The sequence below is a fragment of the Lactobacillus sp. ESL0225 genome, assembly GCF_003692905.1.
Taxonomy (GTDB): domain Bacteria; phylum Bacillota; class Bacilli; order Lactobacillales; family Lactobacillaceae; genus Lactobacillus; species Lactobacillus bombicola.
The window spans coordinates 1-57,671 of the sequence record NZ_REHK01000010.1; the positions used below are offsets into that span (position 1 = coordinate 1).

General features: G+C 36.0%; 52 protein-coding genes and 1 pseudogene (1 of these 53 running past the window's edge). 4 read left to right on the forward strand and 49 right to left on the reverse strand.

All coding sequences use genetic code 11. The features are described 5' to 3' along the window. The 3 genes from F5ESL0225_RS06125 to F5ESL0225_RS06135 form a co-directional block, all read right to left on the reverse strand. On the reverse strand, positions 1 to 17,594 hold a 17,594-nt coding region (locus tag F5ESL0225_RS06125; protein ID WP_122048082.1), incomplete at its 3' end, for a DUF1542 domain-containing protein. A 772-nt stretch (positions 17,595 to 18,366) separates the two neighbouring features. Further along, entirely contained in the window at positions 18,367 to 19,692 is a 1,326-nt protein-coding gene (locus tag F5ESL0225_RS06130) for a PTS sugar transporter subunit IIC (RefSeq protein WP_233551933.1), read from the reverse strand. 17 nt (positions 19,693 to 19,709) lie between these two features. After that, on the reverse strand, positions 19,710 to 21,071 hold the full coding sequence (locus tag F5ESL0225_RS06135; RefSeq protein ID WP_122048083.1) for a glycoside hydrolase family 1 protein: 1,362 nt from the start codon (positions 21,069 to 21,071) through the stop codon (positions 19,710 to 19,712). Positions 21,072 to 21,204: 133 nt separating this feature from the next. On the opposite strand from F5ESL0225_RS06135, the gene F5ESL0225_RS06140 reads away from it, so the two are divergent. Next, positions 21,205 to 21,918 carry a GntR family transcriptional regulator gene (locus tag F5ESL0225_RS06140; RefSeq protein WP_158592403.1) on the forward strand — a complete coding sequence of 238 codons (714 nt, stop codon included), beginning with the start codon at positions 21,205 to 21,207 and terminating at the stop codon, positions 21,916 to 21,918. Between the two features lie 47 nt (positions 21,919 to 21,965). Here the strand turns inward: F5ESL0225_RS06140 and scrK are convergent, their stop codons facing one another. From scrK to F5ESL0225_RS06185, 9 genes are all read right to left on the reverse strand, one after another. Then, positions 21,966 to 22,841 carry a fructokinase ScrK gene (gene scrK / locus F5ESL0225_RS06145; RefSeq protein WP_122022116.1) on the reverse strand — a complete coding sequence of 292 codons (876 nt, stop codon included), beginning with the start codon at positions 22,839 to 22,841 and terminating at the stop codon, positions 21,966 to 21,968. A gap of 10 nt (positions 22,842 to 22,851) precedes the next feature. Next, positions 22,852 to 24,783 carry a transcription antiterminator gene (locus F5ESL0225_RS06150; protein ID WP_122048084.1) on the reverse strand — a complete coding sequence of 644 codons (1,932 nt, stop codon included), beginning with the start codon at positions 24,781 to 24,783 and terminating at the stop codon, positions 22,852 to 22,854. A gap of 40 nt (positions 24,784 to 24,823) precedes the next feature. Then, the gene (locus F5ESL0225_RS06155; protein WP_122048085.1) at positions 24,824 to 27,439 is read right to left on the reverse strand and encodes a glycoside hydrolase family 38 C-terminal domain-containing protein; all 2,616 of its coding nucleotides are present in this window, start codon (positions 27,437 to 27,439) and stop codon (positions 24,824 to 24,826) included. Between the two features lie 8 nt (positions 27,440 to 27,447). Then, the gene (locus tag F5ESL0225_RS06160) at positions 27,448 to 30,117 is read right to left on the reverse strand and encodes a glycoside hydrolase family 38 C-terminal domain-containing protein (RefSeq protein WP_122048086.1); all 2,670 of its coding nucleotides are present in this window, start codon (positions 30,115 to 30,117) and stop codon (positions 27,448 to 27,450) included. A gap of 77 nt (positions 30,118 to 30,194) precedes the next feature. Next, a complete protein-coding gene (locus F5ESL0225_RS06165) occupies positions 30,195 to 31,292 on the reverse strand; it encodes a PTS fructose transporter subunit IIC (protein WP_122048087.1) in 1,098 nt (365 codons plus the stop codon). Positions 31,293 to 31,295: 3 nt separating this feature from the next. Further along, positions 31,296 to 31,613 carry a PTS fructose transporter subunit IIB gene (locus F5ESL0225_RS06170; protein ID WP_090092262.1) on the reverse strand — a complete coding sequence of 106 codons (318 nt, stop codon included), beginning with the start codon at positions 31,611 to 31,613 and terminating at the stop codon, positions 31,296 to 31,298. 5 nt (positions 31,614 to 31,618) lie between these two features. Continuing rightward, positions 31,619 to 32,068 carry a PTS sugar transporter subunit IIA gene (locus tag F5ESL0225_RS06175; protein WP_090092264.1) on the reverse strand — a complete coding sequence of 150 codons (450 nt, stop codon included), beginning with the start codon at positions 32,066 to 32,068 and terminating at the stop codon, positions 31,619 to 31,621. A 210-nt stretch (positions 32,069 to 32,278) separates the two neighbouring features. Then, positions 32,279 to 33,562 (reverse strand): glycosyltransferase family 2 protein, encoded by a 1,284-nt coding sequence (locus F5ESL0225_RS06180; protein ID WP_122048088.1) that lies wholly within the window; start codon positions 33,560 to 33,562, stop codon positions 32,279 to 32,281. Positions 33,563 to 33,571: 9 nt separating this feature from the next. After that, positions 33,572 to 34,051 (reverse strand): cell division protein, encoded by a 480-nt coding sequence (locus tag F5ESL0225_RS06185; protein ID WP_118898090.1) that lies wholly within the window; start codon positions 34,049 to 34,051, stop codon positions 33,572 to 33,574. Between the two features lie 192 nt (positions 34,052 to 34,243). Here F5ESL0225_RS06185 and F5ESL0225_RS06190 point away from each other — a divergent pair. The 3 genes and pseudogenes from F5ESL0225_RS06190 (at position 34,244) to F5ESL0225_RS06200 (ending at position 37,623) form a co-directional block, all read left to right on the forward strand. Then, positions 34,244 to 35,317, forward strand: a pseudogene (locus tag F5ESL0225_RS06190) (S66 peptidase family protein). A gap of 357 nt (positions 35,318 to 35,674) precedes the next feature. Further along, entirely contained in the window at positions 35,675 to 36,355 is a 681-nt protein-coding gene (locus F5ESL0225_RS06195; protein ID WP_122048089.1) for an ABC transporter ATP-binding protein, read from the forward strand. Next, complete coding sequence (locus tag F5ESL0225_RS06200) at positions 36,355 to 37,623, forward strand: FtsX-like permease family protein (protein WP_122048090.1); 1,269 nt, start codon at positions 36,355 to 36,357, stop codon at positions 37,621 to 37,623. Before F5ESL0225_RS06195 ends, F5ESL0225_RS06200 begins: the two co-directional genes overlap by 1 nt. Positions 37,624 to 37,663: 40 nt before the next feature. Here the strand turns inward: F5ESL0225_RS06200 and F5ESL0225_RS06205 are convergent, their stop codons facing one another. From F5ESL0225_RS06205 to fusA, 37 genes are all read right to left on the reverse strand, one after another. Continuing rightward, complete coding sequence (locus F5ESL0225_RS06205; RefSeq protein ID WP_228150092.1) at positions 37,664 to 38,032, reverse strand: DUF6176 family protein; 369 nt, start codon at positions 38,030 to 38,032, stop codon at positions 37,664 to 37,666. A gap of 88 nt (positions 38,033 to 38,120) precedes the next feature. Then, positions 38,121 to 38,516, reverse strand: a complete 396-nt coding sequence (rpsI, locus tag F5ESL0225_RS06210) for a 30S ribosomal protein S9 (RefSeq protein WP_090092275.1) — start codon at positions 38,514 to 38,516, stop codon at positions 38,121 to 38,123. Positions 38,517 to 38,528: 12 nt separating this feature from the next. Next, positions 38,529 to 38,972 (reverse strand): 50S ribosomal protein L13, encoded by a 444-nt coding sequence (rplM, locus tag F5ESL0225_RS06215; RefSeq protein ID WP_090092276.1) that lies wholly within the window; start codon positions 38,970 to 38,972, stop codon positions 38,529 to 38,531. Positions 38,973 to 39,078: 106 nt separating this feature from the next. Next, positions 39,079 to 39,864, reverse strand: coding sequence for a tRNA pseudouridine(38-40) synthase TruA (gene truA, locus F5ESL0225_RS06220; RefSeq protein WP_122022129.1), 786 nt, complete (start codon positions 39,862 to 39,864; stop codon positions 39,079 to 39,081). Continuing rightward, complete coding sequence (locus F5ESL0225_RS06225; protein ID WP_122022130.1) at positions 39,864 to 40,661, reverse strand: energy-coupling factor transporter transmembrane protein EcfT; 798 nt, start codon at positions 40,659 to 40,661, stop codon at positions 39,864 to 39,866. The genes truA and F5ESL0225_RS06225 overlap by 1 nt, the downstream gene beginning before the upstream one ends. A gap of 4 nt (positions 40,662 to 40,665) precedes the next feature. Then, positions 40,666 to 41,511, reverse strand: coding sequence for an energy-coupling factor transporter ATPase (locus F5ESL0225_RS06230; protein ID WP_122022131.1), 846 nt, complete (start codon positions 41,509 to 41,511; stop codon positions 40,666 to 40,668). Beyond that, positions 41,487 to 42,338 (reverse strand): energy-coupling factor transporter ATPase, encoded by an 852-nt coding sequence (locus F5ESL0225_RS06235; protein WP_122022132.1) that lies wholly within the window; start codon positions 42,336 to 42,338, stop codon positions 41,487 to 41,489. Before F5ESL0225_RS06235 ends, F5ESL0225_RS06230 begins: the two co-directional genes overlap by 25 nt. Before the next feature lie 176 nt (positions 42,339 to 42,514). Further along, positions 42,515 to 42,898, reverse strand: coding sequence for a 50S ribosomal protein L17 (gene rplQ / locus F5ESL0225_RS06240; RefSeq protein WP_090092283.1), 384 nt, complete (start codon positions 42,896 to 42,898; stop codon positions 42,515 to 42,517). Positions 42,899 to 42,924: 26 nt separating this feature from the next. Beyond that, entirely contained in the window at positions 42,925 to 43,863 is a 939-nt protein-coding gene (locus F5ESL0225_RS06245) for a DNA-directed RNA polymerase subunit alpha (RefSeq protein ID WP_122022133.1), read from the reverse strand. Between the two features lie 45 nt (positions 43,864 to 43,908). Next, positions 43,909 to 44,292: a 30S ribosomal protein S11 gene (gene rpsK, locus F5ESL0225_RS06250; RefSeq protein WP_090092287.1), complete on the reverse strand. Its 384-nt coding sequence runs from the start codon at positions 44,290 to 44,292 to the stop codon at positions 43,909 to 43,911. A 17-nt stretch (positions 44,293 to 44,309) separates the two neighbouring features. After that, the gene (gene rpsM, locus F5ESL0225_RS06255) at positions 44,310 to 44,660 is read right to left on the reverse strand and encodes a 30S ribosomal protein S13 (RefSeq protein WP_090092288.1); all 351 of its coding nucleotides are present in this window, start codon (positions 44,658 to 44,660) and stop codon (positions 44,310 to 44,312) included. 23 nt (positions 44,661 to 44,683) lie between these two features. Next, a complete protein-coding gene (gene rpmJ / locus F5ESL0225_RS06260) occupies positions 44,684 to 44,800 on the reverse strand; it encodes a 50S ribosomal protein L36 (RefSeq protein ID WP_046307548.1) in 117 nt (38 codons plus the stop codon). A gap of 14 nt (positions 44,801 to 44,814) precedes the next feature. Next, on the reverse strand, positions 44,815 to 45,036 hold the full coding sequence (gene infA / locus F5ESL0225_RS06265) for a translation initiation factor IF-1 (protein WP_090092290.1): 222 nt from the start codon (positions 45,034 to 45,036) through the stop codon (positions 44,815 to 44,817). Positions 45,037 to 45,101: 65 nt separating this feature from the next. After that, entirely contained in the window at positions 45,102 to 45,758 is a 657-nt protein-coding gene (locus F5ESL0225_RS06270) for an adenylate kinase (RefSeq protein WP_122048091.1), read from the reverse strand. Positions 45,759 to 45,768: 10 nt separating this feature from the next. Then, entirely contained in the window at positions 45,769 to 47,064 is a 1,296-nt protein-coding gene (gene secY, locus F5ESL0225_RS06275; RefSeq protein ID WP_122022135.1) for a preprotein translocase subunit SecY, read from the reverse strand. Next, positions 47,064 to 47,504, reverse strand: coding sequence for a 50S ribosomal protein L15 (rplO, locus tag F5ESL0225_RS06280; RefSeq protein WP_090092294.1), 441 nt, complete (start codon positions 47,502 to 47,504; stop codon positions 47,064 to 47,066). The genes secY and rplO overlap by 1 nt, the downstream gene beginning before the upstream one ends. A 23-nt stretch (positions 47,505 to 47,527) precedes the next feature. Next, entirely contained in the window at positions 47,528 to 47,713 is a 186-nt protein-coding gene (gene rpmD / locus F5ESL0225_RS06285; protein WP_090092296.1) for a 50S ribosomal protein L30, read from the reverse strand. A 12-nt stretch (positions 47,714 to 47,725) separates the two neighbouring features. Further along, positions 47,726 to 48,232 carry a 30S ribosomal protein S5 gene (rpsE, locus tag F5ESL0225_RS06290; protein ID WP_090092297.1) on the reverse strand — a complete coding sequence of 169 codons (507 nt, stop codon included), beginning with the start codon at positions 48,230 to 48,232 and terminating at the stop codon, positions 47,726 to 47,728. 16 nt (positions 48,233 to 48,248) lie between these two features. Beyond that, on the reverse strand, positions 48,249 to 48,608 hold the full coding sequence (gene rplR / locus F5ESL0225_RS06295) for a 50S ribosomal protein L18 (RefSeq protein WP_090092299.1): 360 nt from the start codon (positions 48,606 to 48,608) through the stop codon (positions 48,249 to 48,251). 23 nt (positions 48,609 to 48,631) lie between these two features. Continuing rightward, positions 48,632 to 49,162, reverse strand: coding sequence for a 50S ribosomal protein L6 (gene rplF, locus F5ESL0225_RS06300; protein ID WP_090092300.1), 531 nt, complete (start codon positions 49,160 to 49,162; stop codon positions 48,632 to 48,634). 24 nt (positions 49,163 to 49,186) lie between these two features. Next, a complete protein-coding gene (rpsH, locus tag F5ESL0225_RS06305) occupies positions 49,187 to 49,585 on the reverse strand; it encodes a 30S ribosomal protein S8 (protein ID WP_090092302.1) in 399 nt (132 codons plus the stop codon). Positions 49,586 to 49,607: 22 nt separating this feature from the next. After that, complete coding sequence (locus tag F5ESL0225_RS06310; RefSeq protein ID WP_046307561.1) at positions 49,608 to 49,793, reverse strand: type Z 30S ribosomal protein S14; 186 nt, start codon at positions 49,791 to 49,793, stop codon at positions 49,608 to 49,610. A gap of 12 nt (positions 49,794 to 49,805) precedes the next feature. Next, positions 49,806 to 50,348: a 50S ribosomal protein L5 gene (gene rplE, locus F5ESL0225_RS06315; protein WP_090092303.1), complete on the reverse strand. Its 543-nt coding sequence runs from the start codon at positions 50,346 to 50,348 to the stop codon at positions 49,806 to 49,808. Between the two features lie 14 nt (positions 50,349 to 50,362). Next, positions 50,363 to 50,611, reverse strand: a complete 249-nt coding sequence (gene rplX / locus F5ESL0225_RS06320) for a 50S ribosomal protein L24 (protein ID WP_090092305.1) — start codon at positions 50,609 to 50,611, stop codon at positions 50,363 to 50,365. Positions 50,612 to 50,628: 17 nt separating this feature from the next. Then, positions 50,629 to 50,997 carry a 50S ribosomal protein L14 gene (gene rplN / locus F5ESL0225_RS06325; RefSeq protein WP_090092306.1) on the reverse strand — a complete coding sequence of 123 codons (369 nt, stop codon included), beginning with the start codon at positions 50,995 to 50,997 and terminating at the stop codon, positions 50,629 to 50,631. A 31-nt stretch (positions 50,998 to 51,028) separates the two neighbouring features. After that, on the reverse strand, positions 51,029 to 51,295 hold the full coding sequence (gene rpsQ, locus F5ESL0225_RS06330) for a 30S ribosomal protein S17 (protein ID WP_090092308.1): 267 nt from the start codon (positions 51,293 to 51,295) through the stop codon (positions 51,029 to 51,031). Positions 51,296 to 51,313: 18 nt separating this feature from the next. Beyond that, entirely contained in the window at positions 51,314 to 51,511 is a 198-nt protein-coding gene (gene rpmC / locus F5ESL0225_RS06335; protein ID WP_090092309.1) for a 50S ribosomal protein L29, read from the reverse strand. After that, positions 51,501 to 51,941 (reverse strand): 50S ribosomal protein L16, encoded by a 441-nt coding sequence (rplP, locus tag F5ESL0225_RS06340; protein WP_090092311.1) that lies wholly within the window; start codon positions 51,939 to 51,941, stop codon positions 51,501 to 51,503. The genes rpmC and rplP overlap by 11 nt, the downstream gene beginning before the upstream one ends. Beyond that, positions 51,941 to 52,612 carry a 30S ribosomal protein S3 gene (rpsC, locus tag F5ESL0225_RS06345; RefSeq protein WP_090092312.1) on the reverse strand — a complete coding sequence of 224 codons (672 nt, stop codon included), beginning with the start codon at positions 52,610 to 52,612 and terminating at the stop codon, positions 51,941 to 51,943. Before rpsC ends, rplP begins: the two co-directional genes overlap by 1 nt. Positions 52,613 to 52,625: 13 nt before the next feature. Further along, positions 52,626 to 52,979 carry a 50S ribosomal protein L22 gene (gene rplV, locus F5ESL0225_RS06350; protein ID WP_090092314.1) on the reverse strand — a complete coding sequence of 118 codons (354 nt, stop codon included), beginning with the start codon at positions 52,977 to 52,979 and terminating at the stop codon, positions 52,626 to 52,628. Positions 52,980 to 52,998: 19 nt separating this feature from the next. Continuing rightward, positions 52,999 to 53,277: a 30S ribosomal protein S19 gene (gene rpsS, locus F5ESL0225_RS06355; protein WP_090092316.1), complete on the reverse strand. Its 279-nt coding sequence runs from the start codon at positions 53,275 to 53,277 to the stop codon at positions 52,999 to 53,001. An 18-nt stretch (positions 53,278 to 53,295) separates the two neighbouring features. Beyond that, a complete protein-coding gene (gene rplB / locus F5ESL0225_RS06360; RefSeq protein WP_090092317.1) occupies positions 53,296 to 54,132 on the reverse strand; it encodes a 50S ribosomal protein L2 in 837 nt (278 codons plus the stop codon). Positions 54,133 to 54,147: 15 nt separating this feature from the next. Further along, positions 54,148 to 54,453, reverse strand: a complete 306-nt coding sequence (gene rplW / locus F5ESL0225_RS06365) for a 50S ribosomal protein L23 (RefSeq protein ID WP_090092319.1) — start codon at positions 54,451 to 54,453, stop codon at positions 54,148 to 54,150. Further along, positions 54,450 to 55,082 carry a 50S ribosomal protein L4 gene (gene rplD / locus F5ESL0225_RS06370; RefSeq protein WP_122022137.1) on the reverse strand — a complete coding sequence of 211 codons (633 nt, stop codon included), beginning with the start codon at positions 55,080 to 55,082 and terminating at the stop codon, positions 54,450 to 54,452. The genes rplW and rplD overlap by 4 nt, the downstream gene beginning before the upstream one ends. Before the next feature lie 14 nt (positions 55,083 to 55,096). Next, the gene (gene rplC, locus F5ESL0225_RS06375; protein ID WP_122022138.1) at positions 55,097 to 55,726 is read right to left on the reverse strand and encodes a 50S ribosomal protein L3; all 630 of its coding nucleotides are present in this window, start codon (positions 55,724 to 55,726) and stop codon (positions 55,097 to 55,099) included. A gap of 25 nt (positions 55,727 to 55,751) precedes the next feature. Continuing rightward, complete coding sequence (rpsJ, locus tag F5ESL0225_RS06380) at positions 55,752 to 56,060, reverse strand: 30S ribosomal protein S10 (protein ID WP_046327486.1); 309 nt, start codon at positions 56,058 to 56,060, stop codon at positions 55,752 to 55,754. 436 nt (positions 56,061 to 56,496) lie between these two features. Further along, on the reverse strand, positions 56,497 to 57,671 hold the 3' portion of the coding sequence (fusA, locus tag F5ESL0225_RS06385; RefSeq protein WP_122048092.1) for an elongation factor G. It continues 919 nt past the right edge of the window; 1,175 of the gene's 2,094 nt are visible here — the last part of the coding sequence; the start codon falls outside the window, past its right edge; its stop codon occupies positions 56,497 to 56,499.

The following is a 57,671-nucleotide window of genomic DNA, read 5'->3' on the forward strand; positions in this document are numbered from 1 at the left end:
TCTGCATTCTTAGCCTGATCTACTGCATCCTTGGCCTTGGCTTGAGCATCATCAACTGCTTGACTTTGTTTTGCCTTTTCAGCACTAGTGATAGTTGGATCTTGGCTAATCTTGTCTTTAGCTGCGGTAGCGGCCTTGTCAATGGCATCAGTTGCGGCCTTCTTCTGCTCGTCTACTGTACCATTTGATTTTGGAATACTGTTGATTCCTGTAATTCCGTCTGCTTGGGCTTGATTAATTTCATCTGCATTCTTAGCCTGATCTACTGCATCCTTGGCCTTGGCTTGAGCATCATCAACTGCTTGACTTTGTTTTGCCTTTTCAGCACTAGTGATAGTTGGATCTTGGCTAATCTTGTCTTTAGCTGCGGTAGCGGCCTTGTCAATGGCATCAGTTGCGGCCTTCTTCTGCTCGTCTACTGTACCATTTGATTTTGGAATACTGTTGATTCCTGTAATTCCGTCTGCTTGGGCTTGATTAATTTCATCTGCATTCTTAGCCTGATCTACTGCATCCTTGGCCTTGGCTTGAGCATCATCAACTGCTTGACTTTGTTTTGCCTTTTCAGCACTAGTGATAGTTGGATCTTGGCTAATCTTGTCTTTAGCTGCGGCAGCGGCCTTGTCAATGGCGTCAGTTGCGGCCTTCTTCTGACCTGCTACTGTACCATTTGATTTTGGAATAGCATTTATTTCAGCCACTCCATCTTCTTGGGCTTGAGCAATTTCATCTGCATTCTTAGCTTTTCTGATTGCGCTCTTGGCCTTGGCTTGAGCATCATCAACTGCTTGATTTTGTTTTGCCTTTTCCGCGCTAGTTAAGGTTAAATCTTGACTTATCTTTTCCTTAGCTTTAGCAGCAGCATCTTCAATGGCCTTATTTGCTATATCTTTTTGATCATTAAGTGGTTTCCCAGGAATGTATTGTGCATCAATTGCTGCAATTCCTTTATCTTGTTGATCTTCAACTTCTTGTGAAGTTCTTGCACGATCAATTGAATTTTGTGCTTTTTGGAGCTCTAATTCAACATTATCAATCTGTGTTTTCTTAGCAATACTGTCCAAAGTTGAATCAGCATTAATTGCACTCTTAATTGTATCTGCTTCTTTAACAAGTGCATTTTTAGCTACTTGCTTTTGAGCATCTAACTGATCAGCTGCTAGATGCTGAGCATGAAGTGCAAGGACACCATTTTTATATTCATCTTTAATAGCTTGCGAATTCGTAGCTTCGTCAATTTTATCCAAAGCCTTTTGCTTTTGAGCTTCTACAGCTTCAATTTGTTGTGCCTTAAGTTTTTGAGATAAAGTCTTATCACTGTTAATTTCATTCTTAACAATTTCAGCCTCATCCATAATAAGTTTCTTAGCATAAGATTTTTGATCAGCTATTGAAATTGAAGGTACATATTTAGCATCTATATTAGTAATTCCAAGATTAAGAGCATCATTAATTTCTTGGGCATTTTCAGCCTTTTGAATATTCTCCTTAGCCCTAGTTGCTTCTTGGTCAACTGCCGCTATCTGATCTGCCTTCGCTTTGTCGTCTAATGATAAATCATTTGCAATCTTATTCTTGATTACAGAAGCTTCTTGATCAATTGCTGCTTTTGCCTTAGCCTTTTGGCTATCTAAGCTTCCTTGAGGAATGTATTGTGCGTCAATTGCTGCAATTCCCTTATTGATGGTGTTCTTAAGTTCTTGAGCATTAGGTGCATTATCAATTGCTTCTTTAGCTTTAACTACTTCTGCATCTACATTAGCTTTTTCTTTAGCCTTTGTAGCATTATCTAAAGTTACATCAGCTTCAATTTCTGCTTTAATCTTCTTAGCTTCTTGATCAATTGTTGCTTTAGCAGCTAGTTTTTGATCAGTTAATGATGTGCTATTAGTTACATAGTCACTATCAATCTTACTAATTCCAGTAGATTGAGCATCCTTAACACTTTGAGCATTCGTTGCTTGATCAATTTTATCTTTTGCATCAGCAGCATCTTTATCTACATTAGCCTTTTGTGCTGCTTTAGCAGCATTGTCTAAGGTAGGATCAGCATCAATTGCTGCTTTCACTTTAGTAGCCTCTTGATCAATTGCTATTTGGGCATTTCTCTTTTGATCGGCTAATGACATGCTACTTGGAATATGATCACTATCAATCTTACTAATTCCAGCTATTTTAGCGTCTTTGACACCTTGAACATTTGGAGCTTGATCAACATTAATCTTAGCCGCTTGTGCATCTTTATCTACATTAGCCTTTTGTGCTGCTTTAGCAGCATTGTCTAAGGTAGGATCGGCATCAATTTCGGCCTTAATCTTAGCGGCTTCTTGATCAATTGTTGCCTTAGCTTGAGATTTTTGACTTTCCAAACTTCCATTTTCATTAGTTATATGTTGCCCATCTACTGCTACAATTCCATCACGAACTGCACCTTTTATACCTTGAGCGTTGGTTGCATTGTCAATTGCACCTTTAGCCTTAGTTGCCTCAGCATCAACATTGACTTTTTGCTTAGCCTTAGTTGCGTCATCTAAAGAAGGATCAGCATCAATTTCAGTTTTGACTTTCTTAGCTTCTTGGTCAATCGCATCTTTAGCAGCAATCTTTTGATCAGCTAATGAAACTTTACTACTTAAGTGATCACCATCAATCTTACTAATTCCTGCCGCTTTGGCATCTTTAACACCTTGAGCATCTGGAGCTTGATCAATGTTATTCTTAGCTGCTTGTGCATCCTTATCCACATTATCTTTTTGTGCAAGCTTAGTTGCATCATCTATAGCAGGATCAGCATCAATTTCTGCTTTAATCTTAGCAGCTTCTTGATCAATTGCATTTTGGGCATTCCGCTTTTGATCGGCTAATGACATACCATTTACTAAATGATCACCATCAATCTTACTAATTCCAGCAGATTTTGCATCTTTTACTTCTTGAGCATTAGTTGCTTGATCAATCTTACCTTTAGCGCTGGTTGCATCGTTATCTACATTAGCTTTTTGTTTTGCCTTTGCAGTATCATCTAAAGTTTCATCGGCATCAATTTCAGCCTTAATCTTAGCAGCTTCTTGATCAATGGCTGCTTGAGCTGCTGATTTTTGATCAGCTAATGAGGCACTATTTGGCACATGATCGCTATCAATCTTACTGATACCAGCAGATTTTGCATCCTTTACACCTTGAGCATTAATTGCTTGATCGATGTTATTCTTAGCCGCTTGTGCGTCTCTATCAACATTAGCCTTTTGGGCTGCTTTAACTGCATTATCTAAAGTAGAATCAGCATCAATTTCAGCTTTAATCTTAGCAGCTTCTTGATCAATCGCATTTTGGGCACTCCGCTTTTGATCAGCTAATGGAATATTGTTTGTTACATGATCATCATCAATCTTACTAATTCCATCAGCTTTAGCATCTTTGACTGCTTGGGCATTAGTCGATTCAGCAATCTTCGCCTTAGCCGCTTGTGCATCTTTATCAACACTATTCTTTTGTGCCAATTTTGTTGCATCATCTAAGCTAGGATCAGCATCAATTTCGGCTTTAATCTTAGTAGCTTCTTTTGTGATTTCCGCTTGCGCGTTTCTCTTTTGATCAGCTAATGAAGCACCGTTTTCTAAGTGATCGCTATCAATTTTAGCAATTCCTGCACTTTGTGCATCCTTTACGCCTTGAGCATTTAGTGCTTGATCAATCTTCGCCTTGGCAGCTTGCGCATCCTTATCAACATTAGCTTTTTGTGATTTCTTAGCTGCATCATCTAAAGTTTCATCCGCATCAATCTCAGCCTTAATTTTAGCGGCTTCTTGATCAATGGCAGCCTTAGCATTAGTCTTTTGTTCAGCTAATGATGTATTACTTGGCACATAATCACTGTCAATCTTAGCAGTTCCAGCTGCTTGCGCATCTTTCACGCCCTGAGCATTAAGTGCTTGGTCAATCTTCGCCTTAGCTGCTTGCGCATCTCTATCTACAGTCAACTTTTGGGCTGCCTTGAGTGCATCGTCTAGTGCGGGATCGGCATCAATATCAGCTTTAATTTTAGCAGCTTCTTGATCAATGGCAGCTTTAGCATTAGTCTTTTGCTCAGCTAATGATGTATTACTTGGTACGTAATCACTATCAATTTTGGCAATTCCTGCACCTTGGGCATCTTTCACACCTTGAGCATTAGTTGCCTGACCAATTTTAGCTTTAGCTGCTGCTGCATCCTTATCTACATTAGCTTTTTGCTTATTCTTTGTAGCATCGTCTAAGGCTGGATCAGCATCAATATCAGCCTTAATCTTGGCAGCTTCTTGATCAATTGTCGCTTGAGCAGCAACTTTTTGATCCGCTAGTGAAGTACTGTTTGGAATATGATCACCATCAATTTTGGCAATTCCAGTTGCTTTAGCATCCTTCACGCCTTGAGCATTCGTTGCTTGATCAATACTATTTTTAGCTGCTTGCGCATCCTTATTAACATTAGCTTTTTGGGCAGCTTTAGTTACATCGTCTAAGGTTTCATCTGCATCAATCTCAGCCTTAATCTTGGCAGCTTCTTGATCAATTATACCTTGAGCAGCCTTCTTTTGATCTTCTAGTGACATACTATTTGGTACGTGATCACCATCAATCTTACTAATTCCAGCTGCCTTGGCATCTTTGACGCCTTGCGCATCTGTAGCTTGATCAATATTGTTCTTAGCCGCATTGGCATGAGTATCAACATTAGCTTTTTGTTTAGCCTTAGTTGCATCATCCAAAGTTGGATCAGTATCAATTTCTGCTTTAATCTTAGCGGCTTCTTGGTCAATTATACCTTGAGCAGCTTTCTTTTGATCTTCTAATGAGATACCACTTGGCACATGGTCACTATCAATCTTACTAATTCCAGCTGCTTTAGCATCTTTGACACCTTGGGCATTAGGTGCTTGATCAATGCTATTCTTAGCGGCTTGCGCATCTTTATCAACGTTAGTCTTTTGTTTTGTCTTTTCGTTGGTATCTAGAGATGGGTCAGCATCAATCTCAGCCTTAATCTTAGCGGCTTCTTGATCAATAGCAGCTTGTGCTGATGACTTTTGATCGGCTAATGAAGCACTATTTGGTACATAATCGCTATCAATCTTGTTAATACCGGCTTTAACAGCATCTTTAACTGCTTGCGCATCTGCAGCCTGATCAATCTTCGCCTTAGCGGCTTGTGCATCTTTATTTACATTAGCCTTTTGCACAGCCTTAGTTGCATCATCTAAAGTTACGTCGGCATCAATTTCCGCTTTAATCTTAGCGGCTTCTTGATCAATTGTACTTTGCGCATTCCGCTTTTGATCATTTAATGAAATGCCACTTGGTACATGATCAGCATCAATCTTAGTAACTCCCGCAGCTTGTGCATCTTTGACACCTTGAGCATCAGGAGCTTGACTAATTTTGGCCTTCGCATCTGTTGCATCCTTATCTACATTTGCTTTTTGCGCATCTTTAGCATCACAATCCAAAGTTACATCGGCATCAATTTCTGCTTTAATCTTAGCAGCTTCTTGATCAATTATTGCTTGAGCAGCAGCCTTTTGATCAGCTAATGACATCTTGCTGCTTTGATGATCTGAATCAATTTTACTAATTCCAGCAGCTTGAGCATCTTTGACGCCTTGGGCATTAGTTGCAGCATCAATGTTATCTTTTGCAGTTTGTGCATCTTTATCAACATTGCCTTTTTGAGCAGCTTTAGTTGCACTATCTAAAGTAGAATCTGCATCAATTTCAGCCTTAATTTTAGCGGCTTCTTGGTCAATTATATTTTGGGCATTCTTCTTTTGATTTTCTAAAGATACACTATTTGGTACATGATCTTTGTCAATCTTGTTAATTCCAGCAGCTTGAGCATCTTTGACGCCTTGGGCATCTGTAGCTTGATCAATATTGTTCTTAGCTGCGTTAGCATCGGCATCAACATTAGCTTTTTGCTTGGTCTTAGTTGCAGCGTCTAAAGTTGGATCATTATCAATTTCGGCCTTGATTTTAGCTGCTTCTTGATCAATTAAACCTTGAGCAACCTTCTTCTGATCAGTAAGTGATGCACTATTTGGTACATGATCTGAGTCAATCTTACTAATTCCAGCAGCTTGCGCATCTTTGACGCCTTGGGCATTAGGTGCTTGAGCAACTTTATTTTTAGCTACTGCTGCATCATTGTCCACATTAGTTTTTTGCTTAGCCTTAGTTGCATCGTCTAGAGTTACGTCAGCATCAATTTCGGCCTTGATTTTAGCTGCTTCTTGATCAATGGCATCTTGCGCATTCTTCTTTTGGTCGGCAAGAGAAGTACTATTTGGTACATGATCGGCATCAATCTTACTAATTCCAGCATTTTGCGCATCCTTAACCTCTTGGGCATTAGTTGCAGCATCAATCTTATTCTTAGCGGCTTGCGCATCAGCATCTACATTAGTTTTTTGTTTTGCCTTAGTTGCATCATCTAAGGTTGGATCATTATCAATCTCAGCTTTAATCTTTATTGCTTCTTGATCAACTAAACCTTGTGCATTCTTCTTTTGGTCAGCAAGAGAAGTGCTATTTGATACATGATCGCTATCAATCTTAATGATTCCAGCATTTTGCGCATCCTTAACATCTTGTGCATTAGTTGCAGCATCAATCTTATTCTTAGCGGCTTGCGCATCGGCATCTACATTAGCTTTTTGCTTAGCCTTTGTAGCACTATCTAAGGTTGGATCATTATCAATTTCGGTCTTAATCTTAGCGGCTTCTTGATCAATAGCATCTTGCGCATTCTTCTTTTGGTCGGCAAGAGAAGTACTATTTGGTACATGATCGGCATCAATCTTACTAATTCCAGCATTTTGCGCATCTTTGACACCTTGAGCGTTTGTTGCTTGATCAATCTTGCTCTTAGCAGCTTGCGCATCGGCATCTACATTAGCTTTTTGCTTAGCCTTTGTAGCACTATCTAAGGTTGGATCAGATTCAATTTCGGCCTTAATCTTAGCAGCTTCCTGATCAATTGTTGCTTGTGCCTTAGCTTTTTGCGCCTCTAAACTTCCATTTTGACCTGATACATGTTGGGCATCAATTGCTGAAATTCCATCATGCAGAGAAGATTTGATTTCTTGAGCATTATTTGCACCATCAATTGCCTTCTTAGCTTTTGCTGCTTCATTATTAACATTATTCTTTTGCACATCTTTTGTTGCATCATCTAATGTTATATCAGCATCAATTTCAGCCTTAACCTTTTTAGCTTCTGCATCAATCTCAGCTTTTGCTGCCAATTTTTGATCTGACAATGAGGTCTTATTACTTTGATGGTCAGAGTCAATCTTAGTAATTCCAGCATTTTGCGCATCCTTGACCTCTTGGGCATTAGTTGCAGCATCAATCTTATTCTTAGCGGCTTGCGCATCAGCATCTACGTTACCCTTTTGACTAATCTTAGTAGCATCGTCTAGAGTTACATCAGCATCAATTTCAGCCTTGATTTTGGCGGCTTCTTGATCAATTGCAGATTGCGCATTCTTCTTCTGATCTGCTAATGATAAGTTGTTTGGTACATGATCACTATCAATCTTACTAATTCCAGCCGCTTTAGCATCTTTGACACCTTGGGCACTAGTAGCCTGGTCAATATTATTCTTAGCGGCTTGCGCATCCTTGTCAACATTGCTCTTTTGGGCTGTCTTTTCTGCATTATCTAAAGTTGAATCATTATCAATTTCCGCTTTAATCTTAGCGGCTTCTTGATCAATAGCATCCTGGGCATTCTTCTTCTGATCTGCTAATGATAAATTGTTTGGTACATGATCACTGTCAATCTTGTTAATTCCAGCTATCTTAGCATCCTTAACACTCTGAGCGTCAGGAGCTTGATCAATTTTATTCTTAGCGGCTTGCGCATCTTTATCAACATTACTCTTTTGCGCTGCCTTCTCCGCATTATCTAAACTAGTATCAGCATCGATATTTGCTTTAATCTTAGCAGCTTCTTGATCAATCTCTGATTGCGCATTCTTCTTTTGATCGGCTAATGATGAGTTGTTTGGTACATGGTCATTATCAATCTTAATAATTCCAGCAGCTTGCGCATCTTTGACACCTTGAACATCAGGAGCTTGATTAATCTTAGCCTTAGCGACTTGCGCATCTTTATCAACATTACTCTTTTGCGCTGCCTTTTCTGCATTATCTAAACTGGTATCAGCATCGATATTTGCTTTAATCTTAGTTGCTTCTTGATCAATTGCATCTTGGGCATTCTTCTTTTGATCGGCAAGTGATGTACTACTTGGAATATGATCGCTATCAATCTTAATAATTCCAGCGGCCTGTGCATCCTTTACTTCCTGCGCATTAGCTGCTTGATCAATATTATTTTTAGCAACAGCTGCATCATTATCGACATTTGCTTTTTGTTTAGCCTTAGCTGCGTTATCTAAAGTTGCATCATTATCAATTTCAGCTTTAATCTTAGCAGCTTCTTGATCAATCATGCTTTGAGCATTCTTCTTTTGATCGGCTAATGTTGTAACACTTGGAATATGATCACCATCAATCTTAATAATTCCGGCTGCTTGCGCATCTTTGACACCCTGAGCATCAGGAGCTTGATTAATCTTATTCTTAGCAACAGTTGCATCATTATCGACATTTGCTTTTTGCTTAATCTTGGCCGCATTGTCTAAAGTTGCATCATTATCAATGTCAAATTTAATTTTAGCGGCTTCTTGATCAATTGCATCTTGAGCACTCTTCTTTTGATCGGCAAGTGATGTACTGTTTGGCACATGATCGCTATCAATCTTAGTAATTCCAGCGGCTTGCGCATCTTTTACTTCCTGTGCATTCGCTGCTTGATCAATCTTATTTTTAGCAGCTGTAGCATCATTATCGACATTTGCTTTTTGCTTAAGTTTAGTAGCATTGTCTAAAGTTGGATCATTGTCAATTTCAGCCTTAATCTTAGCTGCTTCTTGATCAATCGCACTTTGGGCATTCTTCTTTTGATTGTCTAAAGATACATTATTTGGTATATGATCGCTGTCAATTTTAGCAATTCCAGCAGCTTGGGCATCCTTGACACCTTGAGCATTAGTTGCAGCATCAATATTCTTTTTAGCATTGGCTGCATCAGTATCAACCTCGGCTTTTTGTTTAGCTTTGGCAGCATCATCTAATGTCACATCTTTATCTATCTCAGATTTAATCTTAACTGCTTCTTGATCTATTGCATTTTGAGCAGCTTTCTTTTGATCGGATAATGAAATATTATTTGGAATATGGTCGCCATCAATTTTGTTAATTCCTGCGGCTTTAGCATCTTTCACACCTTGAGAATTGGTTGCTTGATCTATTTGAATTTTGGCAGTTGCAGCATCAGCATCAACATTATTCTTTTGTGCTGTTTTTTGTACACTATCCAAAGTTGAATCAGCATCGATTTCAGCCTTAATCTTAGCTGCTTCTTGATCAATTGCATCTTGAGCACTCTTCTTTTGATCGGCAAGTGAGGTACTATTTGGTACGTGATCACTGTCAATCTTAGTAATTCCTGCCGCTTGTGCATCTTTGACTTCCTGCGCATTAGCTGCTTGATCTATTTTGCTCTTAGCAGCCGCCGCATCAATATCAACATTACCCTTTTGCGCTGCTTTAGTAGTATTATCTAGCGTTGGATCGTTATCAATTTCAGCTTTTACTTTAGCTGCTTCTTGATCAATTGCACTTTGAGCACTTCGCTTTTGTTCTGCTAAAGAAACGCTATTAGTAATATGGTCACCATCAATCTTGATAATACCAGCGGCTTGCGCATCTTTGACAGCTTGAGAGTTAGTTGCTTGATTTATCTTGTTTTTGGCATCAGCCGCATCTTTATCAACGTTACCCTTTTGTGTGGCCTTAGTAGCACTATCCAAAGTTGAATCAGCTTCAATTTCAGCCTTAATTTTAGCTGCTTCTTGATCGATTAATAGAGTAGCATTTTTCTTTTGATCTTCAAGTGAAGTGCTGTTAGAAATATGATCAGCATCAATCTTAGTAATACCAACTGCTTGCGCATCTTTTACACCTTGGGCATTAATTGCTTGATCTATTTTATTCTTGGCGTCAGCAGCATCTTTATCGACATTAGCTTTTTGCGTTGCTTTTTCAACTCTATCTAAACTATTGTCTGCATCTATTTCGGCCTTGATTTTAGCAGCTTCAGCATCTATTGCAGCTTGAGCTGCTTTCTTTTGATCAGCTAATGAAGCTTCATTTGGAATATGATCACTATCAATTTTCGCAATTCCCGCATTAGTTGCATCCTTAACACCTTGAGCATTAACTGCCTGATCTATTTTCACCTTAGCTGCAGCAGCATCAATATCGACATTACCTTTTTGAGCTGCTTTAGCCGCTGCATCTAAAGTTACATCAGCTTCAATTTCGGCTTTTACTTTAGCCGCTTCTTGATCAATTATATTCTGAGCATTTTTCTTTTGATCAGCTAGTGACGTACTATTTGGTACATGGTCACTATCAATCTTCGAAATCCCATTATCACGAGCATCTTTCACAGCTTGAGCTCCAGTTGCTTGATCTATTTTAGTTTTAGCATTAGTTGCATCAGTATCGACATTGGCCTTTTGTTTTGTCTTAGTAGCATCGTCCAAAGTGACATCGGCATCAATTTCAGCCTTGATTTTAGCGGCTTCTTGGTCAATCGCATCTTGAGCCGCTTTCTTTTGATCACCTAATGAAGTAGAACCTGGAATATGATCAGCATCTATTTTATTGATTCCAGCTATTTGCTCATCTTTAACTATTTGAGCATTAGTTGCTTGATCTATCTTAGTTTTAGCATTAGTTGCATCAGTATCAACATTAGCCTTTTGCTTGGCCTTAGCCGCATCATCTAAAGTGACATCGGCATCAATTTCGCCCTTAATCTTAGTTGCTTCCGCATCAATTGCTGATTTTGCCTTCGCTTTTTGACTATCTAAACTTCCATTTTCACCTGGTACATATTGCGCATCGATAGCTACTATTCCATCGTGTAAAGAAGTTTTAATCTCTTGAGCATTCTTTGAGTTATCGATAGCTGATTTAGCTTTAATTGCTTCAGTATCAACGTTAGCCTTTTGCTTGGCCTTAGTCGCATCGTCTAAAGTAGCGTCATTATCAATCATACTCTTAACTCGTCTAGCTTCGGCATCAATTGACAATTTAGCGGCCCGTTTTTGGTCATCTAATGGCGTTGCATTAGGGATGTGATCTGAATCAATTTGTACAATTCCATCATTTTTAGCATCTTTAATTCCTTGCGCATCTGTAGCTTGATTAATCTTGCTCTTAGCTGCGGTTGCATCAGTATCCACATTAGCTTTTTGCTTGGTCTTAGCCGCATCATCTAAAGTGACATCGGCATCAATTTCTCCCTTAACCTTAGTTGCTTCTTGATCAATGGCATCTTGAGCTGCTTTCTTTTGATCAGCTAATGAAATATTATTTGGAATATGATCGCTATCGATCTTTCTAATACCTTCATTTTTAGCATCTTTCACGCCTTGAGCACTTGTGGCTTGATCAATCTTATTCTTTGCGGCTTGAGCGTCTTTATTAACATTACTCTTTTGCGCAGCTTTTTCAGCACTATCTAAAGTTGAATCGGCATCAATCTCGGCTTTAACTTTAGCGGCTTCTTGATCAATGGCATCTTGAGCGTTCTTCTTTTGATCAGCTAATGAGACATTGTTTGGTATATAATCGGCATCAATCTTAATAATTCCAGCGGCTTGCGCATCCTTAACGGCCTGAGCAGTCGTTGCCTGGTCAATATTAGCTTTGGCAACTAAAGAATCCTTGTCAACATTGGACTTTTGTTTGGCCTTTTCAGCATCATCTAAGGTGATATCGGCATCAATTTCGCCTTTAACCTTAGCGGCTTCTTGATCAATCGCATCTTTGGCGGTCTTCTTTTGATCAGCTAATGAGATGTTATTTGGAACATGATCACTATCGATTTTAATTATTCCAGCATTTTGCGCGTCTTTGACGCCTTGAGCATTAGTTGCTTGGTCTATCTTTACCTTAGCAGCAGCGGCATCAATATCAACATTATTTTTCTGCGCTGCTTTCTCATTATTAGCTAAACTATTATCGGCATCAATTTCAGCCTTGATCTTAGTTGCTTCTTGATCAATTATTGCCTTAGCGTTTTGCTTTTGATCAGCCAATGAAGTAGAACCTGGAATATGATCACTATCAATGTTAATTATTCCTTGGTTCTTAGCATCTTTAACCCCTTGAGCATTAGCCGCTTGATCTATTTGAGTCTTAGCTGCGGCCGCATCATTGTCTACATTTGCTTTTTGCTTAGCCTTAGTCGCATCGTCTAAAGTTACATCGGCATCAATTTCGCCCTTAACCTTAGTTGCTTCTTGATCAATGGCAGCCTTAGCTGCTGTCTTTTGATCAGCTAATGAAGTAGAACCTGGAATATGATCACTGTCAATCTTGGCAATTCCTTCTGTTTTAGCATCCTTAACATCTTGTGCACCTGTTGCTTGATCAATTTTACTCTTAGCAGCATCGGCATCAGTATCCACATTTGCTTTTTGCTTGGCCTTAGCCGCATTATCTAAAGTTACATCGGCATCAATTTCAGCCTTGATCTTAGTTGCTTCCGCATCAATGGCATCTTTAGCAATCTTCTTTTGACCAGCTAGTGAGGTTGAATTAGGGATATAATCAGCATCAATCTTGGCAATTCCTTCTGCTTTAGCATCCTTAACACCCTGTGCACCTGTTGCTTGATCAATCTTTTTCTTAGCATTTACCGCATCAGCATCAACATTACCTTTTTGTGCTGCTTTTTCTGCACTGTCCAAACTAGAATCGGCATCAATTTCAGCCTTGACTTTCTTAGCTTCTTGGTCAATTGCATCCTGAGCTGCTTTCTTTTGATCAGCTAAAGAAACCTTATTTGGTATGTGATCGGCATCAATCTTGGCAATTCCAGCTTCAGTTGCTTCTTTCACACCTTGAGCATTAGTTGCTTGGTCTATCTTTCTCTTAGCAGCAGCGGCATCAGTATCTACATTAGCTTTTTGACTAGCTTTTTCTGCACTATCTAAAGTCTCATCAGCATCAATTTCAGCTTTAATCTTAGTTGCTTCTTGATCAATGGCACTCTTATCATTTTGCTTGATTTCATCTAAAGAAATGTTGTTTCTAACATGATCGCTGTCAATTTTGATAATACCTGCATCTTTTGCATCCTTAACACCTTGAGCATTAGTCGCTTGGTCTATCTTCACCTTAGCAGCAGCAGCATCAATATCCACATTAGACTTTTGCTTAGCTTTAGTTGCATCATCTAAAGTGTCATCAGCATCAATTTCAGCTTTAATTTTTACTGCTTCTTGATCAATTATCCCTTTAGCAGCTTGTTTTTGATCAGCTAATGAAGTAGTTCCTGGTATATGATCGGCATCAATTTTAACTATACCTTCAGCTTGAGCATCTTTAACACCTTGGGCATTAAGTGCTCGATCAATCTTATCTTTAGCTGCCGCCGCATCAGTATCCACATTAGACTTTTGCTTGGCTTTAGTTACGTCATCTAAAGTTACATCAGCATCAATTTCAGCTTTAATTTTTACTGCTTCTTGGTCGATAGCAGCTTTAGCAGCTTGTTTTTGGTCAATTAATGACATTTTATTAGGAATATGATCTGCATCAATCTTCGCAATTCCTGCTGCTTGTTCATCTTTAACTGCTTGTGAGTTAGTAGCTGCATTGATTTTAGTTTTAGCTGCTGTAGCATCAGTATCAACATTGGCCTTTTGCTTGGCTTTTTCTGTATCGTCTAAAGTAACATCAGCATCAATTTCAGCCTTAATCTTAGTTGCTTCTTGGTCAATAACATTTTGAGCAGCTCTTTTTTGATCAGGTAATGATGTTTTGTTAGGAATATGATCTGCATCAATCTTAGCTATACCTTCAGCTTGTGCATTTTTAATTGCCTGTGCGTTAGGCGCAGCATTGATTTTGGTTTTAGCTGCTGTAGCATCAGCATCAACATTAGCTTTTTGGGTATCTTTTTCTGCATTATCTAAAGTTACATCCGCATCAATTTCAGCCTTAATTTTAGTTGCTTCCGCATCAATTGCATCAGTAGAGGCTTTCTTTTGATCACTTAATGCCGTACCAGGTTGATGTGCTGCATCGATTGCAGCTTTACCATTTTTCTCTGCCTCACTTACTTCACTAGGAACGATAGCTTGATCTATCTTGCTTTTAGCAGCACTAGCAGCCTTGTCAACCGCATCTTTTTGCGTTTTCTTAGCAAGATCATCAAGAGTAGGGTCATTGTCAATCTCACCCTTAACTTTAGTCGCCTCATCATCGATAGATTTATTAGCAGCTTGCTTTTCAATATCTAGTGAATGATATACATAGGTTACTGAATCTGTTCCATCAGCTAATTCAAATGATGCATCAAATGCAACTTTTTGCCCATTTACAATTACATGATCTGGAGCCCAATTGTTTGCATCAGGTGCTGGTGGTAATTTTACAGTTTCACCTGTAATACCTTCAATTACTACTTTGTTATTTGGAGTAATCTTGTTGCCGTTGGTATCTACATATGTTGGATTTACAGTCTGCTTATTACCTTCAACATAGATATTGACTACTGGGTTATCGTCAGATACTAAAGTCTTTGTAGCCTGATTTTGCGCCTTTGCAGCATAATGATAACCTGCTGGAACATTATCTTGGGTATAGTATTTATTAGTCCAGTCAATGGTATTACCATAGTTGGCTGGAACTAAGTTTTCAACAGACTCTGTACCTGATTTACCTGACATTGGTGAGATCAAAACGCGTTCAGGGTGATTAACATCAACATATCTATATGTTACGTTCTTCTTTACCCCGTATACATAAACCTTATATGTATAATTATCACCTTCCATTGGTGCAATACCAATAGATGCTTGACCAAATTCATCGCCATTATCAGCATTTGTAGTTAAATCACCACCACTTTGAGCATCTTTTACGGCACCAGCATAAATTTGCTTACCTAAGGCCCACATATATCCTTTAGGCATATTATTAATAACATTTTCGTTATTAATAAGTGGTATATATTGACCAATATAAGGATCAGGTGGCAAAGTCATCTCCACTGGTGAGCCAAGATTTTTACCGTTTTGATCAACATATTGAATCTTAATTTTCCCTACTGGAATAGCAATTGTTTGTAGTTCACGAGTTGCTGGTGTAACAATGTTGGAATTAGAAGTAACACCATTAATATCAGTAATTACTGCTTGACCATTTGTAACAACCATTTTGGCAAACTTTAAAGTATTATCTCCATTGGCATTATTACTTGCGGAGTTATTGCTTATCCAAGTCTTAATATTTGAATTATTAAGAGTTACAGAGCCCGTTCCTGTAATAATACCAGTATTAGTAGCTATTGGTTCGCCATTAGGACCTTGAATAGCCAAATGCAATTGTTTTGGTGAAATAAAAGTTACTCTAGAAGTATTAGCAACTTGAATTACAGCCCCATTAGCTCGTTGATTAATATCAAAAGTGGTCCCAGCATTAAATTCAACAGATTGATTTCCTTGAAGTCTAATTGCGCCTGGCATGGTGGTAATTGGCGCTTTCAAATTAAAATTTTGACCAAATTTAAATATGGCATTATTGTTAAATGCATTAGATTGGGTCCCATTCAAAAAGTATTGGAAGCCAGATTGAGTCCAACTAACATTATCACCAACATTTACACCACCAATGTTATTATACATAGCTGGATAATTGGCTGAGATATCATTGTAAGTAAGTGCTGTGTTGGAAGAACCGTCACCCATAGTAATCATATTACCGTAGCCTACACTTGCTTGTGGTGATATACTCGACATCCAAAATTCCGAAAAGCGAATATCATTACTAGTTCTCTTCATGGTTACACTACTATTGTTCGCAAAAATAATATTCCCGACGCCACGGGTAACCTCATTAGAAATATTAAAGACATTCTCACCTGAAAAAGTTACTTTTGAGTCATTAGCCATTACTGCATGAATCGGATTATTACCATTTACTGTACTTGGAGATAAGGTTACATTATCCAAGTTTACAGAAAGTCCTGCACCATTACCTGAATAAACAAGAGAATATGCATTATTATCATTTGTATTAAACCCTTGCTTAAAGACTCCATTAGTTAGAGTTACAGTTGTTAGATTATTATATGGCACAGCAACATAACTAAAAGTTTGTGTTCCTAAATCAATTGTATGGCCGTTACCATTGACTACAACATTTGCGCCTGCAGCACGATTTCCAATATTATTAGCTGCTCCTGGCGCATAAGCTATATCATTTGTAATATTAATATATGTTACAGTTGCATCTGACCATGCAGCTGCTAAACTTGAAAAATCACTTACATTTACTAATTTTTGCTTATACATATTAGGATTCCGAATTTGATCAGGTGTAGGAACATTCAATGAGGTTGGGGTTTTGCCAGTAGTTTTACCAATCTCATCATTAAATTTTTGACGACTACTATCAGAATCTGGAGAAACTGTTATATCCCTTGATGTTCCAACATCGGCTGCTGTTTCAACTCTAGGAGTGGTCTCACTAACTAGAGTAGACTCACTCAACCCTCTCTTATCTAATGACTTGGTATCAGCCATATCATTAATAATAGAAGAAGATGGAGCAAAATCACCTGCTGGAATGTTAACAGATGTATTAGATTGTTTAGGAACAATAGTTAATGGCCTACTGTTTTCTGTGTTAGCAGTGGGAACTTGATTTGAATTAGTTACTGGCTGCTTTAGGCCATTATCGTTTACGTTTAAACTTTCACCATTTGTTTTTGATTTTTTATTAGGTGACTTGGGATCATCAACTATCTGTTTTGCATTATCAGTATTCGGTCTTTCTTCTAAAAAAGAATTAAGGCCTGAATATGTCGATAAGCTTTTTGTAACAGATGTTTTTTTCGTTGCCCCTTTTTTATTCTGTGCTTTGGTAGAAGCTATTTTAGTCTCGATACCATTGTTAGCAGCTGTAACGTTATAACTAGCATCAATTTTAGTTATTACATTATTCACGATTGCCTTGACACTAGCTAAATTAATTGCTGACTCAATCTTATTATTAGCGTCACTAAATAAAGCATCAACATTCTTAATTTGATTTGCTTTTTCTCCACTACTCAAAGTTTGATCAGCATTAATTTTTGCTTTAGTATCAACTGCTTTGTTTTCTAAAGTACTCAAAGCCGTTTTCTTTGCTTCTTCAAGCATATTTGAATCAATAGGCTTACTTTCAGTAACTGATTGATTTAGTGTCGCTCGTTGAGCAAGCTTATCAATAGAATCCTCTTGATTAGTTTGGCTGTTAATATCAGCTGCTTGTACATCTTGTATACCTAGTTTATTGCTATAAACTAGCCCTCCTCCTAGCATAAAAGTTAATAAGGAATAGCTAACTAGCCATCCTTTTTTGCTTTTATGCATTTTATAGTTCGTATTCTTTATTTCTTCGATTAATTCAAATCTGTTCAAAAATATACTCTCCTTTTTATGCACTAATATATACAGTTTGCAATTCAATATAGGTGTTATTTTATCACAGTTATTATAGTGTTTCCACATTTATGTAGTTTTGACATATAAAATTCTAAAAGTTATATAAAATTATTTTGTTTGCATTTTTTATTAGATAACAATTTTTAAAATGTTTTTATTTTTATTAAAAGCAATAAAATTTTAAAAAATTATTAATTAAATATGATATAATAACATTAATGTTATTTTTAAATCCAAATTATCTTCTAAGATAAAGCAATATTTATTGTTTTAATAATTATTAACTAAAATAATTATTAGCACCATTTTTTATATATGATTAATCAAAAAATATAAATATGAATTTTTAAATAACCAAAATCAGAGATATATAATTGCTTTTTTCTTAAAAACCATAGTTGGAAACATATTTTTTAATCATATGTTCCACTTTTTATAAATTTACTATTATAAATAAATAGTTAAATTTTATGATATTACATTAGCCTAACTATTTCTTTTCTAATTAAAGTATTTAATTGCAACTAACGTACTATAATAAATTCAGTATTATTGATAAAGCTAAGAAATCATAACTTAATTAGAAACCCCGTACTATTCTCAATAACAATCAAAGCAAAAAGGGTTAACTCCGACTTACTATCGGAAATTAACCCTAAATTAAACAATCTATTCGACCTTATGTTCATGTCCCAAATTATTATGAATATGAATTTCGTAACTAGATTTATTAGAATAACGATTCCAGTTATTGCAGTTCTGCTTGCTTTAAAGCTACTCGCTCAGAAATTTTAATGAACGGAATATAGAATAACGTACAAACTATTAAAATGATAATTTGAACTAATACAACCTTCCAATCTCCCGCACTGGCCAAAAGTCCACTTAAAAGTGGAGGAGTTGTCCAAGGAATTAGTACACTAAGTGGCTTAACAAAACCAATTGCCGTTGCAAAATATCCAATTAATGACCCAATTACTGGACTTAATACAAAAGGAATAATCATTGGAATATTAAAAACTATGGGAAAACCAAAAATGATTGGTTCATTAATTTCAAATATTCCCGGAACAGTTGCCAATCTAACTACATCTTTATACGGCTTATAGCGCGAAACCAATAAAACAGCAATAATCAATGATAAAGTCAGCCCGGTTCCGCCCATTTGTGAATATACTGTTACAAAGTCTGTGTTGATAATATGAATTGGCTGTTTACCAGCTGCAACAGCTGCCATATTTTCGTTCATGTTAACCAGATTCAATGGGTCAAGAAGTGAGCCGTTAATAACAGTTTGATGAATCCCAAGAGTATAAAGAAAATTACCTGTAGAGTATATTAATAAAAAGCCTGGAAGAGAAGTATTAACTGACCGTAAGGGATTTTGAATTAAGCGCGAAATTAAAGTTACCAAATCGGTCTTAAAATAAGCTAAAATAGCTGCTAAAATACCAAATACACTTAAAGTTAAAAGTGATGGGATTAAAGAGCTAAAGCTTTGTCCTACGGCAGGCGGCACCTGATCTCCTAAATTGATTTTCAGTGCTTTAACTTTAGTCAATCTAATATAAATTTCGGTCGCCAGTAAACCAATAATGATACCAGCAAACATGCCCGTTGTACCAATTTGTGAATATAAAGCTGCACCAGTTATTTCAACTGGTTTTTTCCCTGAAAGCGGCTGAACATTGACTTTAATCGCTAACATAATAAAAACTGCTGACAAAGACACTGCAGCGGCAGAAATTGGATTTTCGTAAACCTTATTTTTAGCTAAATAATACCCAATCAGGGGGGCAATTAAGATACTAGCTACATTTAATGTGCCGTTTGTTAAGGCTGTGCCAAAAACTTGAAATCTTGCTAAAATTGCTCCCTTCATTAACCAAGTAAAAATGACATTATTAAACAAAACAGCAACACCAGCTAAAATAAACATTGGCATTAATGTGGCAAAAGCATCTCGTAATGATCTTAAATGAACCTGGTTACCAATTTGGACTGAAACTTCTGTAAATTTATCTAAAAATTTTTGTAATTGTGGATGAGCCTGATTCCTAGCTGAATTATTCACTTTAATCACCTCTAAACTCAAGTTAAATCTTGACCATTTGAATGAATAACTTTTTTCAACCATGCATAACTTTTTTTAGGAACGCGTTTCATATCACGCAAATCATGATTTGTACGATTAACATAGACGACACCATATCTTTTTTCCATATCACCTTGTGAACTCATAATATCAATTAGGCCCCAACCGAGGTATCCCATTACATTTACTCCATCTTCATTTATTGCTTGTTGCATTGCTTTAATATGATCGCGATGGTAATTAATACGATAATCATCAGCAATTTGATGCTTACCATCCCACCTTTCTCGTACCCCAATTCCATTTTCAATAGGGAAGACAGGCAAATGATAACGTTGATATATTTTATTTAAAACGTCTCTAAATCCTAGAGGATCTATTTGCCAGCCCCATTCAGTTGACTTTAAATAAGGATTATCCTTTTTACCAAAATTCAAATACTGGTTAGGGGGCGTATTTTCAGGAATTTTACTAGCATCAATTGTACTAGACGCATAATAACTAAAACTTAAAAAATCACTTTTCAATTTGGCAATTTCTACCAATTCAGCTTGATTGACCTGAATATTAATACTCTGCTTTTTAATATATTGGGTAACAGCAGTCGAATATTTCCCCAAAGTAAAAGCATCGAGTAAATTAAAATTCAAAAACTCATCGACTTGATTAGCCATAAATACATCTTGCGGATTGGCTGTTGCTGGATAGACCTGACTATAAGCTAACATGCCACCAATTTTTGCCTTAGTTTTATTGTGTAAATAATTTGCAATTGTCGCATGACAAAACATTACATTATGCGCAATTTGATATAGTTCTGAAATTGTTTTCTTACCTCTTAAATAACCTGAAATTTTAAAAACTTCCATCGTATGGTACAAATTTTGCTCGTTAAAAGTAATCCAATATTTAACTTTACCTGCAAAATGGTCAATCACGATTTTGCTATAGCGAATAAAAGCACGACAAACTTTTTTACTAATAAAGCCATTGTAGCCCTGAGCTAAATGTAATGGCATATCAAAATGATAAAGACATATCATCGGTTGAATATTACGTTTGCTTAGTTCATCAACCAACTTGTCGTAGTAGTCAAAGCCCTCCTTATTGATAGTACCATCACCATTCTTAATTATGCGCGACCAGGATACTTGAAAACGATACATATTCATTCCTAAATCTTGCATATAATCTAAATCTTCAGTTAAGTGGTGGTAGTTATCGTTAGCAAAATGCCAATCACTTATGTGATCCCCGGCCTTTCTAATGTCATAAACAGATAAAGTTTTTCCCCCTTCATTCCAGCCACCTTCTGTTTGCATACTTGAAGTTGAATTTCCCCAAAAAAATTTAGCCATCATATTTCTTCTTTCTTAAATTTTAAAAGCGCTTTCAAAATAATATTATTGCACTTTACTTTCCAAGTAAATATTTGCCAAAATGTAAGTAAAGTAAATTGTCTACTTATGAAAGATGAAAGGAATAACTATTATGCATAAGCAACCCAAATATGTTTTAATTGCCAATCAAATTGAACAAGATATTCTTTTGCACAAATACCAATGTCAACTACCCCATATTGATCAATTGGCAAAAACTTATCATACTAGTAAGGTAACAATTATTAATGCCCTACATTTTTTACAATATAAAAGTATTGTAGCGCCAATCCGTGGTCATGGAACTATGATTCTGACAGCAGAAGAACAAGAAATTTCCAAAAAGGATAATGCCGTTGAACACGTAGGTTTTACTGAACGAATAAAAAATAGCCAATTTTTAACAAGTCATATAATTTCTTTTGATGTGCGCAAACCTACTCATCAAGAAATTACTTTATTAAAACTGAATAAACAGGAATTAGTTTATGATATTATCCGTTCACGTCTTTTACACAATAGTCCAGTTAGACTAGAATATACAATTATGCCCGTCAAACTTATCCCCCAAGTTACGCCTAAAATATTAAAAAAATCTATTTATCATTATATTGAACACGATCTTAATTTAAAAATTGGCAAAGCGAATCGCACTTTTCGGGCAGATAAAGCCGATGCTTATGATCAGTTATACCTAAACTGTCAAAAAAATGATCCAATTTTTGAAATTGAACAAGTCTGTTTTTTAACCAATGGGATACCTTTTGAATATTCCCAAACTAGAAATCGCTATGATCAAGGCGAAGTGACCTTAAATCATGTATAAAAAAAGACAAAATGATAATAAACTCATTTTGTCTTTTTGATTTTTAACTAATCAATGGCTCTAAGGATTCTTTTGGCCAAAGCAAAATTTCCTACTGTCGCTGAACCATTATCATGAATTTCTGGCATTGTGATATATCTGTTTAGATCTGGTACTTGAAGATAGCCGTTTAACATTTGCGCAAAATCACGGCGCACTTTTTGTAAAAACGCTTCACTAGTTACACCGCCACCGAAAACAATTTTATCAGGACGGAATAATAAAGTTGCCTGCAACGCAGCCTGAGCAACATAATAGCTCATTATATCCCAAACTGGATGTGAAATTGGAACTTCGGCTCCTTTTTTACCAAAACGTGCTTCAAACGTTGGCCCTGCAACAAGTCCCTCTAAACAATCAGCATGAAAAGGACAAATACCTTTAAATTCCAAGTCATTTGGGTGGCGTTTAACCTTAACATGGCCCATTTCTGGATGCCCTAAACTGCCCACCAGCTTACCCGCAATAATTGCACCGCCACCAACTCCAGTTCCAATTGTGTAATATAGAAGAGAATTAATGTCTTCGTTAGCAAGTAAAGTCATTACATATTCACCATAGGCTGAACCATTCACATCAGTAGTAAAAAAAATGGGTACATTGATTTCTTGTTTTAGCATACCCACAATGTTAGTATCTTGCCAGCCTTTTTTGGGCGTCGTCGTGATATAACCATAATTATGAGCTGTTTTTCGAATTTCAATTGGTCCAAAAGATGCAATGCTGATTGCATCAACTGGATACCTCTTAAAATAGCCTATAACTTTTTTTATTGTTTCTTGCGGTGTAGTTGTTGGTATAGTAATTTGATCTTGAATTTGATAATTTTCATTACCTATTGCACAAACAAACTTTGTTCCACCTGCTTCAATTGAACCTAGCATTTCTATCTCCCTAATAACTTTTTTTAATTAACATACTAATAGCGTTCTTCACTTCCTGTGCATTAGAACTCTTATCTATTATTTTCCTAAAGGTGGGGTTGGTTTGCAAGTCCACAATAAAATCAAATAATTTTTGGATACTTAAATAATCATCACGAGAAATCGCCAGGAGAAAGATATACTTTACTTCGTTCTTTTCATCCCACTTAATTGCTTTACTTAAACGTGCAAATGAAACTTTAGATTTTTTAGTTGCATAGCCTAAAGAATGAGGAATAGCAATTTTCCCACCAATAGCCGTTGAATACATTTGTTCTCTTTCATACACTTTTTGCATAAAGTCCTTATTTACAATTGCTTTGCTCTCCAAATTTTTTATTAACATATTTAACAATTGCTTTTTAGTCATATTTTGCTTGACTAAGTAAATATTTTCCGTATCAAACAATTTATCAATTTTTTGGTATGGATTATTAAGTGACTTCAAATATTCAGAAAGTTGAATAATATCATTATTTAAATTCACCAAATCAATTTGAATGACTGGAATAGGTGCATCAGTAATCGGAACCATTGTAATTAAAAAATCATTATCAGTAGCTTTTCCTGCTAAATATTCCTCATAGGTATAAGTTCCAGTAATATTTAAAAAAGCTGTGAACTGTGACTGCAATTTTGCTCTAACTAAAGCAGCAGTTGATATACCATTGCCACAAATTAAAGCTGTATTTTTTTTTGTTGATTTCATCCCTTGCCGTTCAATTGCAGCACCCACATGTAATGTGATGAAGGACAATTCATCATCATCAAGTTTTAAATTAAGCATATGTTCCAAATATGGTGCCGAATAAGCTATAATTTCATAGGCATAAGGAAATGTAGATAAAATCACACTCAATAGTGGATTTTTTCTATTGCCATTAACTTTTTTTATTTTGACTAAATTATTTAAATGTTGAGTTAAGTTAATACATAATTCTGGATCATTTACTAAGTCTAATGCAAACTCTTTTTTTATATTTTTTAAAAAAATCCTGACCGCCTTATTAATATCTTTATTAGTTTTAGCCCTAATTTTATCAGTAACACATTCAGGATAATTTATGGCAAAATGATAAATTAAATCATTACGTTCACATTCATTTAGCTTAATGCAAAATTCTTTTTCCAAATTAATGAATAATTTGCTAATAGCAGCTGAAACATTACCTTTGATTTTTAGCTGATGAGATTTCTCTAGTGAATAACCTAGCTTTACTCGTGAGATTGCTAGGGCAATATGCAAGATTATATTTTTTGTATTAATATCTGATAAAGAATAATTATATTGCTGTAAAAAACTATGGACTATCTGTTTTAATCTATCAAGTCTAATATTAGCAAAAATAATTTTTTCCTGTTCAGTAAACCCCACAATATAAGCATTTGAACTTTTATTAATTAATTTGGTAATAATGAATTTTCTTTTAACAGTTTCTGTTCCTTTTAAGTAATAATAATCTTTTGATTTAATAATTTTTAGTCCAACTTCATTAAAATCTTTTTTTATTGTTACTAAATAAGTAAAAAAAGTATTGTCACTAATAAAAAAGCGATCAGTTAGTTCAGACAGTTTAATTTGATTATTAACTAACAAGTATTGCTCAATTTCAATAATTCGTTCACTAGAACTTGAAGCTGGTAAATTACTTTGCGCAATCTTCATTAATTGTTTACGTAAATTTTGATCTAAATAAGCAAGATAAAAGCCACTTCCTCTTTTATTTTTTATTTTTACTTTGTAATAATCCAATTCCTTATTTAATTCCTGAATATCGGACCTAATCGTTCTCGTACTAACATTATATTTTTTAGCTAGAAAAGCGGAGGAAACATAACAATTGGCAGAATTATTTAATAAATCTTCCAAAATATTGCCCAATCGTTTATAGGATAGTTTCATACCGTTCCCCTTTTTGTAATCCACTTTTACTTACACATTACTATATCTGTTTGATTAAAGTAATCATGTCATAGGGAGCAATTTGAAAACTTTGTTTTCCAATTTCTTCAAGGCCATTAATAACTTTATAACCCAATTTTTCAAGATATAACACATCCTGTGTCTCGCTAGTAAGATTAGATAATCGCAAAATAAAACTATTTTCTACCGTATAGGCAAGATACAGTGCTGAAACCTCAACCCCTGGTTCAATTATCAGCCAAGATTGCTCTTTTTTAAGTTCATGAAGCCCAGTAGGATATTCTATATCCCATAATTTATTATCTAAACGATTCACAAATAGATTATGTGTTTGCATTTGATAACCAACAGATGGGGTATACCACTTAGTTAAGTCCTGAGCTATCTGTTTTTCATTTAATTTTGAACCATTATAAGCACATAACCCAAAAACGAATTCATTTTGTCCTAATTCTTGCGCTAATGGGGTTGGCATCATTACATGCCCCACTGAAGTAGTATCACCAGAAGCTCGGCCAGGACGCCATAGTAAATCAGATTTACCCAATTGCCCTGTAGTTGCCATTAACGTAATTAAAAGGGTATCTGCAACTTTCTCATACTCTTTTTGACCCGTACCAAAGAAGTATAATCCGTTAATTTCATCGCACAGGCCAACACAGCGATCGAATACATAAATATTTACCGGCTTTTCAACAAATTCATCATTCCAATCATCTGCAATCTTTTCATTAATAGTCTTGCTAAAGCCACCTTGAATTTGAGCATGTGCAAAATTAGTGGTAATTCCTGTTTTTATCTTTAGCCGCAAACGATGAGATAGAGCTTGATTATCAATCTCCAATTTGGCACCTAACACAGGTGAATCTTTTCTTAATTCTAGGATTAATTTATATTTTATTTCAGCAGTTTGTTTTTGCTTTAAACGATCTTTTAAAGTTCTTGGCAGCTCCCAAGTTCCTGTTAAAGTCATACGTTCAATGCCTGAAGCACTATATTTTTTAACATTGCCATTCCATGGAAGCTGCATTTCTTGATCACCTTTTAGTGGTGAAAAGTCATAAGTATCACCATCATTTCCTTGATCATAAATACGAATCACATCAGGAAAAATTTTATTAGCCGTTTTCATTGTGAATTTGCCATCTGAAAAAGATAGGTCAATATTTTGATTAGTGATTTTCGTCCCCACATCTTGCCTTAATTCTTCACACGGTGTTTCGCAATCTTCAAAATGAACTACTTGATAGCCTAATCCTTGCATCTTAATTTTTAAGCTTACCTTTATTTTGTAATATCCAGGTTCATCTTTAAATTCATAACCATTAGGAGTTAATTGCATAATATTAGGACGCGATAGTATCTTCTCACTGGCTAAAATAACCGCCTGATTTTGATTAGGAAATTTAATTTTTTTACTTGAACTAATAATTTCAATTGTCTTACGTCCATCAAAATTATAAGGATCGGTATTAAATACAATAACATCATGATCAGTTAAAGATAACCGTTGAGCCAATCTTTTTTTGATATAATTTTCAACTCCTGCCGCGATTTCAAAAGCCTGCTTAAAACGGTGGTCTATATCAATGGCTACATTATCAGTCACACTACCACCAAGAGTATCGTGAGGCTGTAATTCAAATAATAATTTCCAGAGTTTAATAACGATTCCGTTAGAAATTGGAATATTCGCGTAACGTGCAATAATCATTAATGGTTCCAGTCTTCGAGTAATTACTTGCTCTAAGTTAAAATTTTGTCTTTTATTTCTTGACCTAACTGAAGTAATTGTACGGTGAACGCGCGAGTAGGTAGGGTAGCGCAATTCTCCCTGATATGTAGGTAATTTTTTACTATGTAATTTAGCCATAAACTTGGGATAAGTACTGTTGATAACCTCATAACGAGAATATTTGTTCACCTCCTTCAATGTTGCTGAAATATTATGAATAATATTCATTTGATCGATACCAGATGGTATTAAAACTTCATCATGGTGACCATTTGCGGCTTCAAATTCTATTCCTTTATCTAAACGCTCTTTAACAAATTTTTGCAAATTTTGTTTTGAGACTAAATCAATTTGACCGGTATAGTAACCCAAAGGAAAATTTGCTGCAAAAACTGCCTTCCCGCCCAGTGCTTTCCACTTGAAATAAACTGAATTAGTTTGCCTTTGAAAGTTTGTACCACGCCAAGATAAAAAATCATGAATATCAACTTGATGTAGGATCATTGGCAAATTGGCATTAAAACCAAATGTATCAGGCAAATAGCCTAACATCATTGGATTACCATAGTTTTCTTTAGCATCAATAATGCCAATAATTAAATTTCTAAGTAGCGATTCAGCGCTTGGAACCATCGCATCCGTTTGTGTGTACCACGGGCCAATAAAGAGCTGTTTACGCTCTACTAAACGATGAATTCTTTTCTTGCCCTCAGGATGAATTTCAACATATTCATCAATGATAGACATCTGACCATCTAAAGTAAAATTTGCTTCTGGATGATTCTCTAATTCATCTAAAACTTCTGTAAATAATTGATCACTCAGTACTTGTGCATCTTGTGATGTAAAATACCATTCTCGATCCCAATGAGTATGATTGACAAAATATGCTTTAACCATAATCCCTCCTAAAATTGACAATAAACTGTTATAAATTTTGCATGTTTTAATTTGGGTAAAACTACTTGATTATTTTCAATTAATAATTCTGATTGACCGACTCCTTTTAAATTAACCAATTTAACAAGCTTAGGAGTCTGGGTGAATACAATTTTCCCGCCTACTTCATGGAATAGTGGATTATATAATCGGATTTCATAGGACTTAGTACCAGGAACTGTTTTAATTGTGCTTGTTACCAAATTACTTTCAAGTTTAAATAAGCTCAATTCCTCTTGGTATTTTCTTTTCACTGGGTTAAATGGAAAAGTTAATCGGCCATTTAAGAACTCTGCGTACTCATAAATTTGTAAAGGAGTATCCCACTGCTTTACTTCATTTGCCAAGCTACTTTGATCATAAGTTGTAGCCAATGTTTTTAAAGCAAATTCAAAAGATAACTTTTTTTGCAATTGAGCCTGTGGTGTAACCACGGTCTCATCACCAGAAGCTCTACCAGGTCGATATAACAAATTTTTTTTGCCCAACATCCCATAAGTACGAAAAATTGTTAACCTCATAATAGAATGGTTTTTTCCAATACATTCATACTCTCTTACACCTTGAGGTATTACAGCCATACATCTTGTATTATTAGATATGGCAACAAAACTTTGCATCGTATTGATTGAAATAGGCATTTCCTGCCATTTATCAGTTTCTTGCCGCCATAAAGTCAGTTCTTTTTCTTTAACTACTTGTCTTTTAACCGTTCCAAATTGCATATCTGCAATACTTGTCTTAGTCACTATTTCACTATCAAAATTAATACACAATCGATGACTTTTAGACTTTCTATTATCAACATTAATTTTAAAAGCAATAATTTTGCTATTTTTAGTTAAAGTAACCTCCAAACTAACTGGCATGGTAGTATCAACAACTTTTTGCGCACGTTTAGTTAAGTTACTTGGTATTTTAAAATTAAAATTAATGATTAACTGATTTTTTAATTTTCCTAAATACTGATAAACTTTATAAGATTGCTGGGTGGAAAAGATATGCATATCTTTTCGTGGTGGTGAATAATTATAGGAGTCCCCATCGTCTCCATTTTCTTCTAGAATAGCTTGATTTTGATAAAGATATTGATTACTTTTATCCAAAATATTTAAACTACCATCGTCATTAACTTCAATACGGTAAAATTCATTTTCAATCATCTTACCTTCTACAATTCGCTTAAGGTGACGCTCTTGATCAGGTAAAACTGACAAGTATAGTTGTTTATATCCAAATGATGGAATTTGTGTACATTCGATATCTAAATCAATTTGATAAACTTTTTGTGGATGATAAATTTGCTTACCTGGATCTAATTGAATAGTTGCATCAGTTAATTTTTTTGTTACATCTTTAATATTTGTAATTTCAAATTGAATATTGCTACCCTGTATATCTCGAATTGAAAAGGCTCGACTTGGTGAATATAGGGTATAATGTAAGACCTCATTACGAATAACTGGCATTGAATTAAATACTGTAAGAGTTATTGGATGATTAGCATTTTCTATCCTAGTAGAAATTTCTCGCATGGTAAGTTCAACTAGACCGGTTGAAAGATCTTGAACTTCTTTATACCGCATTTCAATATCTTCGTTTACACGATCAGAAACACAATTTCCCATTGAATCATGAGCAGCATTTTTAAACATTTTTTTCCAAATATCATTAACTGCTTGCTCTGGATATTCAAAACCAAAGTGATTACCTAATGTAAGTATAGGTTCCATAATATTACTCAAATAAAATTGTAACTTTGTATTGAGCTGTTTAATATCCGCCCTAGAGGAATAAATTGATTTATGCACACGCATGTCTTTTCCACAATCTTGCTCACCACTTATCCGTTTCAATAGTGGATTTTGTTGACGAACTGCCTTGATATATTCTTCAAGCGAAGCAACTTTAAAAGTAAATTTGCCAGCATTAGCATGATTTAATTTACTAGTAAACTTTGGCAAATCAAATCTAATTGGAGCCATATCAGAGCCGTTAGGAAAAAGTAAATTATTAGTGGTTGCTGTCAGAGTAACCGTTTTAAATGGTTCTTCTGTCATTAATTCTGCTAATTTAGTTTCATCAATTACACCACCAATAAAATAGCCACAAGCCATCCGGTAAACTGTAACTTCTGAGCCATCTTCGCCCTGCCAAATAAATTCAGATTTAGAAGCGCTACTTAATGAGAATCCTCGATATAAAACAGCAGCATGAATGTCAAATTCTCGGTATATCTGTGGCATACTTGATTCCTGACCAAAGGAATCAGGAACATAAGCAATATTCATGTAGCCACCCAATTTATCGCATTCTTGCATTCCAATGCGTAAATTATTAACAATACTTTCTGCTGAAACCATGAATTGGTCGGTTTGCGTGTACCATGGACCTAAAATCAACCTTTTATTCTTTACTAACTTTTTTACCCGATCCATATCCTGTGGTCGCCATTTTAAATAATCTTCTATAAGTGAAGCTTGTCCATCTAATAAAAAAGAGTGATATTTTATATCATTTTCTAAACAATCGATTACATCTTTTAAATCTTTTAAAAGATAAATTTTTGCAGTAGAAGAAGTAAAAAACCATTCTCTATCCCAATGCGTATGCGGAACAATAAAAACCTTTTTAACCATTATTTCTCCTAAAGTTAAAAACTATAGTTTGAAAATAACGATGATTTAATTTTCAACTATAGTTTTTACCGTAATTATTATTGAATGTTTAATTCTATATCATCATCGCTCATCGATTCTTCACCAGTTGAGTTTTGATCAGTAAAGTCTGCAATTAACGGGGCCGCAATTGCAATAAACAAAGCACAAACTAAAATTCCAGCCAGATATGCAATAATATTATCCGCCGTTAAAATACCAGGCAGTCCTCCTAAAGGGGGAATATGTGATTTTACTCCTAAAAAAGCTCCAGTAGCTGAGCCTAAAGCACCACCGATGATATTCACAATAATCAGTTGTGGAGCCTTCATCATAAACGGAATTGCACCTTCTGTAATTCCAAATGTACCCATAATCAAATTATTATGACCCATTTCTAAAAGTTCAGAAGAAAAACGATTTCTAGGCCAAATAAAACTCATAATGGCGTAACCCATGGGAATTGCACAAATAGCAATATTAGTATATAGACATGGTTGATAAATTCCCTCGATAAAGAAGAAATTTCCAACTCCCCAGGCTGCTTTATTAACGGGGCCACCAAGATCGACACCAATCATGCCTCCCATAATAGCTGCAAGTAAAATTGCATTCGTCTTTTGTTCAACCATGAATTTTACCCATGAAGTTAAACCATTATTAATCCAAGCTAATGGTGGTGTAAGCACCACACCTACAAATAAGGCAACTGAGCCCACGGTTAAAAGCGGCATAATAATTAGTTCAATTGCTGAATTCCATTTATCTGGAACTTTAATCTTTCGGCACCACCTTGCAACATACCCAGCAATCAGTCCCGCAACAATTGCTCCGATAAATCCTAATTGATTGTTAGTAGCAAGCTGACCACCAATAAATCCTGCACCTAATGCAGGTTTATCTCCTAGTGCATAAGCAATGTAACCGCCAATAACTAAATTAACTAACCCAATTCCAATCCAACCAACCTGATTGATTTGATACAACATATGAAAAAATCCACTAGATTTTGCGAATTTTGATAAGTCACCATAGCCAAAGCACATGCCAATCAACTGTGGCACTCCGACTACTAAGGCACCACCAATTACAGTAGGAATCATATACGAAATCCCACTCATCACGGCTCCTTCCCATTCTTTTAGCAACCGTTTCATTTTTTAGTCCTCCTTTTTAATCGCGGCAGCACACTTCTTCAAAACAGCTTTTGGTGCTTTAATACAAGTATTAATATCTACCCTAATTACAGGCTTGCCTTCAAATCTTTCCATACTGGTAATTTTTTGGTCAGAAGCAATGAGTACAAAATCTGCTATTTTTGCTTCTTCTTGAGTAATTGCATTAACTGGCCCCATCATCCCCTGTTGTTCAATCTTAACATTCCAACCTAATTCTTTACCTGCCTTCTCTAAGGCTTTAGCTGCCATTGGTGTATGTGCTAAACCTGCTGGACAAGCTGATACTCCGACTACATTCATAATTGTTACTCTCCTATTCTTTCATTAATAAAATTTGCTATTTCATTTCTATTAGTCATTCGCCGTAATTCTTTTTTAAAATCGTGTTCCAATAAGGCTGTCGATAAATTAGCCAACATTTTTAAATGCTCATTGCCTACATTTTGAGGTGGAACCATCAAAGCAAAAACATCCGTTACTGGTTGATCATCATATGTTTGCCACTTTAAAGGATTTGCCAATCTAAAGTATAAAAAGCCAGCCTTTTTAACAGCAGCAGTTTTAGCATGTGGAATAGCAAAACCATCTTCTAAACCAGTAGAAAATTCCTTTTCCCTATCAATAAAGCTCTTATTTAAAGCTTTAGCATCCGTGGTGTAACCTGTTATAACAGCGACTTCTGAAATGTACTTTAACAAAGAATTAATGCTTGACTCACTTACATTTAGAAAAACGTTTTCCTGTGAAAAATTCATTTTTATTATCACTTCCAATTCCTAAAAGGCTTTACTGAAATTAAGCCTAACTTAAATTGATTATTTTGTAATTAGTAACAATTTCCATTTAAGTTGGAAAAAATATAATTTAAATATTTTTACTTTATTTTGCTTTTTTAAGAAACATAAAAAGCGTTCTTCTAATTAGAAAAACGCTTTTAAATTAATTAAAACAAAATTACCTAAAGACTATCTTGTCGGACTGACCCAAGTACCGGATCCATAGCCCAAGATCGTTTTTACTGCGGGAATAAAAGTAGTAATTATTGTAATAGTATTAATTACCCATAAGCACAATAAATAAATAGGTGCAAATAAAATATAACTTAATTTATTCCCACGAGTATCAATCAATAAAGCCGTAGTCAGCTGTAAAGTTCCGGCAATCATTTCAAAGCAAATAAGTAATAAAGTTGAAAATATTAAATATAACAACTGTGACCAGTTTTGCGTAGCACAATAATTGATTACTAAAAAAGCAAAAATTATTGACGAGATAGCAAAAAAGAACGACCACAGAATACTAAATGTTTGGTCAAATAATAATAACGATTCGCCTAAATTTTTAATGGGATGGCGTAAAACTTTTAATAAGTTAGTCAACCAAACTTCCGTACCACCCTTAGCCCAACGTTTACGCTGATGGTATAAATCTTTTAGTGTTTCCGGCACTAATGTATAAGAAATAATATTAGGGGCAAAAACTGACAGCCAATTATTTAATTGATGGTCCCACGCAATACTAATATCTTCAGTAGCACGATCTTGACGAAATAAGCCTACATCCATTAAGGCGCTTTTACGATACATCGTATTTGCGCCACTGTACGCAAAGATACTACCAAAAACACCCATTTCAGCCCGCTTAATGATTCCAACAATACTAGAAAATTCAACAGTGATTGATTTAGTAATCAGTTTAGTCCGATTCCTAACCTCAACATTAGAAGTTACGGCTGCAATATTTTGTCCTTCTGGACTATTAAAGTAATTAACATATCGGTTTAACGCATCCGGTTCTGGGATGGTGTCAGCATCGTTGCTAAGTACAAGTTCTCCCTTAGCAAAAGCTACCCCGACGTTAAAAGCATGGGCTTTACCCTTATTTTTTTCAACTCGAATAACACGCAAATTGGAATAATGTTTTTGAAGGGATTGTAAAATTTGTGGTGTTCGATCTGTGGAACAATCATCAATTACTAAAACTTCATAATTATTATAATTTAATTCATTAAGTAAATAAGTAACAGTTTCTTTTAAACTTGCTTGTTCATTATGGGCTGGAATCATAATCGTAATAAAGGGCGCCTTATTTTCAGCAATAGTAGTAAAAGCCTTCTTCTTATTGCGAAATACATATCTATAACATAATCCTCCGACAAACCAACCCAATCCACCTAGAATAGGATAAGAAATTAAGATTAAGAATAATCCATTTAGTAACGGTTTAATTGTTGACCAAGTTATATCCATCAATTAACCTCATTTCTTAAACAAACGTTGCGCAAAATCATTTTCAAGATTTTGTTCTGGTTTAACACTATAGAAATTATATTGCTGGCGCTGTTTTAAATCACCAAATTTTTCGGTCCAACCTTGCTCAATTAATTTTTCATGTCTCATACGGCGCTTTTGATCAACTACTCTATGCTTGGTCCAAACAAAAGCAAAATGACGGTTATTATGAACGGTCAAAAATAAATAGGTTATTATAATGATAATGAAGATAATTATAAAAAATTCAATTAAAAATTTCATAGGTAAAATAATATCCGAATAATATTTAATATGCGCTTTTTGAGCAATTTGCGGAAAATGTAAAATTATATAAACGCCAATAAACGGTGAAATAACACCCAGCCAGCCAATTATGGCAATTATTGTTTGCCTTATCTTTAAATGCCAATTTCCTGAAGTAAAATAGTCATCTTGGGCTAAGTCAGAAAAAGATCTATGACTCATTATTAGTTTCCTCCTTATCTTATTCCATTCATGGATACCTAATTCTTTTATATTTACTTTATTATTATTACTATTTTAGGTCAAGAAAACAGAAATTATTAAATTGTTTTTGATTTTTCACCATCTATTGTATTTACTTAACCTATGATATACTGATGTTTAATTATTTTATAATAAAAAGGAGGCTAAATTTTGTTAGTAAAACCACATCAATTACAAAAAGGTGATCAAGTAGCACTAATTAGTTGGTCTAGTGGTGTCTTAGGCGAAAAGCAGGTTCTTCATGAACGAAAATTAGGGGAAAAGCGCTTAAAAGAACTAGGTCTTAAATTTATTTATATGCCTAATTCCTTAAAAGGAACTACTTACCTAAAAAAGCATCCCAATGAACGGGCTAATGATTTAAAAGAAGCTTTTATGAATCCTGAAATTAAAGCAATTATTGCGGCCATTGGCGGTGATGATACTTATCGCTTGTTACCATATTTAATGGAAGATTCAGATTTTATTAAAGCAGTACAAACAAGCCCCAAACTATTTACAGGATTTTCGGACACGACAAATAATCACCTAATGTTTTATCGATTAGGGATGCAGAGCTTTTATGGACCTAATTTTTTAAATAATCTCGCAGAATTAGATGTTAGTATGCTAGAATACACCCTAAATACTTGAAATCATTTCTTTATTAACCCACCTACAACTAATATTCCTGCAAGTCAAACTTGGTATGAAGAACGAACCGATTTTTCGCCTAAAGCAATCAATCATCCTCGAATTAGCCATCGCGATACTGGTTATCAAGTGCTTCGAGGAAATGGAATTATTCAAGGGCGACTTTGGGGTGGCTGCTTAGACAGTCTCTATGATGACTTGACCCAATATCGTTATCCTGATCAAGCCGAAATTATTCGGCATTACCGATTAATTTTATCTCCCCAAGAAGCTCAAAACATCATTTTATTCATTGAAACTAGTGAAGAATGTCTCTCTCCAGATTTATATGCCCAAATGCTTGATCAACTAGATCAAGCAGGTCTTTTAAAATCTATTCGAGGAATCTTAATGGGAAAGCCACAGAACAATTGCTATGTTAACGAATATCAGACCAAGCTTTTAGCAGCCACTGCAAAATATCAAACACCCATTTTGGCAAACGTTAATATTGGTCATGCCTACCCCCACACCGCGCTTCCTTACGGCGCTCTTGCGCAAATTAACCTTGATCAGTCTTCTTTAAAAATTTTAGAACCATATTTTTCTTAACTTAAAAGCGTTATCCAAAACATTGAATAACGCTTTTTAAAATTACTACCTTTTTAATAATTAACCTTTTTTTCTATATATCTGAGCCACCTTAATTTTAAACTGATTCCATTCATTTTTAATAACTTGTAATTACATTTTACCTACCTTTGTTATTTTATAATAGCATTGCTTCCGTCCCTGAAATGGTTCATCGCATGTTAGCAAGTATTTTTCTCTTTGCAAACTAGCAAATAATATGAATAAAGCAAAACATTCTATCATTTAGCATAAATTATTTTATATTTATTTAATAAAAGCTTGAATTTTATTAATTATAGTGTATTATTTATATATAACACTAAAGGAGAGAGAACAATGAGCTTATTAGAAACTCAGAATGTGGTCAGAACTTATGGTAAAGGCACAACCAAGTTTGATGCATTACGCGGAGTTAGTTTAGCAATAGATAAAGGTGAATCAGTTGCCATTATTGGTAAAAGTGGATCTGGAAAATCAACTTTAATGCATATTATGGCACTTCTTGATCAACCAACTTCCGGGAGTATTTTATTAGATAACCAACCGACAAACAAAATTAAAGGGCGAGCTTTAAATAAATTACGTAATCAAACTTTTGGCTTTGTCTTTCAACAATTTTTCTTAAATGCTCAAGATACCGTTCTTGAAAATGTAATGTTGCCATTAAAAATTGCTGGTGTAACGGGAAAAAGGCGCAAGGAATTGGCTTTAGCGGCAATCAGGGCGGTTGACCTTGAAAGTAAAGCTCAAAATAAAGCTAGTAACCTTTCTGGTGGTCAAAAACAACGTGTTTGTATTGCTCGCGCACTAGTTAATGAGCCACAAATTATTTTTGCTGATGAGCCAACTGGTAACTTAGACTCAACTACCGGAGAAATGGTAGAAAATATTTTGTTTAAGTTACATCGTGAAAAAGGAATTACCTTAATCATCGTTACTCACGATCCTGATCTGGCTCAAAAATGTCAAAGACAAATTCAAATTAAAGATGGTCTAGTAGTTGAAGGGGGAGCATAATGAAGTATCGCGATATTTTAAACTCGGCTGCCAGTAATTTATGGCACAACAAAGGGCGAACATTTTTAACAATTATCGCTGTGCTAATCGGGGCTTTAACCCTGAGCATTACAATGGGGATTAATTCTGGTGTCAATAATTACTTAACCAAACAAATTGGAAACGTTGGTAATACTGAGCAAATGATTATCGCTCCTAGTTTTTCTAGTGGCAATAGTAATGGTGCACCAGAAAGATACAATACCAACAAAAGTAGCAATAATGCTGACGGAATGTTGACTAAAAATGACTTCAAGAAAATCAAAACAGTTAAAGGTATAAAAGATATTAAAGCATTAAAGGATAGCAACGTTACTTATGTCCAAGGACTTAATAAAGTCAAATATGTTATCGATGCTCAGCCAACCCTGGGAATTGCTTATGACTTAAATGCCGGGCGACAAGTTGCAATTTCAGGTAATTCATCAGAAATTCTTTTAACTAAACAAATGATGAAAGCCTTTGGTTATCACAATGCTCAGCAAGCTTTAGGAAAATCAATCACACTTGTGACTAATTCACCCGTTACCAAAAAGAAACAAAAAATTTCAGCTAAAATTGTTGGTATTCGTAATGATAGTATGATTAGTAGCGGTCAAAATGTTTATAGTCATGGCTTAAGTCAAAAAATAATCAAAGCCAATCAAGATGGCATGCCTAAGGCACTTAAAGATCGCTATGTTGAAATTGTCGCAACACCAACTAGTAAGAATCCTGATAAAATCGCAACAATCGAAAAGAAATTAGCTAAAAAAGGTTACACTGCCCAAACTTTAAAGGATGCGGTTAAGCAACTCTTTCAAACCTTTAATATTGCAACAGGTGTATTGATTATTTTTGGAGCAATTGCTCTAATCGCTGCCAGTTTTGGCGTTATCAATACCCTTTACATGTCAGTTCGTGATCGAACACGGGAAATTGGTCTAATGAAAGCTTTAGGATTAAGCCAAGGCAAAGTTTTTTCTATTTTTAGTTGTGAAGCAATTTTAATTGGTTTATTTGGATCACTTCTAGGGTTACTTGGAGCTATGGGGATAGGTCAGGCCTTAAATTCAGTTGCCAGGAAGACTTTCTTAAAGGGAATCGATGGCTTTACCCTAATTCAATTTAATTGGCCTAATAGTTTACTAATTATTGGAATTATTTGCTTAATTACATTTTTAGCGGGAACACTGCCAGCTAGACGAGCAGCTAAGCTCGATCCGATTACCGCTTTAAGATATGAATAAAAAAAAGACGAAAGTTTACTTTCGTCTTTTTTTTTACTTTTTAGTTTTCTGCTTTTTTTATTATTTGCTCAAGTCTAGGAGCTAATAGGCTTTGTTCTAATATCATGTCAACTGGATGATATTTTTCATCAATACATTCATCCCAGTATTCTAAATGTTTTTTATCAATATAGCTCCCAGACTCTTCCACTGCATTCCCCCCAATACCTTGGATTGAATACCAGTAGAAATATGTATAGCCATCTTGATTATCTTCTTTAAATACAGTTTCAATGTACATTTTTTCCCCAGCCATAGTTGCAACGGTATCTTTATGATGCTGATTAAGAAAATCCATCCACTCTTGTGCTTTTTTTTCTTTACCTTTTTTTATTCTAAATCTTGTGAGCTCTATCTGAACATTGATCAATTTATATTTCCTCGTATAAAAAAACATCAACCAGAGATTGATGCTTTTAAAATTACTAGTAATTAACCAGTATAAATTCAATAAAGAATTAACGCTTACTAAATTGTGAAGCTTTACGGGCTTTCTTCAAACCTGGTTTCTTTCTTTCAACCATTCTCGGATCACGAGTTAAGAAGCCAGCCTTCTTTAATGGGCTACGGAAATCTGGATCAACTTCAAGTAAAGCACGTGCAATTCCCAAACGAATTGCACCAGCTTGACCTGAAAAACCCCCACCATTAACGTTAACTTTAACATCGTATTGATTTTCAGTTTCAGTCAAAGTCAATGGTTGCTTCAAATCCTTAACTAAGTTAGGGAATGGAATATATTGATCAATATCTTTATTATTAACAGTGATCTTACCAGTGCCTGGTACTAAGCGTACACGCGCAACTGAATTTTTACGGCGACCAGTACCTGCATATGCAACTTGTTGTGCCATTTATGTAACCTCCTAGATTAACTTGTTAATGTCTAATGCTTCAGGTTTTTGTGCTTCATGCTTGTGTTCAGCATCAGCATAAACATGCATCTTCATAAATTCTTGATGACCAAGAGTATTCTTTGGAAGCATCCCCTTAACTGACAATTCAACTAATCTAACTGGGTTATTAGCAAGTAATTCACCAGCTGGAGTGGCCTTAATGCCACCAAGATAACCAGAGTGGTGGTAGTAAATTTTGTCAGTAGCTTTCTTACCTGTCAACTTAATCTTGGCAGCGTTAATAATAATAACGTTATCACCAGTGTCAACATTAGGTGTATATTGAGGCTTATTTTTGCCTCTCAAAATAGTTGCTACTGCTGTAGACAGACGTCCTAGAGAGACATCTGTTGCATCAATAACATACCACTTACGTTCAATTTCATTAGGTTTTGCTAATTGTGTAGTACGCAATTTAATTTCCTCCGTTTATACGTTGTTTGAAAACAATAAGATTCCGGGGCCTATCGTGGACAAACATACCATATTAGAATACGTCCTTTTATAAAAAAAGTCAATATTATTTACTGTCTTGCCGATATTTTATTGGAACATCCTCATAGAAAACGTGGTATAGATAGAGACCATTTGCTTGTGCCGTTTCTCGAACCTGATTACGATCTTTAGCTTTTATTATCCGCGGTATATCATTAACTGGTCGTTTGCCATTACCTATTTCTAATAACGTTGCTACTAAAATCCGAACCATATTATATAAAAATCCAGAACAAATAAAATCAAATATTAACTCATTGGCCTCCTGGTCAAAATTAACATCAGTATAATACATTGTACGAACTTTATTCTTAATTTGACCACCACTAGCAGTAAAACTCGTAAAATCATGTGTCCCAACTAAATCTTGAGCAGCAATTTTTATTTTTTCTACGTCAATGGGGTAAGGATAGTGACCCGTATAAAAGCGCTTAAATGGATCAACAAAGCGATCTAAACTCATTCGATAGCGATACCACTTGCCTTTAGCGCTATAGCGAACGTGAAAACTTGGATCAACAATTTCACATTTTTTAAAAATAATGTCTAATGGCATCATTGAATTGAGGGCATAAATCATTCGCTCGGCTGCAATTTTATTGCCAGGATAATCAAAATGAATAACTTGGTCATAAGCATGGACGCCAGCATCAGTTCTACCAGATCCTTCAATTGGAACCATTTCTCCCTTAGTCATTTTAATAAGCGCTGCTTCAATTGTCTTTTGAATAGTGCGCTGGTGTGGCTGGGATTGAAAGCCATGAAATAAATGCCCATCATAGGCTAAAGTCATCTTATATCTTGTTTTCATTAATGTGTCCTAAATATTAATAATAAAATAACTAAAATTATAAAATAAACCAAATTAATTAAATCATATAATGACCACTGCAATATTCGATATCTAGTGCGCCCTTGATCACCGCGATAGCCGCGCGATTCCATTGCAGTTGCTAAATCAATTGCCGTTTCAAGAGAACTAATAAAAAGAGGAACCAAAAGAGGCGTAATTGCCTTAGCCCGAGTTATCAAACCGCCATTATTAAAATCTGCACCCCGTGCACGTTGGGCATTCATAATTTTAAAAGTTTGGTCAAATAAAGTCGGCACGAATCTTAAGGCAATTGACATTACCAAAGCAATTTTATCAACTGGAACCTTAAGCAATTTCAGCGGTGTTAATAACCATTCAATCGCATCAGCAATTTCTAAGGGCATAGTTGTAACTGTCATAACTGTTGAAATTAAGACAATAAGCGTAAAACGGATAAAAATATAAATTGCATTGATAATACCATAACTTGAAATCGCCAACATCATCCATTGCCAATATACTTTGCCACCTACGGTAAAGAATAATTGTAACAATGACGTGAAGAGGATTAGCCAAATGATTGGTTTTACCCCATCCCAAAATACTTTACCTTTTAATTTTGTAGCAGCAACTGCTACTAAACTAAAAATTGTCAGGATTGCATAAGTAGCTGGATTATTAGCTAAAAAAATCACAAAAATAAAAAGAATAGTCGCAACTAACTTTCCGCGCGGATCCATTTTGTAAACTATCGAGTCACCAGCAATGTAGCGGCCAATCAAAATTTTATTCACAAGCTCACTTCCTTAAATTATACTTGATTCCGGCTATCAATTCTTTTTTTGTTAGCGGTAAATCAGTAAATGTGTAATTCGTTAGTTGCGAAGCAAACAATGATGCCCTTGGTTCATCCAAGTAATGCTTTTTTAACCAGCTACGATCATTAAATATTTTTTGCGGTATATCATGCTTAATTAAGCGTCCCTTTTCCATCACTAGGACATCATCGGCATACTCTACAACATCATCCATATTGTGCGTAACTAAAATAATAGTATGGCCAGCTTTTTGATATTCAAAGAAAAGTTGCATCATTTTTGCTCTGGCACGTGGATCAAGACCAACTCCTGGTTCATCCAAGCAAAGAATTTCAGGTTCATAGGCCAATACTCCTGCAATTGCTACCCGTCTCATTTGCCCACCTGATAATTCAAAGGGTGACCTATTAGCAATATCTTTTGGTAATCCAACTCGGTCTAACCACATTTGCGCACTAGCTTTTGCTTTTTCTGAATCATAGCCAAAGTTTTTAGGTCCAAAAGCAATATCATCAAGAACTGTATTTTCAAATAACTGTGTTTCTGGAAATTGAAAAACTAAACTGACATGCCGCCGTAATTTTTTTAAATGCTTATCAGTAGTTTCTGGTGTTATAAGACTACCCGCAATTTCGATTTGCCCACTAGTGGGCTTTAATAGTGCATTAAAATGTTGCATTAAAGTCGACTTACCACTGCCAGTATGACCAATAATTGCTGTAAAAGAATTATCTTTTAACTCAAAACTAACATTATCTAGTCCTTTTTTTTCAAGGGGAGAACCTTGTGAATAAACATAACTCACTTTTTGGAATTTAATTGACATAAGTAATTAATCAACTCTTTTTCTGAATTTATAGTATCCGGTATATTTATCGCATTGCTCTGCAAATCTTTCTTTACTTGTTGAAAAAATGGTACAGTCAGTCCTAGTTCATTTAATAACTTAGTTTTTTTAAAAACATACTCAGGTTTTCCCTGAGTTACTATCTGACCATCATTCATTACCAGTACTTGATCGGCTAAAGCTGTTTCATCAATATCATGTGTAATTGCAATCACAGTTAGTCCATATTTGTCTTTCATTTGCTGTACAACTTGCAACACCTGACTTCTTCCATCGGGATCTAACATAGATGTGGCCTCATCTAAAATAATAATTTTAGGCTTAATGGCAATAATACCTGCAATCGCCACTCTTTGCTTTTGCCCGCCAGAAAGAGAACCTGGTTCTGCATCTGCATATTCACTCATTCCAACAGCTGCAATTGCTTTAGGAACAATTTTCGTCATTTCTAAGCGAGAAACCCCTCGATTTTCTAATCCAAAAGCCACATCATCTGCAACTGTCGCACCGACGAATTGATTATCAGGATTTTGAAAAACAACCCCCACACGGTCCCGTATATCCCAAACAGTTTTTTGGGTGAGCCGAATTCCATCAACTTCAATTTTAGAATTAGCATTTTCGTCCGCATCAAGTAACCCATTTATTAAACGAATAATAGTCGACTTACCACTTCCATTATGTCCAATTATAGAAGTCCATGAACCTCTTTCAATGTCAAAAGTCACATTATTAATTGCGGGCTCTTTAGCATCAGGATAAGTAAAACTCACATTTCTAATTTTAATAATATTATCTATCGTCATGCTTTTGGCCTCCTAAGGTATGAGTTAATTGTACCAAAAAAAGGCAAAAAAAATCACCCATGAGGAGGGATAATATGCATTACCTAAGCTAGACTAAACTTTCGTCATCATCCTAACGCTTATTCTCACTCTCATGGATAATTCTTAATAGCTATTAAGTTTTGGTTACTCTCAAATTAAACTAATTCCAAAATAACCATTGGAGCACCATCACCCTTACGAGCAGTGGCTAACTTCATAATTCTGGTATAACCACCATTACGATCTTTGTAACGAGGTGCGATATCACTGAAAAGTTTTTGCAAAGCTGATTTAACAACAACTGCATCTTTTTCTTCATGGATGTCAGCAACTTCATTACGAACAAAGGCAGCAGCTTTTCTTCTAGCTGCTAAGTCACCACGTTTACCTAAAGTAATCATCTTTTCGGCAGTTCTGCGTACTTCTTTAGCACGAGTTTCAGTAGTAACAATGCGTTCATTCATAATTAATTGGGTAGTCATCTCTCTAAGCATTGCTTTTCTATGTGCACTATCCCAACCTAATTTACGGTATGCCATTCAGTTTACCTCCTTTTATTTTTCAGTTAATCTTCTTGACGAAGTGAAAGTCCTAGGTCAGCTAATTTATTTTTAACTTCTTCTAATGATTTTCGGCCTAAGTTACGTACACGCATCATGTCTGCTTCTGTTTTGTCGGTTAATTCTTGCAGAGTATTAATGCCTGCTCGCTTAAGACAGTTATAAGAACGAACAGAAAGGTCAAGCTCTTCAATCGTCATTTCAAGCTTTTTCTCTGCTGTATCGTCTTCTTTTTCAACCATTACATCGTTAAATTTTGTACTTGTATCAGCATTTTCAAACACTTTAAAGTGCTCTGCCAAAATTTTGGCAGCAAAACTTAGGGCGTCATTAGGCTTGATTGAACCATCAGTCCAAATCTCTAAAGTGAGCTTGTCAAAATCGTCTCTCTTACCAACACGAGTTGATTCAACTTGGTAATTAACTTTTTCGATTGGTGAAAAAAGAGAATCAACCGGAATAACACCAATTGGCATGTCTTCACTCTTATTGTCGCTTGCTGCAACATAACCACGACCATTCTTAACGGCAACTTGCATATGCAAATGTCCACCGTCTGCAATGGTACAAATATATTGGTCAGGATTTAATATTTGAATATCAGCGTCAACCTTAAAGTCATCAGCAGTTACAACTGCTGGACCTTCAACGTCAATTTCAATAATTTTTTGTTCATCTGAAAAAGACTTTAATTCAAGCTTCTTCAGGTTCAGAATTATTTTGGCAACGTCTTCTTTTACACCAGGAACGGTTGAAAATTCGTGCAAGACATCATCAATTTGAACATATACTAATCCTGTACCTGGAATAGATGTTAGTAAAACTCTACGTAATGAGTTACCTAAAGTAGTACCAAAGCCTCGTTCAAGTGGTTCAATAACAAATTTACCATAAGACTTCTCTTGGTCCACGACGGTAATATTTGGCTTTTCAAATTCAATCATTACTAGACCCCTTTCAAAACGCAACGTCTTTTATTAAGAAAAAAATTAGACACGACGACGTTTTGGTGGTCTAGAACCATTGTGAGGAACTGGGGTGACATCACGAATTGCAGTAATTTCCAACCCAGCAGCTTGCAGTGATCTAATAGCAGATTCACGACCAGCACCAGGACCCTTAACTGAAACTTCTACATGCTTCATACCTTGATCCATGGCACTCTTAGCAGCTGCCTCGCCAGCCATTTGTGCTGCAAATGGTGTAGACTTACGACTACCTTTAAAGCCCAAAGCTCCGGCTGATGACCAAGCAATTGCATTACCTTGAACGTCGGTAATCATGACTAAAGTATTATTAAACGTAGAATGAATGTGAGCAACGCCTTTTTCAACGTGCTTCTTCACACGACGCTTACGTGCTGTTTTAGGCATCAATAAACCTCCTTATTTTATTTATTCTTCTTACTACCCTTACGAGTACGTGCGTTATTCTTGGTATTTTGACCACGAACTGGGAGTCCACGGCGGTGACGCATACCACGGTAAGAACCAATATCAATTAACCGTTTGATATTCATGCTGACTTCTCTACGTAAGTCACCTTCAACACGGTATTTATCAACTTCTGCGCGAAGCTTTTCTTGATCATCTGGAGTCAAATCTTTTGAACGTATGTCTTCAGAAACACCAGCATCCGCACAAATTTTCTGAGCTGTTGGTTCACCAATACCATAAATATATGTTAATGCAACAACTATTCTTTTATCTCTTGGTAAGTCAACACCAGCAATACGTGCCATAAATTGCACCTCCTATTTTATTTTTAACCTTGACGCTGCTTGTGTTTTGGATTTGCAGGGCAAATAACCATTACACGACCATGTCTTTTAATAATCTTACAATGTTCACACATTGGTTTAACAGATGGTCTAACCTTCATGTTTCCCTCCGTTATTATTTTATAAACCGATAAGTAATTCTACCTTTTGTTAAATCGTAAGGAGAAAGTTCTACAGTCACGCGATCTCCTGGTAAGATACGAATATAATGCATTCTAATCTTACCGGAAACGTGTGCTAAAATTTCAGCCCCATTTTCCAATTCAACTTTAAACATAGCATTAGGTAAAGTATCAACTACTTTACCCTTTACTTCAATGACATCATCTTTTGCCAAAGCTGTTCCTCCGCATTTAAACAGTCATTCTTTGAAATTATAACACGGATAAATAAATATACAAATTATTCCTTTTTACTTAATACCGCATCAACTTGTTCAAAGACTTTTTCTGGAGTTTGTTCACCATTAACAATAGTCAGCAAACCATTCTTTTGATAATAGTCTTTCAAAGGTGTATTCATTTTTTCATTAACTTGTAAACGATTCTTTACTACTTCAGGCTTATCATCTTCACGTTGATAAAATTCATGGCTACCACAACGATCACAAATACCTTCAACTTTAGGCATCTTAGTAATCTTATTATAAGTTGCGCCACACTTTTTGCACATAAAGCGTGCTGATAGCCGACTAACCAAGGTTTCTTCTTTAACTTCTAATGAAATAACTTTAGTCAAAGGCTTGTTAAGTCGCTTAGTTATGCCTTCTAAAGCTTCTGCCTGAACAATTGTTCTTGGGAAACCATCTAAAATATACCCTTCTTTGATGTCAGGCTGATTTAAACGTTCCTCTACTAGCCTAGCAGTAACTTCATCGGGTACTAGATCACCTTTATCAATATAACTTTTAGCTTCAAGACCAACTTTGGTCTCATTAGCCATTGCTTCTCTAAACATATCCCCAGTTGAAATATGAGTTAGATGATATTTATCGACAATTTGTTCTGATACTGTACCCTTGCCAGTACCCGGTAATCCTAAAAGAAATAAGTTAATCATTTATTTGTTCCTATCTAATGAATCCAACGTACTCTCTCTTCATTAACAATCCGTTAATTTGGCGAGATAATTCCAAAACAACCCCAATTACAATTAAAAGACTAGTACCTCCTAGACCTATTGAACTTGGTAAGTCCCAAAAGTTAGTAGCAAGCTGTGGTAGTAAGGCAACTAAGCCTAAGAAAACAGAACCAACTGTTGACAACTTTATTAAAAGCTTAGAAACATAATCCTGTGTATCTTTACCTGGCCAAACGCTTGGAATATAAGCTCCTTGTTTTTGTAAATTCTTTGATAGTTTTTCAGGATTAACCTGAACAAAAGCATAAAAGAATGTAAACAATACTATTAAGAGTGTATAAATTATTACGCCAGTCGTAGTTTGCATACTAAAAATATTAGTCATTATTTTGTACCATTGCTGGTCACCTTGAGATCTTTGAAAGGCCATTAAAATTGTTGCTGGAGTGATGATGAATGAACTAGCAAAAATTACAGGGATAACACCTGAAACATTAACTTTTAATGGCAAGAAACTTTCAGAGCCACTTACAGTCGCACGTTTAGTGTATTGTATTGGAATACGACGATCTGCTTGTTCAACCCACGTAACTATTTGTGTTACGACAAGTACTGCAATGATAATCGCAATGAAGAACACAACACCTTGCCAACGATCAGTTGCACTATTATTGATAATTTCATCTTTATATAACTGCCAAAGACCACGTGGAAGTCGAGCTATAATACCAGCAAAAATTATAACTGAAACACCATTTCCCAGACCTTTATCAGTAATTTCATCACCAAGCCAAGTTAACAGCATTGTTCCTGCTGTCATGATTATTGCAATTTCAGCATAGGTTTGTGGCGTTTGTGACTTAACAAGCCCCATTTGTGTCAAAGCGTTAAAGCCAAGAGTAATTCCAACACTTTGAACGAATGCCACAAATAATGAAAGCCATCTAGTGACTTGATTAGTCTTACGCCGTCCAACTTCACCTTGCTTTCCCCATTCAACTAAAGTTGGAATAATATCCATTTGTAATAATTGAATAACAATTTGTGCTGTAATATACGGGGAAACTCCTAGAGAAAAAATAGAGTAAGTATCTAATCCACCACCAGAAACAGTATCTAGCATTGGAACTAGGCCAGTTTGTGCAACCTGAGTGATCGCTTTTGCATTAACACCTGGAACAGTAATGTTAGCTCCAATGCGATATAGCAAAAGAATAAAGAGTGTAAAATAAATTTTATTTCTTATTTCTTTATCCTTAAAGGCGTTCTTCAAAGTCGAAAACATTAGATCACCTCAACAGATCCGCCGGCAGCTTCAACTGCCTTTTTCGCAGCTGCGGAAACTTTATTAACCTTTACATTTAACTTGACTTTTAACTCACCTTTAGCAAGTAACTTGACACCTGATAATTCTTTCTTTACCAAGCCAACTTCTTTAAGACTAGCAACAGTTACTTCACTATTATCTTTAAATTTGTTTAAGTCGTCTAAATTAATAATTGCGTATTCTTTACGGTTAACATTCTTAAAACCACGTTTAGGCATGGTTCTGAATAGTGGCATTTGCCCACCTTCAAAACCTAAACGTGTATGACCACCTTGACGGGATAATTGTCCCTTTTGTCCACGGCCAGAAGTTTTTCCGTAACCACTTGAAGTACCACGTCCAACACGTTTTCTAGTATTGCGTGAACCTTCAGCAGCATGTAATTCATGAAGCTTCATTAATTCGGCACCTCCTTATTTAATTATTTAGTTGTCTCTTCAACAGAGATCAAATGAGCAATTTTCATTAACGCACCACGTGTAGTAGCGTTATCTGGTAAAGTTACTGTACTATTGATTCTACCCAAGCCAAGAGCTTTAACGATTTTTCTTTGGTCAGGTAGACGGTGCGCAGCACTTCTAATTAAAGTAACTTTTAATTCAGTCATTTATAAGTCTCCCTAATCTAAATCTGCGTGACGAAGCTTTTCAACATCTTCACTAGTTCTAAGTTTCTTTAATCCATCAATTGCTGCACGCACAACATTAATTGGAGTATTTGAACCTAATGACTTAGAAGTAACGTCTGCAATACCAGCCATATCCATAACGATACGAACAGCACCACCAGCAGCAACTCCAGATCCGGCTGGAGCAGGCTTAAATAAAATGCTTCCTGAGCCATAGTGACCAATTACTTCATGGGGAATAGTTGTTCCAACTGTTGGAACAGTAATCATATTCTTCTTACCAGCTTCAACGGCCTTACGGATTGCTTCTGGGACTTCTTGAGCCTTACCAGTACCAAAGCCGACACGACCTTTTTTGTCGCCAACGATTACCAAGGCGGCAAATCTCATTCGTTGTCCACCTTTGACAACCTTGGTAACACGATTAATTGCTACTAACTGATCTTCGATGTCGTCTTTATTTCTGCGATTATTACGAGAATCGTTGCGGTTTGCCATGTATTATTCTCCTTCCTTAGAAATCTAATCCATTTTCACGAGCGGCATCTGCCAAAGCAGAAATACGGCCGTGGTATAAGTAACCACTTCTATCAAATACAATATTTGAAATATTTTTACTTTTAGCTGCTTCAGCAATTGCTTTACCAACAGCTTGAGCCTGTTCTACTTTAGTTGAATCCTTAGCAATGGAAGCATCTAAAGTTGAGGCACTTGCTAGCGTGACACCCGCTACGTCATCAATTAATTGAGCGTAGATGTTTTTGTTTGAACGGAAAACACTTAAGCGTGGGCGCTCAGCAGTACCAGAAATCTTGCTACGAATACGTTTATGACGCTTTAAGCGCAATTTATTCTTATCTGGTTTAGAAATCACAATTTCACCTCAAAATTTATCTATTATTTACCTGTTTTACCTTCTTTGCGACGTACATATTCATCAACATAACGAATACCTTTACCCTTATAAGGCTCTGGTGGACGTACATCACGAATTTCAGCCGCAAATTGTCCAACATTTTGCTTTGAAATTCCTTCTACTTCAATTTCAGTTGCTGAAGTAGCTTTTACAGAAACACCTTCTGGCGCAGTCATTTCAACTGGGTGTGAATAACCAACGTTTAAAGTTAATTTATCACCTTGAGTAGTTGCTCGATAACCAACACCGATTAACTTCAAAGTCTTCTTGTAACCATTAACTACACCTTCAACCATTGAAGCTAAGTTAGCTCTTTCAGTACCATGAAGTGCCTTATCGCTTTCACTTGAACGTGAAAAAGTGATTTTGCCATCTTCTTGGTTAAAGGTAATTTTTGGATCAAAATATCTAGTTAATTCACCCTTAGGACCTTTGACAGTGATATTGTCACCTTCTTTGGTAACAGTGACACTATCTGGGACTTCAATTATTTTTAAACCTATCCGGCTCATTGATTGTTCTCCTTTCTGTCAGAATTACCAAACGTAAGCGATAACTTCGCCACCAACATCTTTTTGTCTTGCTTCTTTATCGGTAATTACACCAGCAGAAGTTGAAACGATGGCGATACCTAATCCGTTAAGAACCTTAGGTAAATTTTCAGCACTAACATAGTTTCTAAGACCTGGCTTAGAAATACGCTTTAAGCCTGAAATGACACGTTCTCCGTCTGGACCATATTTCAAGAAAATCTTGATAATACCTTGCTTATTGTCATCAGTAACTTCGTAATCACGGATGAAGCCTTCGCGTTTCAAAATTTCTGAAATAGATTTTTTTATGTTTGATGCAGGAATTTCAACAGAACTATGCTTTGCCATATTAGCATTCCTAATTCTTGTCAAGTAATCTGCGATCGGATCTGTCATGACCATTTATGCTATCCTCCTAACCGTATTACCAACTAGCCTTTTTAAGACCTGGGATCTGACCCTTGTGAGCTAAATCCTTCAAGCAAATACGGCATAAGCCAAATTTACGATACACAGAGTGTGGGCGACCACATCTCTCGCAACGAGTATATTCACGTGAAGAAAACTTAGCAGGACGATGATTTCTAATTTTTTGTGACGTTTTAGCCATTAGTGTCCTCCATTATTTTGCAAACGGCATACCAAATTGACTTAAAAGCTCACGCGCTTCTTCATCAGTGTTGGCAGTAGTTACGATAACAACATCCAAACCCCTAGTCCGATTAACCTTATCAAAGTCAATTTCTGGGAAAATCAATTGTTCCTTAATACCTAAAGTATAGTTGCCTCGACCATCAAATGAACGACTTGAAACACCACGGAAGTCACGAACACGAGGAAGTGAAACACTAATCAACTTGTATAAGAAGTCATACATTCTATCTCCTCTAAGTGTTACCTTAGCACCAATAGACATACCTTCACGCAAGCGGAAGTTCGCAATTGATTTCTTAGCTTTGGTAACTAATGGTTTTTGACCAGAAATCAAAGTTAACTCATCAACAGCCTCATCCAAAGTTTTAGCATTGGAAACAGCATCACCAACACCCATGTTTAAAACGATTTTTTCAATCTTAGGTACTTGCATAACTGAACTGTAATCAAACTTTTCTTGCAATGCAGGAACAATCTTTTCTTTATATTCTTTAGCTAAATAATTTGCCATTTGTGTCCTCCCTTCTACTTTTTAGTTTCTTTTTTGCTTTCAGATTTAGCAATAACCTTAACATTAGATGCATGAATTGAACCTTCTGATTCAACTACACCACCATTTGCATTGGTTTGCGAAGGTTTTTGGTGTTTTTTTATTGTATTAACGCCCTTAACAACCACACGGTTCTTTTTAACGTTAACTGAAAGAACAATACCTTCTTTACCCTTATCTTTTCCGGCAATAACTTTTACTTTGTCACCAGTTTTAACAAACATCAGTGCACCTCACTTAATTATAAGACTTCTGGAGCAAGAGAGACGATCTTCATAAAGTCGTGCTCACGTAACTCACGTGCAACAGGCCCAAAGATACGAGTACCACGTGGGCTCTTATCTGCATTAATTACAACGCCGGCATTTTCATCAAACTTGATGTATGAACCATCTTCACGACGTGCGCCTGATTTTGTTCTAACAATAACAGCTTTAACAACGTCGCCTTTTTTGACAACGCCACCTGGTGTTGCTTGTTTAACTGTTGCTACCACGATATCGCCAATGTTACCAGTCTTACGCTTTGAACCACCTAAGACTCTAATAACTAAAAGTTCTCTGGCACCTGAGTTATCAGCAACCTTCAAACGGGATTCATTTTGAATCACTATATAATCCTCCCCTCACTAAATCCGCAAGTTAAACAGATTTCTTAACAATTTCAACTAAACGAAAGCGTTTTGTACGAGATAATGGACGAGTTTCCATGATACGAACAGTATCGCCAACTTTAGCTTCATTATTTTCATCTTGTGCGTAATATTTCTTTGAATATCTTGTACGCTTTTTGTATACAGGGTGATTCTTGTAAGTATCAACTACTACAGTAATAGTTTTATCATTCTTATCAGAAATTACTCGACCTTGATATACGTGACGACGATTTCTTTCGATTGATTCGCTCAAGTTAATAACTCCCTTCCACTAATCGTTTTTTAATGCTTCTTCGCTAAGAATTGTTTTAATTCTAGCGATATTTTTGCGGACTTTACTTAGGCGAGCGGTATTTTCTAATTGACCCGTTGCTTGTTGAAAACGCAAATTAAAAAGTTCTTCTTTATATTGCTTTTCCTTATCTAACATCTGATCATTGGTTAGTGCTCTGATATCCTTAGCCTTCATTAGAATTGCCACCTACTTCCGAACTTTTAGTCACAAATTTACACTTAATTGGTAATTTAGTTGCTGCAAGTCTTAAAGCTTCACGAGCGGTTGCTTCACTAACACCACCAATTTCAAACATTATTTTTTCTCTCTTAACAACAGCTACCCAACCGGCTGGTGCACCTTTACCAGAACCCATACGTACACCAACACCTTTAGCAGTGTATGACTTTTGAGGGAAAATTCTAATCCAAACTTTACCACCACGCTTCATGTAACGAGTCATCGCAACACGAGCAGCTTCGATTTGTTGATTAGTAATCCAATGTGATTCAAGGGCTTCCAAACCATACTCACCAAAAGCAATGGTTTTTCCACCTTTAGCAGCACCGCGCATTTTTCCACGGAATTCACGACGGTGTTTTACTCGCTTTGGTACTAGAGGCATTATTTGTTTCCTCCTTTCACAGCTTTTCGAGGTGTCTTACTCTTTGAAGGTAAGATTTCACCACGGTTAATCCATACTTGAACACCAATTTCACCATAAGTGGTAAATGCGTTTACCCAAGCATAGTCAATGTCAGCTCTCAATGTCTGTAATGGAACACGACCTTCAGTATGCCACTCTCTTCTTGCCATGTCAGCACCATTTAAACGACCAGAAGTTTGAACTCTGATTCCTTTGGCTCCTGCACGCATAGATCTTTGAGTAGCTTGGCGCATTGCACGTCTAAATGCAATACGTGCTTCTAATTGACTAGCGATACTTTCAGCTACTAATTTAGCATCTAAATCTGGCTTCTTAATCTCAACAATATTTACTTGAACTTGCTTCTTAGTTAAAGCATTTAACTCTTTTCTTAAAGCTTCAACTTCAGAACCACCTTTACCGATTACCATTCCTGGCTTAGCAGTATTAATCGATACATTGATTCTATTTGCTGCACGTTCAATTTCAATAGTAGAAACAGAGGCATCTTTTAATTTCTTAGAAATGAATTGTCTGATGCGCAGGTCTTCATTTAAGGTTTCCTTGTATCCTCTGTCAGCATACCATTTAGATTCCCAATCACGAATTACGCCGAGACGAAAACCATTTGGGTTAATCTTTTGACCCATTAATATACCTCCCTTAATCGTTCTTTTCTGAAACTACTACAACTACATGACTAGTTCTCTTGTTAATAGGAGAAGCCATACCTTTGGCACGTGGTCTAAATCTCTTTAAAGTTGCTCCTTCATTGACGTATGCTTCTGATACATATAAATTTGCACTTTCGAGATCGTAATTGTGTTCTGCGTTTGCAATTGCTGAACGTAAAACTTTTTCAACGATTGGGGAAGCAGCTCTAGGCGTAAATTGCAAGATTGCCAATGCTTCAGCAACATCTTTACCGCGAATCAAATCAACGACTAAACGTGCTTTTCTTGCAGTAATCCGAACAGTTCTTGCTTCAGCCCTAGCTGAACTAATTTGTTCTGCCATTTAAGTGTTTCTCCTTTCTTTATCTTGTAGCCTTGTCGTCAGATGCTTTGTGTCCATGGAAAGTTCTCGTTGGAACAAATTCACCTAATTTGTGGCCAACCATGTCTTCAGTAATATAAACTGGAACATGTTTTCTACCATCGTAAACAGCTATAGTCAACCCAACAAAGGAAGGGAAAATAGTTGAACGACGTGACCAAGTCTTAATAACCTGTTTTTTTTCTGAATCAGCTTGTGCATCAACTTTCTTTAACAATGATGCATCTGCAAAAGGCCCTTTTTTAATACTACGGCTCATTAATTAACCCTCCTTCTATTACTTGCTACCTTTACGGTGACGAATAATTAACTTCTCGCTGGCTCTCTTACTATTTCTAGTCTTAATACCACGAGCTTTCTTACCCCAAGGAGTCATAGGTTGTGGACGTCCGACTGGAGCCTTACCTTCACCACCACCATGTGGGTGATCGTTAGGGTTCATTACAGAACCACGGGATTGTGGACGTCTGCCTAGCCAACGGCTACGACCAGCTTTACCTATTTGAATTAATGAATGTTGCTCATTGCCAACAACACCAATAGTTGCACGACAAGCTGACAAAATCTTACGAACTTCGCCACTTTGTAATCTAACTAACGTATACTTGCCGTCACTACCCAAAACTTGAGCACTAGTACCCGCACTTCTTACTAATTGACCACCTCTACCAGGTCTCAACTCAATGTTATGAATTGAAGTACCAGTAGGGATATCTTTTAATGGTAATGCGTTACCTGGCTTAATGTCTGCATTAGAACCTGATTCAACTATATCACCAACTTTTAATCCTTTAGGTGCTAAAATGTAAGTTTTAATACCATCAGTATAGTGAAGAAGTGCGATATTAGCAGTTCTATTTGGATCATATTCAATAGTTTTAACAACGGCTTTTGTGTTGTCCTTGTTACGTTTGAAATCAATGATACGATACTTTTGTTTATGTCCACCGCCACGGTGTCTACTAGTAATATGACCATATGAGTTACGACCCGCAGTATGTGATTGTGACTCAAGCAAAGTACGCTCTGGCTTGCTTGTAGTAATCTCAGCGAAGTCGGAAGAAGTCATATTACGGCGACCATTTGTGGTTGGCTTATAAATCTTAATAGCCAATTGACTGACCTCCTATTACTTATTCTCTTCTGTATTTTCGTCTTTAAAAATTTTGATGTCGTTTGAATCGTTAGTTAAAGTAACAATTGCTTTACGTGTGCGAGCAGTTTTACCAGTATAGCGCCCAACTCGCTTATCCTTACCACGAACATTCATAATGTTAACTTTTTTAACTTTAACATCAAAAATTTCTTCAACAGCGTTACGAACTTGAGTCTTGGTTGCAGTTAAAAGCACATTGAAAGTGTACTTCTTATCATCCATTAAATTCGTAGACTTTTCAGTAATGACAGGTCTTAAAATGATATCGTGTGCACTCATTCTTTTGCAGCCCCCTCAACATTCTTTTCAATCTTCTCAATAGCATCCTTAGTCAAGATTAATTTGTCATAATTGACAACATCTTCAACATTAACACCATTAATAGTGATTACCTTAACGTTTGGCAAATTCTTAGCTGAAAGTTGCACGTTTCTATCTTCTGAAACAACCAACACTTTGCCTGCAACATTTAAGCTGTCCAGTATTGCTTTGAATTCTTTTGTCTTAGGTGCTGACATAGTCAACTGATCTAAAACAATCAAATTATTATCAATTAATTTTTGAGAAAGAACTGACTTAATAGCCAAACGACGTTGCTTTCTTGGCATTGAATATGCATAAGAACGTGGAGTAGGTCCAAAGACTACACCACCACCACGCCATTGAGGTGATCTAATAGAACCTTGACGAGCACGCCCGGTACCCTTTTGCTTCCATGGCTTCTTACCACCACCACGAACAGCAGATCTATTCTTCACTTTTGAAGTGCCTTGACGCTTGCCAGCTCTTTGTCTGATGATTGCATCAAAAACTACGCTCTCATTTGGTTCAATACCAAAAACTTCATCTTTTAAAGAAACTTCACCAGCATCTTTACCTTTTTGATCGATAACTTTTAAATTAGCCATTCTAGTCCTCCTTCCTAATCGTTATTTTTAACAGCAGATTTGACAGTAATTAATGAATTTTTAGCACCAGGCACGTTGCCTTTAATTAATAAAACATTCTTATCTGCCACAACTTTTTCAATTACTAGGTTTTCAATGGTAACTTTTTTCACACCCATGTGACCTGGCAAGCGCTTGCCTTTAGGTACACGGTTAATGATGGAACCCATTGAACCAGGAATTCGATGGTATCTTGAACCATGAGTTTCAGGTCCACGTGATTGACCCCAACGTTTAATGTTACCTTGGTATCCATGACCTCTTGTAATTCCGGTAACGTCAACAACGTCGCCTTCCTTAAATGTGTCCACAGTAACTTCTGAGCCGACTTCGTAGTCCTTAAGCTCTACTCCGCGGATTTCACGAATGAAGCGCTTAGGCGACGTCTTTGCTTTTGCAGCATGACCTTTTTCTGGTTTGTTGCTCAAAACTTCACGTTTATCTTGATAGCCCAATTGAACTGCTTCGTAACCGTCTGATTCAACAGTCTTAACTTGCATAACAACATTAGGTGTTGCTTCAACAACAGTTACAGGAACAAGGATACCATCTTTAGTGAATATTTGAGTCATACCGACTTTTCTTCCTAAGATTCCTTTGGTCATGTTTACACCTCTTTCTTTTTAAAATTTATAGTTTGATTTCGATGTCAACACCGCTTGGTAAATCAAGCTTCATTAAAGAATCAACAGTTTTAGGTGTTGGATTTAAAATATCAATTAAACGTTTATGTGTCCGCATTTCAAACTGTTCACGAGAATCCTTGTTCTTATGTGGTGAACGTAAAACTGTGAATAAAACCCTTTCTGTTGGCAAAGGAACTGGACCTGAAATTTCAGCGCCAGTCCTCTTTGCAGTAGCTACGATTTTAGCAGCTGATTCATCGAGAATACCATGTTCGTATGACTTTAGTCGAATACGAATTGATTGACTTGCCATTAAATTACCTCCTTAACGTCCTCTTTAAAAGATGACTAGCTTCCGCAAAAATTCCCAGCACACTTCTGTGGCAATGCATCCTGGTGTGCCGCAACCTTTTGCATCAACGCTCTACAACAAAGATGTGCTTTAGAGCAGAATAAGCCCTAAATGCACAAAGACTATTGTACCTACTTTACGCTTAAATATCAAGGGTTAGGGTTATTTTTATTTAAATTAAAGCATTAATTTAGACGAAATTTGTTTGATAAAAAATAGCTATTATATATAAAAATCCATTAATAAAAGTAAAAATTAATTTTTAAACTGATTGAATTTTATTGGGCTCAAAGTAAAAGCATCAAACTACTCATGTAGTTTGATGCTTTTAAGCCTAATTAAAATAAAGAATTATTAAATTTATCAACAACTCGATCTTTACATTAGGACAAAATTACTATTCAGCGTTACCGCCACGATTTTTAATAATTTCTTCCTGGATTGACTTAGGAGTAGCTGCATAGTGATCAAAGACCATTGTGAAAGTACCACGACCTTGAGTTGATGACCGCAAAGTAGTTGCGTAGCCAAACATTTCAGCAAGTGGAACCATTGAATTCAATACTTTAGCACCCGAGCGGTCTACCATATTGTCCATTGTACCACGACGAGCAGTAATCGAACCCATTACATCTCCTAAGTATTCTTCGGGTGTAATCACTTGAACTTTCATAATTGGCTCAAGAATTACCGCACCAGCCTTAGGAGCTGCATTCTTCAAAGCAATTGAAGCGGCAACTTTGAAGGCTGCTTCTGAAGAGTCAACTTCATGGTAACTACCATCATAAAGTTTAGCCTTGACATCAATTAATGGATATCCTGCTAAAATACCATTCTTCATTGATTCTTGTAACCCGGCATCAACTGAAGGGATAAATTCACGAGGAACAACACCACCGACAATGGCATCTTCAAACTCATATCCTTTACCTCTTTCATTTGGTGTGAATTCAATCCAAACGTCACCATATTGACCTTTACCACCAGATTGACGAACAAATTTACCCTGTGCTTGTGCTTCCTTAGTAAAGGTTTCGCGATAAGCAACTTGTGGTTCACCAATTTTGGCTTCAACGTGAAATTCACGTTTCATTCGTTCTACCATAATTTGAAGGTGCAATTCACCCATCCCAGAAATTAAAGTTTGTCCAGTTTCTGCATTAGTTTCTGCTCTAAAGGTTGGATCCTCTTCAGTTAACTTCTGCAAAGCAACGTCAAGCTTATCACGGTCTGCTTTTGATTCTGGTTCGATTGAAACTTGAATAACTGGATCTGGAACTTCTAGGCTTTCCAAAATCAATGGGTGATCTGGATCAGTCAAAGAGTCACCAGTAGTGGTATTCTTTAAGCCAATTGCTCCCGCAATATCTCCAGAGAAGACTTCAGAAATTTCACTTCTTGAATTAGCATGCATTTGTAATAAACGACCAACACGCTCACGACCGTTCTTAGAAGCATTTAAAACATAAGATCCAGATTCAAGTGAACCAGTATAGACACGAATATAAGTTAAACGACCAACGAATGGATCAGTTGCAATCTTGAAAGCTAATGCTGAAAACGGCTTGTCGT

What these genes read in the sequence shown, in the direction of transcription:
- F5ESL0225_RS06135 (WP_122048083.1), bottom strand. Translation starts at nt 21,071, where the DNA reads ATGGCTAAATTTTTTTGGGGAAATTCAACTTCAAGTATGCAAACAGAA.
- F5ESL0225_RS06140 (WP_158592403.1), top strand. Translation starts at nt 21,205, where the DNA reads ATGCATAAGCAACCCAAATATGTTTTAATTGCCAATCAAATTGAACAA.
- scrK (WP_122022116.1), bottom strand. Translation starts at nt 22,841, where the DNA reads ATGCTAGGTTCAATTGAAGCAGGTGGAACAAAGTTTGTTTGTGCAATA.
- F5ESL0225_RS06150 (WP_122048084.1), bottom strand. Translation starts at nt 24,783, where the DNA reads ATGAAACTATCCTATAAACGATTGGGCAATATTTTGGAAGATTTATTA.
- F5ESL0225_RS06155 (WP_122048085.1), bottom strand. Translation starts at nt 27,439, where the DNA reads ATGGTTAAAGCATATTTTGTCAATCATACTCATTGGGATCGAGAATGG.
- F5ESL0225_RS06160 (WP_122048086.1), bottom strand. Translation starts at nt 30,117, where the DNA reads ATGGTTAAAAAGGTTTTTATTGTTCCGCATACGCATTGGGATAGAGAA.
- F5ESL0225_RS06165 (WP_122048087.1), bottom strand. Translation starts at nt 31,292, where the DNA reads ATGAAACGGTTGCTAAAAGAATGGGAAGGAGCCGTGATGAGTGGGATT.
- F5ESL0225_RS06170 (WP_090092262.1), bottom strand. Translation starts at nt 31,613, where the DNA reads ATGAATGTAGTCGGAGTATCAGCTTGTCCAGCAGGTTTAGCACATACA.
- F5ESL0225_RS06175 (WP_090092264.1), bottom strand. Translation starts at nt 32,068, where the DNA reads ATGAATTTTTCACAGGAAAACGTTTTTCTAAATGTAAGTGAGTCAAGC.
- F5ESL0225_RS06180 (WP_122048088.1), bottom strand. Translation starts at nt 33,562, where the DNA reads ATGGATATAACTTGGTCAACAATTAAACCGTTACTAAATGGATTATTC.
- F5ESL0225_RS06185 (WP_118898090.1), bottom strand. Translation starts at nt 34,051, where the DNA reads ATGAGTCATAGATCTTTTTCTGACTTAGCCCAAGATGACTATTTTACT.
- F5ESL0225_RS06195 (WP_122048089.1), top strand. Translation starts at nt 35,675, where the DNA reads ATGAGCTTATTAGAAACTCAGAATGTGGTCAGAACTTATGGTAAAGGC.
- F5ESL0225_RS06200 (WP_122048090.1), top strand. Translation starts at nt 36,355, where the DNA reads ATGAAGTATCGCGATATTTTAAACTCGGCTGCCAGTAATTTATGGCAC.
- rpsI (WP_090092275.1), bottom strand. Translation starts at nt 38,516, where the DNA reads ATGGCACAACAAGTTGCATATGCAGGTACTGGTCGCCGTAAAAATTCA.
- truA (WP_122022129.1), bottom strand. Translation starts at nt 39,864, where the DNA reads ATGAAAACAAGATATAAGATGACTTTAGCCTATGATGGGCATTTATTT.
- F5ESL0225_RS06230 (WP_122022131.1), bottom strand. Translation starts at nt 41,511, where the DNA reads ATGTCAATTAAATTCCAAAAAGTGAGTTATGTTTATTCACAAGGTTCT.
- F5ESL0225_RS06235 (WP_122022132.1), bottom strand. Translation starts at nt 42,338, where the DNA reads ATGACGATAGATAATATTATTAAAATTAGAAATGTGAGTTTTACTTAT.
- rplQ (WP_090092283.1), bottom strand. Translation starts at nt 42,898, where the DNA reads ATGGCATACCGTAAATTAGGTTGGGATAGTGCACATAGAAAAGCAATG.
- F5ESL0225_RS06245 (WP_122022133.1), bottom strand. Translation starts at nt 43,863, where the DNA reads ATGATTGAATTTGAAAAGCCAAATATTACCGTCGTGGACCAAGAGAAG.
- rpsK (WP_090092287.1), bottom strand. Translation starts at nt 44,292, where the DNA reads ATGCCTAAAACAGCACGTAAGCGTCGTGTGAAGAAGCACGTTGAAAAA.
- rpsM (WP_090092288.1), bottom strand. Translation starts at nt 44,660, where the DNA reads ATGGCACGTATTGCTGGTGTTGACTTACCAAGAGATAAAAGAATAGTT.
- rpmJ (WP_046307548.1), bottom strand. Translation starts at nt 44,800, where the DNA reads ATGAAGGTTAGACCATCTGTTAAACCAATGTGTGAACATTGTAAGATT.
- F5ESL0225_RS06270 (WP_122048091.1), bottom strand. Translation starts at nt 45,758, where the DNA reads ATGATTAACTTATTTCTTTTAGGATTACCGGGTACTGGCAAGGGTACA.
- secY (WP_122022135.1), bottom strand. Translation starts at nt 47,064, where the DNA reads ATGTTTTCGACTTTGAAGAACGCCTTTAAGGATAAAGAAATAAGAAAT.
- rplO (WP_090092294.1), bottom strand. Translation starts at nt 47,504, where the DNA reads ATGAAGCTTCATGAATTACATGCTGCTGAAGGTTCACGCAATACTAGA.
- rpmD (WP_090092296.1), bottom strand. Translation starts at nt 47,713, where the DNA reads ATGACTGAATTAAAAGTTACTTTAATTAGAAGTGCTGCGCACCGTCTA.
- rpsE (WP_090092297.1), bottom strand. Translation starts at nt 48,232, where the DNA reads ATGGCAAACCGCAACGATTCTCGTAATAATCGCAGAAATAAAGACGAC.
- rplF (WP_090092300.1), bottom strand. Translation starts at nt 49,162, where the DNA reads ATGAGCCGGATAGGTTTAAAAATAATTGAAGTCCCAGATAGTGTCACT.
- rpsH (WP_090092302.1), bottom strand. Translation starts at nt 49,585, where the DNA reads ATGGTCATGACAGATCCGATCGCAGATTACTTGACAAGAATTAGGAAT.
- F5ESL0225_RS06310 (WP_046307561.1), bottom strand. Translation starts at nt 49,793, where the DNA reads ATGGCTAAAACGTCACAAAAAATTAGAAATCATCGTCCTGCTAAGTTT.
- rplE (WP_090092303.1), bottom strand. Translation starts at nt 50,348, where the DNA reads ATGGCAAATTATTTAGCTAAAGAATATAAAGAAAAGATTGTTCCTGCA.
- rplX (WP_090092305.1), bottom strand. Translation starts at nt 50,611, where the DNA reads ATGTTTGTTAAAACTGGTGACAAAGTAAAAGTTATTGCCGGAAAAGAT.
- rpmC (WP_090092309.1), bottom strand. Translation starts at nt 51,511, where the DNA reads ATGAAGGCTAAGGATATCAGAGCACTAACCAATGATCAGATGTTAGAT.
- rplP (WP_090092311.1), bottom strand. Translation starts at nt 51,941, where the DNA reads ATGCCTCTAGTACCAAAGCGAGTAAAACACCGTCGTGAATTCCGTGGA.
- rpsC (WP_090092312.1), bottom strand. Translation starts at nt 52,612, where the DNA reads ATGGGTCAAAAGATTAACCCAAATGGTTTTCGTCTCGGCGTAATTCGT.
- rplV (WP_090092314.1), bottom strand. Translation starts at nt 52,979, where the DNA reads ATGGCAGAACAAATTAGTTCAGCTAGGGCTGAAGCAAGAACTGTTCGG.
- rpsS (WP_090092316.1), bottom strand. Translation starts at nt 53,277, where the DNA reads ATGAGCCGTAGTATTAAAAAAGGGCCTTTTGCAGATGCATCATTGTTA.
- rplW (WP_090092319.1), bottom strand. Translation starts at nt 54,453, where the DNA reads ATGAGTGCACACGATATCATTTTAAGACCTGTCATTACTGAAAAGTCT.
- rplD (WP_122022137.1), bottom strand. Translation starts at nt 55,082, where the DNA reads ATGGCTAATTTAAAAGTTATCGATCAAAAAGGTAAAGATGCTGGTGAA.
- rplC (WP_122022138.1), bottom strand. Translation starts at nt 55,726, where the DNA reads ATGACCAAAGGAATCTTAGGAAGAAAAGTCGGTATGACTCAAATATTC.
- rpsJ (WP_046327486.1), bottom strand. Translation starts at nt 56,060, where the DNA reads ATGGCAAGTCAATCAATTCGTATTCGACTAAAGTCATACGAACATGGT.